We start from the raw sequence: 57671 nt of genomic DNA on the forward strand, positions 1-57671 counted from the left end.
AGCGAACATCACCACCGTGATCACATGGTCCATCTTCCGACGCCGCCACCAAAACGCTGCCAGGACCAGCCACTACGAACGACAAGCCCTCACCGAACCCTGAAACGGATCTCCTGCTGGAGTATTAGGAATGGGGTGTCCGGAGTCCGTCGATCAGGATTGACAACAACCGGGGCCCGCGGGCATCGAGTTCGGCGTCATCCAGGCGCGATAGCCAGCTGATGAGCACGATGACGTCGCGGGCCTCCGCGTCCGGGCGAATGCTGCCGGTCGCGCGGCCCGCAGTCAGCAGCAGGTCGACCGCGTCGCCGATCGGGCCGAGGCTGTGGGCGGCGAGGTCGCGCCAGGTGGCCGCCTCGACGGCCGCGAAAACATCGCGTTTGACCCGGGCGTAAGCAGCCACTCGGTCGAACCAGGCCCCGAGTGCGTCCAGCGGCTGGTGGCACTCCAGCAGCTGCGGGGCGGCGGCGACCAACTCGTCGACTTCCGCGCGGTAGACCTCGACCAGAAGACTCTCGCGCGTTGGGAAATGCCGGTAGAGCGTCCCTTGCCCTATGCCGCACGCCTTGGCGACCGCGTTGAGCTTCAGCGCACCCGGTCCGTTTACCAGCTTGCGCGCCGCTTGCAGGATCCGTTCCCGATTGAGCTGCGCGTCGGACCGTTGTGGTGTGCTGCTCCCGGCGTAAGCGGACACATGTCCGCTATGCTGATCAGGGTATCCGGACATGTGTCCATTCTAGGTGGGAGTCGCCATGACTATCCAGGGCAAGGTCATCGCCATCACCGGCGCCAGCAGTGGCATCGGTGAAGCAACAGCACGCCATCTCGGATCCTGCGGTGCGGTCGTCGTGCTGGGCGCGCGCCGCACCGACCGGTTGGATCGGCTGGTCGGCGAGATCACGGCCGCGGGCGGCACCGCGGCAGCCGTTCACGTCGATGTCGTCAACCCCGACGACCTCCAGTCACTCGTCGACACCGCCGTCAAACGGTTCGGTCGGCTGGACGTCCTGGTCGGCAACGCCGGGATCACCAAGATAGGCCGAATGGACGACCTCGACCTCGCGGGCTGGTCGACCATGGTCGACGTGAACGTCAAAGGCATCCTGCACGGGATCGCCGCAGCGTTGCCGGTGTTCCGCCGTCAGGGCAATGGCCACCTGGTCACCGTGGTATCGACCTCAGGACTGAAAATTGTTCCCACGCAGGCGGTTTACGCCGGAACGAAGAACGCGGTCCGCACCTTCCTGGAGGCTCTGCGACAGGAGAGCACCGACGGCGTCCTGCGCACCACGTCCATCTCCCCGGGCTACGTGCGCACCGAACTCATCGACAACGCCCTCGACGACCCGGCCATGCGTGAGCAGGCCAGGCAGAACATGGCCGACCTCGGCATCGACCCGGCATCGGTAGCCAGGGCGATCGCCTTCGCAATCGATCAACCCGACGACGTCGAGATTGGCGACCTGACCATCCGACCCACCCGCCAGGGCTGAACTCCGCTCAGCAGCCAGATCCGGACGCCGTCGGGCACACCGAACCTCACTCGTGCAGTAGAGGATTTCTGTGTGCTGACGGCCCGCCAGCTCCCTCTGATCCTGCGGATGTCGTCGGCATAGCCACAGGCTCTCCAGGAAGGCGACGATCGTGTCGGTGGGCTGGTAGCGCCCTGGAGCAGTGCCGAGCGGCGTGGTACGGGCCAGCGCGCGTTCGTTGAGTACGAGGTCGGCGTGGACATAGACCTGGGTTGTGGCAACGCTTTCGTGGCCAAGCCACAGGGCAGTCACAGTGGTGTCGACTCCGGCGTTCAACAACCGCGTGGCTGCGGTGTGACGCAGGACATGCGGGGGATCTTCTTCTCGGCGAGGGTCGAGCAGGCCAGTGCGGCTGTCGCGGCGTGCCTGGCTACTCGACGTTCGAGCGGGTCCCGGGTGATGGCGGTGCCTGAGCGGGTGGGAAACAGTGGGTCACTTCAGGAGCTGAGTCCGGCATCACCGGGCGAACAACACGCTCAGCCACACCCTCGAGCAGGTACCAACAGTCCCCGAGCGCTACGCCGACTGAGAATGGCCGTGAAGGCAGAGGGGCGGTGTAGGGTCCAGAGTATTCGAACTCGTCGGGTGACTCGGTCGTTTTGACCTGGACCCCGTTTGGCCTCCGATCCGTGACGGGTGCAACTGACACTCGTCCTCCAGGAGGCCTTCGTGAGTCGTTCATTCCTGTCCTGTTTTCCGCCGTGGCGACCTGACGCGCCGCCGGTGCGCCCCCTACCGGCCCGGCGTTGCTCCGGGTTCGGAAGTCCGCGATGAGTGCCCTGCACGATGACCAAGCTGGACCTGACTCGGTCCAGCGCACCGTCTCGACCCTTCGTGCGCGCGGTGGCACCGGTGCCCTGTGTGCCGGGCTGCAGGCCGTCCTGCCGGCCATCGACGGGGTCGGGCTAACCATGTTTACCCCACACGGTCGAGTGGTCCTCGCTGTCACCGGCAGGCTCATCGACCTGATCGAAGATTTGCAGATCGCCTTGGGCCAAGGCCCGTGCTTCGACGCCTTCTACACCCGGCGACCGGTCCTGGTCTCCGATCTCGACGATGTTCCGGCGATCGCCGACTGGCCCGACTTCGGTGCCCGCGCCGTTGCGGTCGGCATCCGCGCCGTGTTCGCCTTCCCGGTCCTGCTGGACGGTCGGCCGGTAGCCACCCTTGAGATGTGCCGCATCACCGCAGGCGCCTTGAGCGATACCGACGTCGACCATGCCGTCCGCTACGCGGCCGTGGCGGCGGTACTGCTGCAGGACGACGCCGTCGCCGGCAACGGCGCCGGCGCCGTGATCGGCGAGGAGGCCGCTTTCCTGCTACAGGCCACCGGCAGGGTGATGGTCCAGGCCGACGTCGACGCCGATACCGCCCTGCACCGGTTGCGCCGATACGCCGTCGACCACGATCGGCACGTCCGCGACGTCGTCGTCGACGTGCTCGCCCACCGGCTGCGATTCGACCCGAGTAGCGCTTCGTGAGCGCCCCGACGACCCCGGGCCACGGCCCCACCCACGATCAACGCGTCATCGACGCGTTCGTGGTCCTGTCCGACACCCTGGTCGACGACTTCGACCTGACTGAACGCATGCACCAGCTGACCGGCTACTGCCAGGAACTACTGAACGTCGACGGCGCCGGAGTGATGCTCGCCGAGCCCGACGGAAGGATCCGGCTGGTCGCCTCATCGGACGAGACCACCCGGCAGCTGGAACTGTTCGAGATCGACAACGGCAACGGCCCGTGCCTGACGTCCTTCCACAGCGGCGCTGTCACCGAACACCCTGACTTCACCACCCCCGGCAACCAGTGGACCGACTTCTCCGCCCGCGCCCACTCCGACGGCTACCGATCCAGCCACGCCATCCCCATGCGTCTGCGTCAACAGACCGTCGGGGTGCTCAATCTGTTCAGCAACACCCCGGGCCGCTTGGCCCAAGCCGACCGGCAGATCAGCCGAGCCTTCGCCGACCTCACCACCATCGCCCTGCTCCAACACCGCGCGATCACCGCTCATCGCACCCTGGCCGAACAACTCCAGGCCGCGTTCACCACCCGACTGGACATCGAACGCGCTAAGGGAATGCTCGCCGAACGCTTCGGCATCAACACCGAGGACGCCTTCAACCGCATCCGTAACCGCGCCCGCAACACCAACCGAAAGATTGCCGACCTTGCCCGTGAGATCAACACAGGAAAGGCCACCGATCAGTTCTAAGGGTGTATCTAGGGCCGGGTCGTCTTGGCGGCGCAGGCGCGGCATGTCGTGGGGCAGGTACCAGCCTCGCATCGTCTCGGCGGTCACCGGGATGGGCTCGGCGCGCGTCTGGTGGCGGCGGACCGTCTCGTCGAACGGGATGTCGAAGTAGAAGGCCGCGGACGGGCCCTCGTGGCGGGCGATCAGGTCGCGCAGCAGGTCGCCGTGTGCTCCGCTGTCCAGGATGCCCTCGAGGACCACGTGGTAACCGGACTCCAGGGCGGCCCGCGCCGTCCCCACGACGAAACCCGGCGCCACCGCGGCCGGGCCGTTTCCGCGGTGTTCGCGCAGGACGGTTCGGCGCAGGTGGTCCTGCTCGATCTTACCGACCGTCAAGGAATTCATATCGCTCCTGAGCTGGTCAGATACGTCGCGAACATGTCCGTGACGTCAACCGTCTCAGTGGCCGACGTCACGGCAGAACAGTCAGCTGACGCGGTGAGTTCGCGTCCGCTGCAGTGAGATCACATGAATTGACCCATTCTGCCAACCGCGTCCTCAACGCGGCGAACGACGCCAGGCAGCACGTCGGCGGCATGGTTGAGGCCAGCCGCAGCGGCCTCGAGGTCCGTGGGGTTGAGCACCTCTGCGGCGTAAGCGAGACTCGCTGCGGTTGCAGCGTTCACGCCAGTGCCAGTGTCCGACATCAGCGCGATGATCGACTTCAGCTCGGTCACGGTCTCGCTCGTGACGGTGTGCGTCTTCTCGAGCTGCTCGACGATAGCTTCCAGCCGCTTGACGGGCGGTTCGGCGATCTCCGTCAGGAGCTTCATGAGCGCGTCGGTGTCCATCACTCGAAGGCGGTCCAGAACTGCGTTCTCGGCGCCCTCGTGCTGGATCTTCCACTTTCGGAGCAGTTCCGGCGGGTAGCGCTTCTCGCTGTCTTTGCCGTCGACTTCCTCATGGTGTGCCAGGCAGAGCAGGAGGAGGTTCTCGAAGGAGTCCCGCTTCTCGGCAGGCAGGTCGCGCCGGTAGCGGGAGCGCCGGGACGCACGCCGTAAATGGGAGCGACCTGCGCGTTCTTCTTGAACTCTCCCGGTCTGACCTCGAATACCACCGGGTGCGGACACGCTGGGGCGTAACAGCGGCCATTGCTGACCGTCCAGAGGGCGGCCAGCATGGCCGGCGGGAGACTCTTGCGTTCGCCGGCGCCATCAGCCGCGGGCTCCGTGGTCGTAGTCATGTCGTCAGCTTGGCGGCAGGGTCTAACATTCTTTTGCGTGAATATCTATTCATGTGCGCCGGTGGCTCGCTGTAGATCTTCTTATGCACTGGGTGCGGCTCGGATATGCCAACTGCGGCGGAGGGGTCAGCGTAGATCGTCATCCGGGTCGAGACCGAAGGCCTGCCGAGTCTCTGGTCGTCCCGCCCATGGATGGTGAGCGGGTGCTGGGATAGCAGTCATGGGATGAACTGGGATAGTACGACGGTGCCCAACCTGGACTTCTACGCAGCTGACGACGACTGGCCCACCGTCCTTCGCGCCGCCTTTGATTCGAATCTGTTCCGGATCTTCGAGGCGGACTCAGAACCAGATCAGGAATTACGCGAGTTCCAGGCCTGCGAGAAAATTCCGGCGGAGCCTAGCGGGCGACATCTGATGTTGTTCGTCGTCGGCTCCGGGCCGGGTCCGACGGCGAAGCGCATCGACTTCGTCCCCGGTGTATCTGACGCGAAGTTCCGATACTCCTGCGAAGGTTGGGGTCTGATCCAGCTTCACTATGGCGGACCGTTCGGTGACCAAGAGTTGCGGTGGAGTCATACCAACCACAACACCGAGAAGCGCGCCGCAGCGTGGGCGCCGACGCTGCGGCGTTTGGATGATCCCGCCGCGTGGGACTGGAAGGCGGTGACCAGTGCCTCGGGCAAGCTGAATCGAGCGATCCGGAGTTTGGCCGTCGGCAAGATCGGATCGCACCCGGTCCTGCCAGGCGCTGCGGAGTTCATCGCAGCAGCGAATCTTCAGCATGAATACGGAACCGGGATCCACGCGACGCCGTACTTCGGCGGTTGATCTCACCGCCCCGGCCGCCTTGAGATCCCTACCAGCGGTTTGGACACCTGGATGTCAAGGAGTTCGGCTTCAAGGTCAGCGAGCCGCTTGTCGAGAAACGGTTATTCAAGCGGGCGGCCTGCAACTTCTGCTCGAGGACCCGGTTGTCTTCGGTGCAATGCCACTTAGAGCGTCCGGCGATAGGTCCAAGATTCGGACAGGCGGGACCAGCAGGAAGCAAACAGGCACGGGTCCATTGATCATCGGAGTTCTCTACGCTTCGTGACCGATGGAGTCCCGTGCCTGCGCTGCCATCTTCGTTGTTCGAGCCTGTCTGGGTCCAGTTCGCCGCGCTGTGGCCTGAACGACCCGAGTTCGATCCGTCGCATCCGCTGGGCTGCCACCGCCGCCGGATCCCGGACCGGGTGGTGTTCGAGCATGTCATCGCCGCTCTGGTTCACGGCTCCGGCTATGAACGTGTCGCGTCGGCTGCCTGTTCGGATCGGACCGTCCGACGCCGGCTGCAGGCGTGGGCCGCTGCCGGTCTCGGTGAACAGGTCCATGAGCTGGCCCTGGATGCCTATGCCCGGATGACCGGCCTGGATCTGGCCGACGTCAGCGCCGACGGCGCGATCACGAAAGCGCCGTGCGGCGGCGACCGGGCTGGTCGGTCTCCTGTAGACCGTGGCAAGGGCGGCATGAAGCGCTCGACCGGTGTGGACGGCTACGGGATCCCGCTCGGGATCGTCGGCGCCCCGGCGAACCGGCACGACTCGCCGTTGCTTCGTGACACCTTCGAAGCGTGCGGCACCCAGCTCTGTTACTACTGGCCTGAGCAGGTCACTGCTCATCTGGATCGTGGTTGCGACAGCAAACGCAGCCGTGAACTGCTCGACGAGATCGGCTTCGACGCGCAGATCGCCCGCAAGGGCGTGCCCGCCCCGATCCAGTCGGCAAACGCTGGGTGGTCGAGCGGACGAACTCGTGGATGAACGGCTTCGGCAAGATCCGCCGCTGCACCGACCGCGACGCCAAGATCATCGACTTCTACCTGTACCTCGCCGCCGCGATCGTCACGATCCGTCAACTCATCCAACGAGCCCGCACGCTCTACCGCTGGGACACCAGACCCACCACCCGCCGGCTCAGATGAAACCTATTGCCGGTCGCTCTAAGTTGATCTCAGTGGGTGTGAGTGTTGGTCACAGCCGGGTCGGGGCTGTTCTGGTGTGATGGCCGCCGTGTCGGGTGCGGATGTCACGGCGGATCAGGTGTCGGTCGGGGTTGGGCCTCGGCTACGGTGCGTCGGCTTACGTCCGGGGTCTCCTGACCTCTTTCCCGATATCGGAGGCATGATCGGCCAGCCCGACCGAAACTGATCTCATGCCGAGTACCGCCGCGTCCGACAACCCGGCGCCGCCGGTGTTGAACAAAGGGCAGATCAACGCCGTCTTTGTCGCGATCCTGCTGGGAATGCTGCTCGCCGCGCTGGATCAGACGATCGTTTCGACGGCCCTGCCCACAATCGTTGCGGACCTGGGCGGAGCCGGGCACATGGCCTGGGTGGTCACCGCGTACCTGTTAGCCGAGACGATCGCGACCGTGCTGGCCGGCAAGTTCGGTGATCTGTTCGGCCGCAAGCTCGTCTTCCAAGTCAGCGCGATCACCTTCGTGGCCGGTTCGGCACTGTGCGGCGTCGCGCAGGACATGGCCGTACTCATCGTGGCCCGCGTGGTGCAAGGCATCGGCGGAGGCGGTTTGATGGTGACCGCGATGGCACTGATCGCCGACGTCATCCCGCTCAAGGACCGTGGCCGCTACCAAGGGGCGCTAGGTGCCGTTTTCGCCGTGACGACGGTCGTCGGCCCCACCTTGGGCGGGCTGTTCACCGACAATCTGAGCTGGCGTTGGGCGTTCTACATCAACGTGCCGATCGCCGTGGTCGTGATCGGCATGGCGGCCAAGACGATACCGTCGATCACCGCCGCGACCAGGCCGATCATCGACTATGCCGGGATCGGCCTGGTCGCGGCGGGTGCCACGAGCATCATCCTTGGCCTGGAATGGGGCGGCAACGAGTACGCCTGGTCCTCACCGATGATCATCGGCTTGTTTTCCGGAGCGATTCTGCTCTTCGCTGCGTTTGTTGCCGTAGAGCTTCGGGCCGCGGAACCAGTGCTACCGATGCGGCTGTTCCGCAACTCGGTCTTCTCGATCTGCTCGATGCTGAGTTTTATCGTCGGGTTCGCCATGCTCGGCGCGATGACGTTCCTGCCTACGTACCTGCAATACGTGGACGGTGTTTCGGCTACCGGGTCAGGGATCCGGACGCTACCCATGGTCGTCGGACTCATGCTCACCTCGATCATCTCGGGTAACGTCGTCAGCCGCACCGGCCGGTATAAGCTCTTCCCAGTAGTCGGCACCCTGGTGATGGCCAGTGGCCTCTACCTGATGTCGACCATCGGACAGGGGACCAGTGCTTGGCTGATGTCGCTGTACATGTTCGTACTGGGCATGGGGATCGGCCTGTCCATGCAGGTGCTCACCATCGTTGTTCAGAACACTGTGCCGTACACGGATTTGGGGACAGCGACCTCCGGCGTGACGTTCTTTCGTACCCTCGGCAGCTCATTCGGCACGGCGGTCTTCGGCACCCTGTACAGCAACCACCTCGAACCCGAAATGGCCGCCGCGCTCGTCAGCTCCGGAGCATCGGCTGCGGCCGCCGCAGATCCGCAGGCGCTTCACGCGCTGCCTGCCGCGCAGGCGACGCCAATCATCGCGGCGTATGCCGACGCCATCAACTACGTCTTCCAATGGGTCGTCCCAGTCGCCGCAGTCGGCTTCCTCGTCGCGCTGTTCCTCAAGGAACTCCCGCTGCGCGACAGCGCCCGCGCAGCTGCCACCGATGTCGGAGAGGGTTTCTCTCCACCGGCCCCCGACGATCGCGTCGGTCAGCTGGAACGGCAGATCAGCGACACCATGCGGCGGGTGCACGGCGACCGTGCGGTCCTCGATCAGATTCTTGCCGACTCTGGAGCCGCGCTCAACCCGTCCCAGGCGTGGGCCGTGGGCCAGGCGCATCTGTACACCAAGGCCAAGGGGCAAGCCGACCTGCCGACCATCGCCCGTGATCACCGCATTCCACCGGAACTGCTCCAGCCGACGTTCACTGGCCTCACCCAGGCTGGCTTCGCCCGCATCGACGGCGACATTGTCGAGCTGACCGACACTGGCCAAGAGCAGTTCGACCGTGTCCGGCAAGCCTGGCTCGGATGGCTTGACGCCCATCTCGAGGACATCACTATGACCGGCCCGGGTGACCGGGATCTGCTCGACCAAGCGCTCAGCAATATCGCGACCCGTCTGGTGAACGAGCACTCCGGTCGGCAGCCCACCGAGGCCGCCGATACGCACTGATGCCCGCATACGACGATCTGCGCCTTTTCATCCTGAGTAGGCAGGGTGTTCGACATGGTGCAGGACGAGGATGGCCTGGACGATCGGGGTCGCCCGGTGCGGGCTGCAGCGGAGTTTCGTCAGGATCTTCCAGGTTTTGAGGGTGGTGTTGGCGCGTTCGCCGATGGCGCGGATCCGGGCGTGTGCCCGGTTGACATTATCGGCTATGACCTGAACGTTCACGCCGTGTCGGCGGTGTTTTCCGTCAGTCGTAGGGCTTCTGGTCGGCGACCCGGTCGATTCCGATCAGGGTGCCGTCGAGGATCACCTAGTACGGCAGCCGCCGTTCGTGAGGTGACCTCGGATCCCGCGGGAACGAGGACGGCCACCGCATGATCGTCTGTGCGTTGTGGACACAACATCAGACCTTGCGGTGGCCGAGAGCCACGGCGTAGAGCTTGCCCAGTGGCGACGAACCGTCGACCTGGTCATCGACTCGTTCGCCGGCCGGTTCTGCCGGGTCGAGCCTCGCCGGGCGGCGGCTGGGTTCGTCACCGGGCTACTTGCCGAGCTGGAGGTCAAGACCTGCTGGCAGGTCGCTGAGCAGGCCGGACATGCCCGGCCGGATGCGATGCAGAGGCTGCTCTACCGGGCCAAGTGGGACGCCGACGCAGTGCGTGACGACGTACGTAAGGTCGTCGCCGACCGGCTCGGTGACCCTGACGGCGTCCTCGTGGTCGACGAGACCGGCGATCTGAAGAAGGGCGTGCACTCAGTCGGTGTCCAGCGTCAATACACCGGCACCGCTGGACGGATCGAGAACGCCCAGGTCGGCGTGTTCCTGGCCTATGCGGGCAGACACGGTCACACCTTGATCGATCGCAGGATCTACCTGCCGAAGTCCTGGACCGACGACCGTGGCCGGTGCGAGCAGGCCGGCGTCCCGGACACGATCGCGTTCGCCACCCGGTCCGAGCTCGCCGACGACATGATCGACCTGACCGTCAACGAGATCCGCCGCCTGATCAACGTCCTACTGATCCGGCCGACCCACAGCAGCACCTACCGTTTGCGCTGGTCACACTGGCGACGCCGTCACCAGGCACGAGCCAGGCGAGCGCACTACGCCCGCCGCCTCACCCTCGAACTCCAGCCATGATCACGAATGGCGGCTGCCGTACTCGGCGATAGAAAACTCGCACCGAATCTGAGCCGCTACTTCGCCGATCGAGGCATTGCGATGGCCAGCATCGATTACCGGCTCAGCGGCCAAGCGCTCTTCCCGGCGCAATTGCACGACGTGCGTACTGCCGTCCGGTTCCTCAGGGCAAACGGCTCGGCCTACGGCCTTGACGGCAACGCGATCGGCCTGTGGGGATCGTCCGCGGGCGGGCATCTCGCTGCCCTCGGCGCGCTGACTGGCCACGCAGTCGCGCTGCCGGGTGAACCTGACATCGATCTGTATCCGGATACGAGTGTGCAGGCCGTGGCCGTGGGGTACGGCCCGGTCGACCTGGCCCTGTTTTCGATCTGCCATTCCGCCCGCGCCCAGGCGCCCCGATCGACGGGACGGGCCTGGCCGACGGGCGGCGAACTCGCCAGGTACGCCGTCTCGCGGCTGGTCTTGCCCTGGACCGTGCGGGTCCGGGTGATCCGGACGGCCTGTGCGGCCCTGGAGAAGCCGATCCCGCCCGGTGTCGCGACGGCGAGTGCCTTGACCGTGCGGGTTTCTTTGCGGCCGTGACCGGTCTCGCGGGTCTGCGCCCCGACCGGAACCTTTGCCCAGGGCAGGGCCTTGAGCTCGGCGAACAGCTTCGGCTGGTTGGCCTTGGTCGTGACCATCAGATGCGCGCCGTGCTCGGCGGCCAGGTCGGCGTGCCCGATCTGCGCATGCAGGGCGTCCGCGACGTTCAGGATCCCGTCGAGGGAGCCCCGTACGGTCTTGGCCAGGAGCAGCAGCGGCGTGAACGCGGGGATCTCGTTCGGCTTCGCCGTGATCTGGACCTGGGCGAGCACGATGCCGGTGCTGGTGTCCTACGCGCGGAGCAGGTGGACCTGGCGGCCGTCGGCGAGCCGGGCACCGCGGGCGGCCTTGCCGTCGACGGCGATGACCCGGCGCCACCAGTGACCACCGGCAGGGACCGGCGCCGTCCGCGAGCGCAGCCAGCGGGCCAGGACCCACACCGTCGTCGCGGCCGGCACCCGGGCCTCGAGCCGAGTCGGGCCCAGACCGTGCGGTCCTGGAACCGCACCCAATCCGTGACCGCGGCGAACGTGCACGCTCCGGCGATTACCGTGCACACCGCCGCCGTCAGGACGGCAACCAGGGGATACCCGCGGATCCCGCGGATCCCGCGGGTCGTGCACCGCCGCCAACGCGGCGAGCAGACTCCGGTGGTCACCATCGGTGACCAACGTCGGGCACGGCATACCCGGGGCCGCTGCGGCAGCACGATCTCGGTCAGTGATGTCATCAGCGGGTGCGTCCAGGTCTCTATCACGGTTGTCTTCGCAACCACCATGATCACGAACGGGTCGCACCCGTCCTGCATGTACTCGGTTCCACCCATCGAGCAACCTAAAACCCCAGCTCACAGGCCCCTCAACCGACTACGCAACCGCCCTGCGAGCACGGCCCGGTCTCAGCGAAGGTCAGCGTGCCACCGCTGACCTTCGCTGAAATGGATCAAGCCGCGGCCCTGCAGCACCCCGGTGAGCTGGGTTGACCCTCTTGACGCCGGCGAGCACGAGGATACTGGTGGATTGCTCCCGCCGGCATGAGAGGTGAAACCGTCAGCTGACGGCGGCGAGGGCGAGGTCGTTGATGCGTTGCAGGCGTTCGAAGTGGCGTAGTCCTTCGATGAAGCCGGCGGAGAGGTAGATGACGGTGAGGTCGTGTTGTGGGTCGATCATCCAGCCTGTGGAAGCGCCGCCGACAGCGGTGATCGTTTCGGGTGATGCTGTGTATCCCGCGGAGGTGAGGCTGTGGCCGGTGCCGCGGACGTAGCCGCCGAGAAGGGTGAAGTTGGCGATGAGGGGGTCCAGGTTCCGGGCCTGTACCTCGAAGTTGAACGCCTCGTTCGGTAGTTCCCCGGTGTGGTTCTGGCGGGCGTAGTCGAACAAGGCCGGTGACATCAGGCGGTAGCCGTTGGCGGTGCCACGGCTGCGTAGGGCCTCGGTGAAGCGGAACACGTCGTCGATGGTGGAGTAGGCGTTGCCTGAGGGGACCTCGGCGTCCGCGTCGAAGGCTTGGTTGAACATGCCCAGCATCGCCGGGGTGGTGGGACCGGTGTTCTGTTCGGTGAATGAGACGGGGACCCGTCGCGGGTCGTCCAGCGGCAGGCCGAAACTGCTGTCGGTCATGCCGAGCGGGACGAACAGGTCGTCGTGCATGATCTTGCGAAAGTTGCGGCCTTTCGGGTCTGTGTTGACCAGGATGTGGCCGAGTAGGTCGTAGCCCAGCCCTGAGGTGTAGACGCACCGTGCGCCGGGGGCGAAGGCGGCCGGGATGGCCGCGATCGCAGCAGCCTTTCGTGGTAGGTCGCCGATCTGGGCGGGGGTGACTCCCGGCGGCACCATGCCGAAAGGCAGCCCCGCGGTGTGGGTCATCAGGTGCCGGAGCGTGGCGCGGCCTTTACCGGCAGTCCCGAACCCCGGCACTAGATCATCGACGCGGGTGTCAAGCCCGAATCGGCCCTGATCCACTGCACGCAGGATGAGGGCTGCTGTGAAGGATTTGGACATGGACATCAGCAGGTACTTATCGTCGTCGGTCGCCGGCCGGTCCGCAGCGACAGTGCCGAGAGACCGCCGATAGACGATCTGTCCGCCACGTGCGATCAGTATGGAAGCTCCGAGAATGCGGCCAGAGTTGATGTCTCCCTGTGTCGAGGCGCCCACCCGGTCGAGGGCGGCGGAATCCATACCGACTGAGGAGGGCGTGACCGTGGGCGATGTGATGGTCCCCATGACGACCTTTCTCTGATTTGATACGACCATTTCTGGCACCGAGGCAACGAGCCGCCGGGCACGTTTTCTGTTTGGCGACCCAGTCTTGGTGGGGCGGCCGCTGAGTTGACGACACCGTTCACTGGGAACCGCGGCCCGGGGCGTTTTCCTATTTTCCGCAGCCGCTACGTTACGGCGCGGCCGGTAAGCGGGCGGGAATTTGCTCGATCCGGATAGGGAGAAGTGGCTCGTCGGGGTCAACATTCCCTGTTCGGCGATGGCCCGGTTAGCGACCGTGGTAACCGCGCTAATCTTGTCTTCTAAAACTCCAGTCAGGAGAGCCGTTCTATGGCTCTGAGAGGACCTGGCGGGCATAGTGGCTGGTGATCGCTGTGCCTTGATGTCGTCGGCGGAAGAGAGACCAGGGTCGGGTCTGCTGCACCGATAGGTGACAGTTCAAGTCACGCGGCCCGACTGGCCGGCGTGGTCATGGTTGAGGGATCCGCCGATCAGGTGATGCTGGCCGGGATGTCCAACGCGCTGCGCATCCGGCGCCCCGATGTCGCCCGGATGCTGGACCTCAACGAAGTCACGGTCGTGCCAGCCGGCAGCGCTGACAGCGTCCCCTACATCGCCTACCTCGCCCGCGGACGCGACCCGATCAAACCCCCGTGCGTCGCCCTGCACGTCGGCCGCATGGCTGTCGAGAAAACAAGGCGCAGCGAAGCGAACCGCAAGCCCGTCCTGGACGCGAGATTCGTCGTCTCCCTCGACACCTGGGCCACCAAACGCGCCACCCCGGCGCCCGGCGACATCACCGTGGCAGCCTCCACCAAATCCGGTGCCGTCACCGAGATCGAGGACCTCGTCCCCGTACGCATCGCCGTCTACGCCGCCCGCAACTACGCCACCCGACTGCTCGGAATTACCGCGGACGAGGCCGCCGAACATCCACGAGAGTCGACAAGGCGACCTTCTTCGCGACGGACGGTTCAGCTCCGCCGCGAAGAAGGTCGCCGCGGGTTTCAGGATCTGATTCGCCCGGCTCACGGACCTCCCGTTCCAGCGCGGCCAAGCGTTCCGCGTTGCTGCTGGTCGCGCCCGACCGTTCCCTGGCATCGACCTCGGCCTTCTTCGTGCAGGTCCGCGACGGTCACCAGGACTCTCGGCTCGGGAGTGACTCACCTATCCGGCGACCATGCCTTTACCTCGATCTCAGCCGACGTTGTGTTTAGGCCCGCCGAAGTAACCATGACGGTAATGTGTCCACCGCCTGTGGGTCGGATCACCGCGAGCGCGCGCCCGTCGAACGTGCGTCGCTGAGTGGCATCGAAACGCTCGGTGGTGCGCGGCTGAGCGCTGCCTAGGCCCGCCAATGTTCCCGGCCCGTCCACCGCGACAGTGATCTCGCGATCGTCCCCGGTGACCAGGTGTCCCTCGCGGTCCCTGATCTCGATCGAGACGAAGGCGAGGTCGTCGTCGTCGGCGACCAGACGATCTCGGTCGGCGGTCACGCACAGGCGGGGTTCACCGGCGGTGGTCAGAGTGGTGCGGTCCATCTCATGTCCGTCCCGGTACGAGATCGCGACAAGTGTGCCCGGTAGGTAGGCGGTCTCGATCTCCGCTAGGCAACGACGGGTAGTGCCCACGGCGGCGCGGGCGATCTCATTGCCGTCGAGCAACAGGGCGACCTCGTCTGCGTCGGCATATACCTCAACGACAACGCGGCGGTCCTCGAACCCGGGCCATGTCCAGGACGATACCGAGTCGCTCCAGCCCCAGGGGGAACGTGCACTGATTTTTCTGCCGTAGTGGGCGGGCCGTTGAACAGCGATGTAGGGCTCGGTACGTAGTCCGAAGACGATCTCGCGGTAGTAGGAGACCGGGCGGCGGTGTCCGGTGATGTCGATGTCACCCGACCATGCTGTCAGGAACGGGAATTCCCTTTCCAGGGTGGAGGGTTCGTCCTCATAGGCGGTGGCTCCTAGGCCAACTTCGCCGAGGTAGTCCCATCCCGTCCAGGTGAAATCGCCGATCACGTTGGGGCTGGCGACAACCATCGGCCACAGCCGACCGATCTGGGATGGGAAGGTCTCGGAGCCAACGATCACCCGGTTCGGGTGGGCGGTGGCGTCGGGCTCATAGCGGCCCTCGGCATAGTTGAGGCCGAGGACATCCAAAGCGGCGCTGGACTCTTCAATGCGCGCGGATGCGGTAGCGCTGGCACCGACGGCGCTGAACCAGTCGCCGTCAGCCATCGCTTCGTTGAGGCCGCCGATTTCTTCGACGATGCTGGGCATCTCGTCGATGACGGACAGCAGGGCGTTGACGCCGTTAGTGACGGGTCGGGTCGGGTCGAGCGAGCGGACGTGTTCAGCGAGCCGGCGGGCCCAGCGGGCTCCGTGAGGGGTGCCGGTCTCGGCAATCTCGTTGCCGATCGAGTACATGATGACGCTGGGGTGGTTGCGGTCTTTGGCGACCATCGCGGCAAGATCGTCGAGGTGCCACTGGGGGAACTCGGAGGCGTAGTCGTAGGGCGTCTTGAAGCGGGTCCACATGTCGAAGGCCTCGTCCATGACGAGCATGCCGAGACGGTCGCATGCTTGCAGCATCGCCGCGGGCAGCGGGTTGTGAGCGGCGCGCAGGGCGTTGAACCCGGCTGCGCGCAGCAGTTCTATACGACGTTCTTCGGCGCGGCCGATCGATGCGGCGCCCAGTGGCCCATTGTCGCCGTGGATGCAGGCGCCGCGAAGTAGCACCGGTTCGCCGTTGATCCGTAGTCCTTTGCGTGGATCGACGGTGATTGTGCGGATTCCGAAGTCGACGTCGTGGGCGTCGGTTTCGTCGTCCAGGGTGATGTGTGCGCGGTGCAGCGCTGGCCGGTCGACTGACCAGAGGGCTGCGTCAGGCAAGTAGAAGCGCTGACGCACCAGCGCCTCCTCCCCGCCGGACAGTGTTGAGGGGGTGTCGGTGTGGGCGAGAACAGTCCCGTTGGGTCCAAGGATCTGCGTGTGGACGCGGGTAGTACGGGTGTTGATACCGGCGTTGCGAACGGCGGTTCGTACTTCGATGACGGCCTGGTCGTCTTCCAGGCGCACGGTGTCGATGTGAACCCCGTCGGGGGGTACGTGCACCGGCCGGTCAACGTGCAGACGCACGGGCCGGTGCAGACCCGCGCCGGAGTACCAGCGTGAGTCCTGCCCAGAGCGGGTTTCGATCCGAAGCAGGTTCTGTTCGCCGAATTTCAGGTACGGAGTGAGATCGACGAAGAATCGGGCGTAACCGTCGGCACGGTTGCCGGCGAACTCGTCGTTGAGGAAGATCTGGGCCCGGCGGTAGGCACCCTCGATCTCCAGCCGGACGATCCGGCCCTGCCACTCCGCCGGTACCTCGAATGTCTTCGAGTAGGTGTAGGCGCCGGCCGGGTAGTAGGCCTCGGCTCCTTTGGCCGCGGCGTCGGGCGAACGCCGTTCGTCGCGCAGCGCGTCGTGCGGCAGGTGCACGTGTTTTGCCGGTACCGGTTCTCCGGCGGCCGCGAACGGTCCGAGAGGTCGACGGTAAGTCCAGTCGGTGTTGAAGGGGATAACGGGCACGGGGGCTCCTTTCGTCGTGGCCGGGCTTTTAGCGGACCGAGCCGATTCGCAGGACCGCGACGGCCCCGATGACGGCCATGCCGATCGAGACGGGGAAGATCAATCCGTACGAACCGGTCGAGACGGCGACGGCCGAGGTGATGATCGGGCCGATGGTCTGACCGAGAGTGGTGGCCAGGTTCAAAACGCCCAGGTCCTTGCCAGCCTGGTCGGGGTTGGGCAGCACATCGATGTTGATCGCCTGGTCGACGGAGGAGAAGACGCCGTAGCCGAAGCCGGCGATCGCCGCGTAGAGGAACATGCCGGTGGTGGTAGGAGAAATCCATGGCATGGCAACGCCTATGGCGAAAAGGGCGGCAGCGATGGCCGCGGGCGCCTTGCGGCGCCCGATCCGGTCGGACACCGGGCCTGAGCCGAGAGATGCCACGAGACCGACTACGAGGGTGATGAGCGACATCGCCGAGATCGTTGCCGCGGACTCGGTTTTCGACTGCCCGATGTAGTTCTGCACGATGTAGAGCTGGTAGGCGGCGATCATCTGGTAGCTGATGAGCATGAACAACCGGCCGGCGAAGGCCTTGTAGAAGTCCGGGGCGCTGCGGGGCGCTGGCGGCCGGAACGATGTCAGCAGGTCGCGCAGACCGCCGGTTACCGGGGCAGCTTCGCGGGCGGAGCGTTCCCGGGGCCAGATGAACAGCGTCAAGGTGCCGGCCACGGCCATCAAGACGGCTCCCAGGGCGAACCCGGAGACGGTCTTGGTGATGAAGGCCGCGCCGATCACGGCGCCGAGCGGGAAACCGATGGTGGCGCCGCCGCCGAAAAACGCCGACATCGTGCCACGCACGTTCGCGGGTACTCGGTCGGACATCACCGCTACGGCCGGGGCCAGCATCATGTTGAGGCCGATCATGGTGATGCAGTAGGTGACCATGATGGCGGCAGCGTTGTCGAGTAGACCGACCGCGAACAGGGACAGCCCGCCGATGATCCCACCACAGAGGAGCCAGGGGCTGCGGCGTCCGAAGCGCGACCGGCTGCGGTCGCTGAGGCTGCCGAACACCAGATTGGCGAGCAGGGAGACGACGGCGGTCACCGCGTTGATCGTGCCGAGCCAGGCCTCAGGGGAGGAGACACCGATGTCGGTGAGGCGCTGGGGAAGCAGCACGTTGGCGACTATCGCCAGGCCGACGGCCCAGCTGATCCCGAAAACCAGAAAACCGGCGCCGAAACGGATCGTGGTGCTGCGGGAGGGAACGCTCATCGTGTCTGGCGCGAAATTGGCCGGAACTGCGGGGATATCGGGCTTTCCCGGGGAGGCGTCGGGCACGGCGGAGCTGGCACTCATAGCAACCTTCTTGGCTATTGGGCTGAAGCAGCGAAGGGATTCGTCGGGGAGAAGTCAAAGGTCGGAGCCGTGCATGTCGAAGCCGCTGAAGGTGACGGTGCCCTCGGTGGCATACAGTCCGATGACGCGGCCGGTGAACGAGGCGGCGGTCTCGGCGGACAGGTAGCGGCCGTCGATGCGGGCCAGTCGCACCTCTTGCCCACTCGCCTCGGCCCAGAGCGACACGTGGTCGCTGGTCATCATTTCGGTGCTGAATATGGCTGTGGCCGGACGAGCCGCGTCCAAGTGCAGGGTTACCGGGCCGGCCGGGAGTTCGCCCGACCACTGCTGGCATAGACCGGGAACGGAGGCACGGGCGGTCACGAGCGTGCCGCGCCGGGTAGCGCGGGCCTCGATCTCATAGTGGTGGTCCTCGTCGTACCGCACGGCCAGGCCACCGACGCCTCGGGAGATGTCCACCGTCGTACTCGATTGCACCGCGATCGTGAGCTGGCGGCGGCCGATGAAAGCCGGGCTGGGGCCGCTCAGTCCCGAACCGTCGGCGACGATGCGCAGCTCGCTGCGAGAGACGTCCACCGTTGCGACCGATTCGGGGGCACGGCGTACGGCGATCCACCGGTTGTCCAGGGGGCCGTCGAAACGCACGCTGTCGGTGACGGCAGAGCGCACGGCCAGGCTCACTGGTTCGGCGATCGGCCAGTCGTTCACCCACTCGACGCGGGTGACGAACGTTTCGCGGCCCAACGGGGAGAACGCGCGGGTGCCGCCGCCGGGGCGCACGCCCAGTAACACCATGAGGGTCTGGCCGTCAGGCCCTTCTACGAGATCACCGTGCCCGGTGTTCTGGACCGGGCGGGTGGTGCTGCGCGCGCTGAGAATGGGGTTGGACGGGTGTGCTTCGAAGGGGCCTTCTGGGGAGGGGCCTCGCGCGATCGAGACGCCATGGCCGCGTTCGGTGCCGCCTTCGGCGATCATGAGGTACCAATACTCGCCGCGCTGGTACAGATGCGGTGCCTCGGGGAACATCAGGCCGGTCCCCGACCACAGCGGGCGCGGTTCCTCCAGCAGCAGCCCGGACTCCAGGTCTACACGTACCTGCTGGATGCCGAGATGCTTGCCCATGTTCGCGCCGTCGAGCAGCAACCCGGAGTAAGTGACGTAGGCGTTGCCGGCTCCGTCCCAAGCCAGGTCCGGGTCGATTCCGTTGAGCCCGGCGAGCACGGTGCCGTCGCTCCACGGCCCGGCTGGGTCGGTGGCGGTGAAGACGACGCAGCCACGTCCGCGGGGCACCGTCACGATGACGTAAAAGACGCCGTTGCGGTGGCGGATGGTGGGTGCCCAGGCCCCGGCGCCGGTCGGAACCGCGCTCAGGTCCAGTTGTTCGGGGCGGGTACCGACGTTGCCGATCTGCTCCCAGTGGGCAAAGTCGGTGCTGCGGTAGACGGGCAGGCCGGGAAGGTACTCGAAGGTCGAGGTCACTATGTAGTACGTGCCGTCGACGGCGACCACGCTGGGGTCGGGGTTGAAGCCCGCCAGCAGAGGGTTGGGATACGGCTCCATGACGGGCTCCTTCACGAACTCAGCGAAAATGTTTCTTGAATGTTTCGAGAGTGACGTGACTGTAGATCGGCCTTGAGCACCAAACAAGGTACCGCTTGGGAAAACTTTTTAGAGAAACTTTTTCGCTCCTAGTATGCTGAACATCAGCATCGAAAGCAGGGGGCGAGCATGGTGAGCAGGTCCCAGGAGCGGGCGACGCTCGAATCGGTTGCCCAGGCCGTCGGCGTGTCCAAAGCCACGGTGTCTAAGGCGCTAAACGGTCGCTCGGGCGTCTCGGAGGCCACGCGCCGACGAGTGCTCGAGGCCATCCGCGAGCTGGACTACGCGCCGACCACGCGCCCGGCCTCGGGATTCGGCCCCCGTCCTTCGATCGTCGCGCTCTTCGACACGCTGGCCAATCTCTACGCGCTGCGGATGCTGGACGCTCTCATTGCCCGGGCGCAGAGCCAGCATTTCGAGGTCGTCCCTCTGGTGACCTCACCGCTGCACCCGGGCCCTGGGCGTCTCCTGGAACCTGAACGGGTCCGTGACTTGCACCGGCTAGGTCATCTGGGTCTGCTGGCGGTCACCACCCATTTGCCCCAGGACGTACTGCAGGTCTGCGCCGAACTAACCTTTCCGGTGCTCGCCATCGACCCGATCGATGCCCTCGATCCATCAGTCGCCAGCGTCGGATCGAACAACTGGTCGGGTGGTTTCCAAGCCACCGAACACCTGCTGTCGCTAGGGCATCGGCGCATCGGTTTCGTCGGCGGCGAGAGCGGTCACGCAGGGCTGCGGGAGCGCCGAGCCGGCTACCGGGCGGCCCTGGAGGCAGCCAGCATCGGCGACGACCCCAAGCTGGTATCCGAGGACGGCATGGCGGTGGTGGTCGAACCCGTCTTGCGCATGCTGCAGTTGTCCGACCCGCCTACCGCGTTCTTCGCCTCCAGCGACCTTGCCGCGATGTTAGCGATACGCGAATTGGTGCGATTGGGGTGCCGAGTGCCCGAGGACGTCAGTGTCGTGGGTTACGACGATACCTACGCCCCGCTGCCGACTCCCACCCTATTGACCACCGTGCACACGCCGATCATCGAGGTCGGGCGCCTCGCCTTCGATACGCTCGTGCGCATGAGCGAAGGTGTCCCGCCAGTGGCAAACCATGTCCAGCTCTCCACCTCGCTGACCGTCCGCGAGTCCACAGCTCCGCCCACGCCCTGACAGCCGGCTGCTCACAGCGCCCATGGCTGTCCTCCGCCGGCGTGCTCGTCGTATCGAGCGTGATGCCTGTGGCTGTCTCGGAGGATTCTCTGCGGGAGGGCATGGGGTTGGCCTGTCCGGGGCGGTGCGGCCCGGCCTGGACTTTGAGGGCTGTGCCGATCAGGGACGAGCAGCTCCGTAAGAGGCATCGCCGGCAACGGCTCCCGGCGCATCGGGTGTGGACTTATTCGGGCAGACCGTTATTCGGCGCCACCGCATCCAGGCGTCGGCCTGGATGCGGTCCGGCCCTTGTCTATGGCACGAAAATGGTCTTGCCGTGCAGCTTTCCCGTCTCGGCCAGTTCGTGGACCTCGGGCAGCTCCGTCAGCGGCCGCTGATCGCTGATGAACACCTCGAGCTGGCCACCTTCCTCCAGCCGGACCAGGGTGGCCAACTGGGCCGCGTCGCTGCGCGACGCCATGCGGGCTGCCCGTACGCCACGTTGCGCAGCGACCGGCGGGACCGGGGTGGTCGCACTCACCAGCGCCCCGCCGTTCCGGAGGCGCTCGAACAGGGCGAGCATCTCCGCCTCACTGGCCGCCACGACGTTGATGACGACGTCGACCGGCTCGATCATCCCGCTGAGCGCGCTGACCAGGCTGACCGATGTGTAGTCGATGACCCGGGCCGCGCCGAGCCGCCGCACCCTCTCGATCGAGGACAGGCCGGCTGTGGCTGTGAGATGAGCGCCGGCCCATTTGGCCAGTTGCACCACGTATCCACCGACGCTGCCACTGGCGCCGTTGACGAAGACGTGCTGGCCGGAACGCAGGGAGGCGTGGTGGAACAAGGCCTGCCACGGGTGAGCCCGATCTGAGAGGGCATTCGATTTGTACTTGATCTACTAATACGTTCCCCTCCAGGTAGGTGTTGTTTCGTCCGTTATTCGTCGGCTGACGTTGTCGATCATCGCGATGTGGATCATGGCTTCGGAGCTGGCCGGGCGGGTCTCGTAGTCGCGGGCGAGTCTGCGGTGCGGCATCAGCCAGCCCAGGCTCCGCTCTACCACCCAGCGGCGTTTGACGACGTGGAAGCCCCGGGTTTCGGTGTTGCGTGGAACGATTTCGGCGTCGATACCCAGAGTGGCGGCATGTTCGACGAACTGGTTCTTGAAGCCCGCGTCCACCCAGGTTTTGACGACGGTGGGGTAGGTGGCTTTGAGCTGGTCGAGGGCCTGGTTCCCGGCGCGGTTCTCGGTCACCGAGGCGGCCACGACGATGACCACCAGCAGGAGCCCCAGTGTGTCGGTGACTACGCTGCGCTTTCTGCCGACGATCTTCTTCGCGGCGTCGGTTCCTTGCGTCGCGGTCGGCGGGTTGGTGGATGTCTTCACGCTCTGTGTATCGATGACGGCAGCGGTGGGCTGCGGGTCTCGGCCGGCCTTGGCTCTCGCCAGGGCGGTCAGATCGATGTTGAGCTGGTGAAGATCACCTTCGGCAAGAGCGGCGATTCACAGTCAGGCTTACGTCAGACGGAATCCCGGGCGCATATCTTTACAGAACGGGCGGCGGTCAGCCTTCCGTGGCTACGTCAATAGATGACAGGAGCCGCGAAAGGCGCAAATAGGACGCCTCACAATAAAGTCATAACCGGACAGCAAATCATCGAATGCCCTCTGAGAGGGCGGTCCGTGAGGTTACGCCCGTTTCTCGGTGAGTGTGGATAGGCCGGGTTGCGCTTCGGTCAGGATGTGCCGGTTTGCCAGACGTTTCAGGTTGGCGCGGATGCCTTCGGTGTCTTTGGGTTCGGTGCCGATGCCCAGCGCGAGGCAGACGTCTTTCGCGCGTAGGGCGCCGTGGCCGGGGGTGAACACTGCGAGGATCTGCTGGTAGGGCTCGCTGATGACGGCCGGCTCGGCTGCGGTCATCTCGTCTTCGAGGATTTTGGTCAGCGTCTGGCGGGTGGTCGCCAGGTCGGCCAGCTCGGCGGCGAGCTTGGCCTGCTGCTGGAGCAGGTCGTCGCGGGCAGCCGATGCGGCGGCTTTGCGGGCGCGATAAGGTTGAGAACGGTTGTGGTGTTCATGCCGGATCTCGCCAGGACGGCGTGCTGGTGCCGGTCAGCCGGCGCACGAGGTTGGCTGCCGAGGCCCAGCGGGTGCGTGATACCGAGGATTCCGGGCGGCTCTCGTACTCGCGGACCAGGCGGCGGTGCGGCATCAACGTTCCGTTGACCTGCTCGACCACCCACCGCTTCGCGATCGGAACGAACCCCGGTTTCGTGTCGCTGCGCTTGACGACCCCGACGTCAACGCCGAGCACAGCACCGTGGATACCCAGCTCGTGCTTGAAACCGGCGTCCACCCAGGCCAGGGTGACGGTCGGGGTGTGCTCGACGACCTTGTCCAGCAGGCGCACGCCGATCGCGGTGTCGGTGACCGATGCGGCGGTCACCACCACCGCGATGATCAGCCCCAGCGCGTCGACGGCCAGCCCGCGCTTGCGGCCGGGCACCCTTTCCCCGCGTCCTTGCCGGTGGTCGCGGCCGGGACATGGTTGGCGGCCGGAGCGACTGAGTATCCAGCACGACTGCCGACGGATCTTCGCGCCGGCCCACCTTCTCGCGGGCCTGGCAGCGTACGGCCCCTGGCAAACCGTGTACGGGTTGTTCCGTCGCTGGCAGCGCGACGGCACCTGGGGCAGGATGTGGCCCAGCGCGGCTGAGGTCACCACGCGGAAGGGCTTCGCGCCCTGACCACGGAACACGTCTAGGCTCGCCCGGTGATCGAAGACCTTGACGCCGAACGGGCCGAAGCCGAGTTCATGCACGACTATCTGGTCGGCATGCCGGAGCCGGAGCGTACCCGGATGGGCGTGACCGCGGCCCGGATCGGCGGGGGAGTGGCCCTGGCGATGGCCGCCGACCCGACGAACTACTGGAGCAAGGCTCTCGGGTTCGACCCCGGCGCCCTCGACGAGGTGATCTCCTTCTACCGCACGTCGGGGGTACGGCAGGCGGTCATCCAGCTGACCGGGCTCGAGAGCGCACCCCCGGAACTGGAGCGGGGCGGCACCTGGATCAAACTCGGGGCCGACCCGCGCCGGGTCACCGCCGCGCCGACGTCGCTGCGGGTCGGGCCGGTTCCCGACGACGAGGCGGTGGCCTGGGCGAACGTCATCCTCGACACCTTCGGCATGCCCCGCGGCGACCTGACCACCATGCTCGCCTCCACGGTGGGCCGGCCCGGCTGGCAGCCGTTCGCAGCCTGGGACGGCGACCGTATCGTGGCCGGCGCGAACCTGTTCCACCAGGACGGCCGGGCCGCCCTGAACGCCGCGGCGACCCTGCCGGAGTACCGCGGGCGGGGCGCCCAGTCGGCGCTCATCGCGGCCCGCGCGGCGGCCGCCGCCGAAGCCGGCTGCCATCGCGTCTACGCCGAGACCGGGAAACCGGAGCCGGGCGGCCACAACCCGTCGCTGGCGAACATGGTTCGGGCCGGCCTGGAGCCCCTCTACGAGCGGGACAACTGGATCTGGCGTTCGCCGGGGGCCGGGGTTAAACGGTAGCCGGGGCCGGGTACCGGGCGGACGAGACAGTTCACCGTCCCCTCAGGAGGTCGACTCCATGCCCATCGCTGACGCCGGGGCCGTCGAGTGACCGCTTCGAGTACCCGGAACCGGTGGCATCCCGGCCGTCTTCGTTTCGTCCGGTTCCGCGCCGATCCGTCCTTGCCGCGCGAGCAGGCGGCCACCCGGATCTCCGCGTACGTGTACGGCAACATCATCACCTTCGCCACCCTGGTACCACTCACCGGCGACGACCTGACGCACGGGCATGCGGCCCTGCTGGTGCTGGGTGTCGCGGCGTCGACGTATGCGGCGCACGTCTTCGCCGACCGGGTCGGCCACCACGTCCGCGGCCCGGAGCCGGTGCCCGGCGGTCTCGCGCACGGGCTGCGCGACGCGCTGCCGATCCTCTCGTCGGCGATCGTGCCGGCGCTCCTGCTGCTGGCCGGCGGCGCCGGATGGATCACCGCCCGGGCGGCGGTGACGGCGTCGGAGATCTACCTTCTGGTCCGGATGAGCCTGGTGGGCCTGCTCGTCGAGCGGCTGCATCCCACCGAGCGTGCTCCCGGGTGGACGCTCGTCTCCGGGGTGCTGCTCGCGGCGGCCGCCGCGGTCGTCTCGCTCATCAAGGTCGCCTTGGGGCATTGACGTGAGGCTGCCGTCGAGACCGGGACGTTCCCGGTCGACGGTGTCGGGGAGACCCCGTTCGCGCCGGCTCTGGGGGCCGGTCGCCTGCTAACGGGTCTCCTGGTATGCGCGGGGTGAGAGCCCGTGGAAGCGGGAGAAGGCGGCGCTGAACGTCGACAGGTGGGCGTAGCCGACGCGGCGGGCGACGGCGACCGGCTTGGCGCCGCCGGCGAGCAGGTCCCGGGCGATGCGCATCCGGGCGGCGTCGCGCCACCGGGCGTAACTCATGCCGGTCTGGTCGCGGAAGGCCCGCCGGATGTCGGCGGGCACGTCGGGCCCGGTCCCGCCGGACGTGCCGATGCGGCGCAGGCAGTCCAGGGCGACCTCCCGGGCGCGGGGGTCGGCCGGCATCGGCACCGACAGTGCTCGCTGCGCGGCGACGTGCTCGGCGAACAGGTCGAGGATGTGGCCGGGGTCGTAGTCGTCCGGCCGCACCGGGGTACGCGCGCTGATCGAGCAGAACATCAGGTAGTCGTCCCAGGCGGGGGAGAACTGGGCGTGCAGGGGTTCGGTCAGGTGCAGTTGGTCGGTGGTGGCGTTGCCGAGCGGCAGTGAGATCGCGTTCTCGTGGACGCCGGTGGTGTGTTCGCGCCCGGCCGGGATCCAGATCGCGCCGCCCCGGCCCCACTCGTGACGGCGTTCGCCGATGTCCAGATAGCCGCCGCCGCGGTACGCCCAGCAGAGCACATGGGAGTCGTTGGTGTGTGCGGCGGTGCGGGTCGCCGGGAGTGGTCCGGGTGAGGTGCGGCCGTCCCGCACCATCCGGACCAGGTCTTCGGCCTGCCGGGCGAGGTCTCCGACGGCTCGCTGCGCGGCGGGTGTCCGGCTGAACTCGTGGGGGGTCGCCCCGAACCGTTGTCTGAACGCGCGGGCGAATCCGTTGCGGCTGGTGAAGCCGACCCGGGTGGCCGCCTGGTCGACGCTGTGGCCCGCGGCGAGGAGTTCGACGGCGGCGCCGAGCCGGCAGCGCAGCCGCCACTGTTCGAAGGTCAGCCCGGTGCCGGCCAGGAAGTCGCGGCGCAGGGTGCGCGGGCTGGACAGCACCCGGGCGGCCCAGGCGGCGACGGTGAGGTCGAGGGCGGGGTTCCGTAGCAGTTCGGCGGCCACGGTCCGGGCTCCGCCGGCTTTCGGCAGGGCGGGTTCGGGTGTGGGTGGCCGCCGGCCGGAGCCGCGGAGCAGGTCGACGAGCGGGTCTTGGGAGTATCCGTGGCCGGTGAGCGGTGTGACCGTCAGGTTGAAGTGCTGGATCAGCCAGTCCTGCCAGCCGTCGGGGACCGTGAACCGACGTGGTTCCGGTAGCGCCTCGGCCGTGATGCCCGGGTGGGTCAGTAGGGGGAACGCGACCGTTCCCGGCTCGGTGACGACCATCCAGGAGTTGCCGGCGGTCGCCGGGATCCAGACGCCCTCGCCCGCGGTGAGACGGAACTCCGGACTGTCCTCCATGCGGACGCGTGCGGAGCCCGTGCGTACCCAGAACAGGAGGTTCTCGGTCTTGTTCCACCGGCCGCTCGACCGCACCGGGGGAATCGGCGGTGGTCGCCCCATCATGTCCTAACCATATGGCAGTCTGCGCACACTTTTCTATGTAAGGGTTGCCTAACCTATCTTCGCATCCCCTCCGAAAGGTGCCCTCCTCAGCATGCCGAAGACTTCACGCCGGCTCACCGTGCATCCCCTGACCCTGCGCGAGGTGGAGGTCGTCCGGGTGGTGGACCTGACACCGGGGATGCGGCGGATCACCGTGTCCGGTGCGCAACTCCGCGCGTTCACCTCGGCGAACGGCTTCCCCCAGCCGGCGTTCGACTCGACGGGCTTCGACGACGACATCCGCCTGGTGTTCCGCTACCCCGGCCGGGACGAACCGGTGCTGCCGGTGCAGAAGGAGACGGGCATCGACCTGCCGCGAGACCCCCGGCCACTGTCGCGGGTGTACACCGTGCGCCGCTGGGACCCCGCCGCCGGCGAGCTGGACATCGACTTCGTCCGGCACGGCATCGGCGTGGGCACCACCTGGGCGTACCGCGCCCAGGTCGGCGACCGCATCCACTTCGTCGGGCCGAGTACGTCGCGCGCGATGCCCCAGGACGCCGACTGGCTCCTGGTCGCCGGAGACGACACGGCGATCCCCGCGATCGCCCGCCTGCTCGAGGAACTGCCCGAACAGGCGAAGGCGCAGGTGTTCATCGAGATCACCGACGACAGCCACCGCCAGGAACTGCGGGAACGGCCCGGCGTCACGGTGACCTGGCTGCCCCGCGACGGCGCCGAGACGGCCCCACTGGTGGATGCCGTCCGGAACTGCGGCTGGTGGGACGGCCGGCCGTTCGCGTGGCTCGCCGGGGAACACCGCTCGGTGCGCGACCTCCGGCGGCATCTGGTCGAGGACCGGGGAGTCCCCAAGGAGGACATCGAGTTCACCGGGTACTGGCGGCGCGGCGAGGTCGTCGCCCTGGAGACCGACCGGGCGGTGCCCGACCCGGCGCGCACGCGAACACCGATGGAACGGCTCCACGACCTGGCCGAGCTGATCGCACCGGTCGCGATCCGTACCGCCGTCGAGCTGGGCGTCCCCGAGCTGATCTCCCGCGGCGTGACCGGCGTCGAGGAACTGGCCGCCAAGGCGGACGCCGACGAGCGGGCGCTGGGCAAGCTGCTGCGGTACCTGCACGCGCTCGACATCCTGACCGAGGCCGGGCCGGGCCGCTACGCTCTGACGCCGGTGGGGGAGGTCCTGACCCTCGACTTCATGATCGACGCACTGCACCCCGCCGGGGCCGCCGGACGCGAGCTGCTCGGCATCCACGGACTCACCGCATCGGTGCGCACCGGCCGGGCGTCCTATGCCGCGATCACCGGCCGGACCTTCGCCGAGGTGCGGACCGACCAGAACTACGAAGACCTCTATCTGGTACGCCTGGCGAAGTTCCAGGCCGCGCTCGCCGAACCGATCGCCCGGTCCGGCCTGCTCGACGGGGTCCGGCACCTGGTGCTGCACTCCGGTGGCGCCGGCGCCCAGGCCCGCGAGTTCGTCGCCGCCCGTCCCGATCTGCGCGTGACGATCTGCGCCCTGCCCGCCCAGGCCGACTGGCTGCGCCGGGACCTGCCCGACACCATCCCCGACGAGCAGGAGCGGGCCCGGGTGAGCGTGGTCGAGCAGTCCGTGTTCGAGCCCAGCCCGCCCGCGGACGCCGTGTTCGTCATCCGCGCGTTCAAGAACCTGCCCGACGCCGATGCCGCGCACGCCCTGCGCCGGGCCGCCGAGAACCTGCCGCCGGGCGGCCGGCTGCTGCTGATCGAGGACCTGTTCGACACCGACGACCTGGACGAGCACGACGGCGAGGCGGACCTGATCGGCCTCACCGTGCACGGCTCCGGCCTGCGCACCGCCGCCGAACTCGACGCCGTCATCGCGCGGGCCGGTCTCGTCCACGCCGCGCGGCACACCGTCGGCTGGGGCACCACCGTTCACGAACTCCTAAGGGGAAGACCATAACCATGACCACGACACGCCTGCTGACCGCCGCCCTTCTGGGTGCCGCGCTCGTCCTGTCCGCCTGCGGCGGCGACGGTGACGACGCCGGCGAGACCACCGTGGCGACGCGTACCGTCACCGCCGACAACGGCACGGTCGAGGTCCCCGCCGACCCGCAGCGGGTCGTCACGATCGGCAACACGACCCTTCCGCTGATCGACATGGGTGGCGCGCCGGTCGGTGTCACCGACGTCACCGCCTCCGAACTCAGCCTCATCCCGGAACAGCAGAAGGCCACGTTCCAGGCGGCCACCAGCCTCGGCTCCAGCGGCGACCAGGTCGACATGGAGAAACTCGCCGCCCTGAAGCCGGACCTCATCCTGGCCCAGCTCCCGGACAGCGAGTTCGAGCAGATCGCCAAGCAGCTGGACTCGATCGCCCCGACCCTCTTCTGGGGACTCGACGTCGAGTGGAAGACCTTCGCCGGCGCGCTGGCGGAGGCCGGCAACGTGACCGACGGGCTCAGCGGCCAGCAGGCGGCGTTCACCGCGAAGATCGCCACGATCCAGCAGACGTACGCCACGCTCATCAAGGACACCTCGTTCGTCAACGTCGACCGCTGGGCGAGCTCCGACCCCGGCACGTTCTCCATCGCGGACTTCGGATGTGTCGAGATCGCCCAGGGCGACATCGGCATGACGTTCCCCGAGGCGGCCGCCGGCGCGGACCCACTGGGCTGGACGTCCCTGCCGTTCGAGCAGATCGCGGGCCTGTCGAAGTACGACGTGATCACCTACCCGGTCGACGCCGCGGGCCGCCCGACCGAGCCGTTCGCGCCGGTGGTCGCGACCAACACGTGGAAGGCACTGCCCGCGGTCCAGTCCGGTCGCGCGCTCGGCGTCTTCTGCCCCGGCAACAACTCCTACGGGCCGGTCCTGCGATACCTGGACTCGCTCGACGCCGCCCTGGCGACCCTGCCCGCCAAGGAATGACCGCACTCGCCCTGCGCCGCGACGATCCGGGGACCGTGCCGGTTCCCGGATCGCGCCGGCGCTCGATCGGGCTGGCCGTCGCGCTCGGGACCCTGCTGCTCCTGCTGGTGCTGAGCGTGATGGTCGGGTCGACGGCGATCGCGCCGTCGGTGGTGTGGGACGCACTGTTCCACCCGGCCGCCGACATCGACCAGTTCGCGATCCGGGACTACCGGCTGCCGCGTACCGTCGTGGGCCTCGTCGTCGGCGTGGCCCTCGGCGTGGCGGGAGCACTGAACCAGGCGGTGACCCGCAACCCGCTCGCCGACCCGGGCATCCTCGGCGTCCACGCGGGCGCGTCGTTCGCGGTGACCGTCGCCGTGGGGCTGTTCGGCATCCGCGACATCGGCGGCTACCTGTGGTTCGCCTTCGCCGGGGCGCTGATCGTCACCCTCATGGTGCTCGCCCTCGGGTCCACCCGGCAGGGGCAGTCACCGGTGGTCATGGTGCTCGCCGGGGTCTGCGTCGGCGCGGTGCTCCGCGGCGCCGGATCCGCGCTCGAACTGACCAACCCCGCGGCGTTCGACGCCATGCGGTCCTGGAACGCCGGTTCGATCGTGGGCCGGCCCGTCGATCTGCTGTGGCCGGTCCTGCCGTTCTTCGCGGTGGCGCTCGTCCTGGCCGTCGCGGTGTCCGGCCCGCTCGACGCGATGGCCCTGGGCGACGAACTGGCCGCCGCCCAGGGCGTGCGGCCGGCCGTCACCCGCATCCTCGCGATCGTCGCGCTCACCCTGCTCGCCGGCGGAGGGACCGCGATCGCCGGGCCGATCGCCTTCGTCGGGCTGATGGTGCCGCACGTGGCCCGCTGGATCGTCGGCCCGCACCAGCGCTGGATATTCGCCTACAGCCTCCTGCTCGCCCCGATCCTGCTGCTGGCCTCCGACATCCTCGGGCGCGTCGTCATGCACCCGAGCGAGATCCCGGTCGGTGTCGTCACCGCCTTCGTCGGCGCTCCCGTCCTCATCGCCCTGGTCCGCCGGTCGAAGGCGAGCGGACTGTGAGCGGGGCACGGGTGGACTTCGGGCGGCGCGTCCTGGTGCTGCGGCGCCGGCGGATCGCGGTACGCCTCGACCGGCGCTCGGCCGTCGTCTGCGCCCTGCTCACACTGGCAGCCGCGGGCACGGCGGTGCTGGCCCTGACGACCGGCTCGTACCACCTCGGCACCGGGCAGGTACTCGCCGCGCTGACCGGCGGCGAGACCGGGCTCGTCCACGACATCGTGGTCGAGTGGCGGCTGCCCCGGGTCGCGGCGGCCCTGATCTTCGGCGCCGCGCTCGGGGTGTCCGGTGCGGTCTTCCAGTCGATGCTGCGCAACCCGCTCGCCGACCCCGGCATCATCGGGTTCTCCCAGGGCTCGTACACCGGTGCGCTGCTCGTCATCCTGATCATCGACGGCGGCTACTGGCAGCTGGTCGGCGGGGCGCTGGCGGGCGGCATGGCCACCGCCCTCGCGGTGTACGTGCTCGCGTACCGGCGCGGGGTGCAGGGGTTCCGCCTGATCGTGGTCGGCATCGGCGTCTCCGCGGTGCTCGAGTCGCTGAACGTCTGGCTGATCCTGCAGGCCGAGCTGGAACAGGCGATGGCCGCGGCCGCCTGGGGCGCCGGATCACTCAACGGGGTGTCCTGGGATCAGGTGGCCACCGGCGGCGCCTGCATCACCGTGCTCCTGCTGGTGGCCGGCGCGGCGAGCCGGCCGATGCGGCAGCTGGAGCTGGGCGACGACGCCGCCGCGGCCCAGGGCGTGCCGGTCTCGTCCACGCGTCTCGGCCTGATCGTGGTGGGTGTCGCGCTGACCGCGACCGTGACCGCCGCGTCCGGGCCGATCGCCTTCATCTCGCTGCTCGCCCCGCAGATCGCCCGCCGACTGGCCCGCACGGCGGGGATCACCCTCGTGCCGGCCGCCCTCACCGGCGCCCTGCTGTGCCTGGTGGCGGACTACATCGCCCAGCACGTCGCCCCCACCCCGCTGCCGGTCGGGGTCGTCACCGTCATCCTCGGCGGCGGCTACCTGGGCCGGCTGCTGTTCACCGAAGCGAGGCGACGACTGTGAACGCTGGAACACCCCGGCTCCACGTCGACAGCGCATCCCTCGGGTACGACCGGCGGGTCATCGCTGAGAACCTGTCGCTGTCGATCCCGGACCGGTCGTTCACGGTGATCGTGGGCCCGAACGCGTGCGGCAAGTCGACCCTGCTGCGCGGGATGGCCCGGCTGCTCAGGCCGAGCGCCGGTCAGGTGATCCTCGACGGGGCGGACATCCGGTCGTACCCGACGAAGGAGGTGGCCCGCCGGGTCGGGCTGCTGCCGCAGACGGCGATCGCACCCGACGGGATCACGGTCGCCGACCTGGTGGCCCGCGGGCGGTACCCGTACCAGGGGTTCGTCCGGCAGTGGACCGAGGACGACGAGCGGGCCGTGGCGCGGGCGATGGAGCAGACCGCGGTCACCGACCTGTCCGGCCGGCTGGTGGACGAGTTGTCGGGCGGGCAGCGGCAGCGGGTGTGGGTGGCGATGGCGCTCGCCCAGCGCACCGACATCCTGCTGCTCGACGAGCCGACCACGTTCCTCGACATCACCCACCAGATCGAGCTGATGGAGCTGTTCACCGACCTGCACCACGCCGGGCACACCATGGTCGCCGTGCTGCACGACCTGAACCACGCCGCCCGCTGGGGTACGCACGTGATCGCGATGAAGGACGGCCGGGTCGTCGCCGAGGGCCCGCCCGATCAGGTCGTCACGGTCGAGCTGGTGGAGAAGGTGTTCGGCCTGCGGTGCATAGTGGTGCCCGATCCGGTGGCCGGCACCCCGCAGGTGGTGCCGCTGGGACGGGGCCGGTGAGCCGCGACGACCCGCGCGGGCTGGGCCGCGGGCCGCTGACCCGCCGGCTGCCCGTTCTGCTGCACACCCCCGCCGAACCCGGCCGGATCCGGCCGTTCGCGGCCGGGGCCGGGACCACGCCGGGCCGGTTCCTGCTCCGCGTGATCTTCTCGCGGAAACGGGTCACCGTTCCCGCGATGCTGTTCGCGACCGTGTGGCAGGTGGGCGAGGCGGCGGTCCCGGTGGTGATGGGCCTCGCGATCGACCGGGCGCTGGCGACCGGCGACACCGGACAGCTCACGTTGTGGCTCGGTGTGCTGGTCGCCGTGTACGTCGCGTTGACGTCGGCGGCGAAACTCGCGCTGCGGCTGACCGCCTACGCGGTGCAGCTGCTGCAGCACCGGCTCCGCGGCACCCTCTCGGCCGGCGTGCTGCATCCCGTCGACGGGACCGGCCGCACGCCGGACGGCGGTGTCGTGGCGCTGATGACGAGCGACGTCGCCCGCCTGGCGAACGGGGTGATCCTGGTGATCATGCCGGTCGCGCGGATCGTGGCCGTCGGGTTCATCGCGGCGTCGCTGCTGGCGATGGACCGGCTGCTCGGCCTCGTGGTGCTGATCGGCGCGCCCGTCGCGGTCTGGTCGATGGGCGTGCTCAGCGAGCGGTTCTCCCGGGACACCCGCGAATACCAGGGGCTGCTGGCGTCCACAGTCGGGCGGGCCACCGACCTGGTCGCCGGGTACCGGGTCGTCAAGGGGATCGGCGTCGAAGCCGAGGCGGAGGCGACCGGGCGGTACCGGCGGGCCAGTCAGGAGACCCTGGCCGGAGCCGTACGCAACGCGGGCTTTCTGGGCAGGTTCCTCGCGGGCTCGGGCGCGGTCACCGGCGTGTTCGTCGCGACGGTGATGGGACTGGCGGGCTGGTCCGCGGTGGCCGGGCGGCTGAGCGTCGGTGAGCTGATCGCCGCGGTCGGCCTCACCCAGGCCCTCCTGCCGCAGATCGAGTCGATCGCGAACATGTCGATCCCCAACCTCGCCGGGGCCCGCGCCTCGGCCGCGCGCCTGCTGGACGCCGTTCCCGCCCCGCCGGGCCTGCAGGAGACGTCCCGGTTCGAGGTGGCGGCCCTCCCGGTCCTGGAGCTGTCCGTCGCCGGCCTGCGCACGCCGGTCCGGGTCGGGCCGGGCGAGTTCGTCGGTGTCCACACCGACGACCGGACCGCGGCCCGCCTCGCCGCCGCGCTGCTGGACCCGTGGGCCGGCGACGACCCCCAGGTCCGGCTGGACGGGCTCCCGGCACGGGAACTGGCCCCGGCCGCCTACCGATCGCGGGTCACCGTCGCCCCGCACCGGGTGACGCTGTTCAGTGGCACGATCGGCGACAATCTCAGCGGTGACCCGGCCGCGGTCCGTGCGGCCGCCTGCGACGACTTCGCCACCGATCCGGACGCTCCGGTCGGTGAGGGCGGCAACCGTCTCTCCGGTGGGCAGCGGCAGCGGGTCGCGCTCGCGCGTGCTCTGGCGAGTGATGCGCCGGTGCTCGTGCTGCACGACCCGACCACCGCCGTCGACTCGGTGACCGAACACGTGATCACCGGGCGGCTGAACGACATCCGCCGGGGGCGCTCCACGCTGCTCCTCGCCACCGCGCCCGGGTTGCTCGGCGCCTGCGACCGGATCGTCGAGCTGCTCCCGGAGACGACGCCGTGAGCGGGCTGCCGGTCGCGGGTGGCCGGGAGACCGCCCGGGAGATGTGGCGGCTCAGCGGCGGGCACCGGCTCCGGCTCGTCGCGACCGGCGTGCTCGGGATGGTCAGCACCGGCGTCGACCTGATCCCACCGTTGGCGATCGGGTACCTCGTGGACCGGGTGCGGACCGGCACCGCCGGCGCCGGCACCGTCCTGACGGTCACCGCCGTGATGGCCCTCGCCACGGTCCTCGGCGCGACGGGCACCGCGGTGACGGTCGTCCTCGCCACCCGCGTCTACCACACCGTCCTCGCCACACTGCGCGAACAGCTCGTGGGCCGGGCCATGACGCTCCCGCAACACGTGGTCGAGCAGGCCGGGACGGGCGACCTCATCTCCCGGACCAGCGACGACGTCACCGCCGTCGCCGACGCGGCGCCCGCGGTGATCCCGGCGCTCACCGTCACGGCGTTCACGATCGTCGTGTCCGTGGGCGGGCTCGCGGCCCTGGAACCGCCCTACGCAGCCGCCTTCGCCGTCGTGCTGCCGGTCTACGCGCTCGCGATGCGCTGGTATCTGCGCGCCGGGCCGCCGGTGTACCGCGCCGAGCGGACCGCGATGAGCGCCCGCACCCAGCAGATCCTCGAGTCCCAGCGCGGTCACGCCACCGTGCTCGGCTTCGGACTGGCCGAGCAGCGGCACCGCGCCGTGCTGGCCGCGTCCTGGGCCGTGGCGGTGCAGTCGCTGCGCGCCCGGATCGTGCAGAGCATGCTCAGCGCCCGCCTCAACCTCGGTGAATGCCTGAGCCTGGCCGGGGTCCTGGTCGTCGGCTTCGTCCTCGTCGATCACGGCATGTCCACCGTGGGCGGGGCCACCACCGCGATGCTCCTGGTGCTGCGCCTGCTCGGGCCGGTCAACGCGCTGCTGTACGTGATCGACGACCTGCAGTCCGCCCTCGCCTCGCTGAGCCGCATGATCGGAGTCGTCACCATCCCGGAGGTGCCGGACGGGGGCGAACCGGCGACCGCCGGCGTCCTGCTCCGCGGGATCGTCTTCCGGTACGGCGACGGCCCGCCCGCCCTCGACGACGTCACCGTCACCATCGCGCCCGGTGAGCACGTCGCCGTCGTCGGCGTCTCCGGAGCCGGGAAGAGCACCCTCGCCGCGGTGGTCGCCGGCATCCACCGGCCCGAGGCCGGAACCGTGACCCGGCCCGGCCGCACCGCGGTGATCACCCAGGAGGTGCACGTGTTCGCCGGAACCCTCCGCGACAACCTGACCCTCGCCGCCCCTTCGGCCACCGACCGCGACATCCGCACCGCGTTCGAGGCCACCGGCACGACCGGACTCCTCGACCTGCTGCCGGACGGCCTGGACACGGTGGTGGGCGCCGGCGGACATCCGCTCACCGACGCGCAGGCGCAACAGGTCGCCCTGGCCCGGCTGCTGCTCGCCGGCCCGGACCTCGCCGTCCTCGACGAGGCCACCGCCGAGGCCGGATCCACGCAGGCGGGGCCGCTCGACCACGCCGCCGCGGCAGCCCTGGCCGGGCGCACCGGGCTGGTCATCGCCCATCGCCTGTCCCAGGCCGCCGCCTGCGACCGCATCGTCGTCATGGACCGCGGCCGGATCGTGGAGACCGGCACCCACCACGAGCTCGTCGACGCCGGTGGCACCTACGCCGAGCTCTGGGAGGCCTGGCGGGGCTGACCATCCTGCCGGCGCGGCTGGGCCAGCCAGCGGTTCGGGTCGCGGCGGACCGTGTCGATGGCGTCGAGCGCCGCCCCGATCACCGCCGCGTCCGGGCCCAGCGGCGCCGGGCGCACCTGGACCGGCGTCCACCGGGCGCTCAGCACCCGGTCGCGGATCTCCCGTTCGATGCCCTCGACCAGCCAGGACGCCAGCAGCGAATAGCCGCCGCCGAGCAGGACCGTGTCCACCTCGACCAGGTTCAGCAGCCCGGAGATCGCGATGCCGAGGCCGGTGGCCGCCCGGTCGAGGGCCCGAAGGACGGTCGGCGACCCGGCGGAGACCAGGGCGTCGATCGCCACGGCCGGCGCCTCCGCGGGGCCGTCGTGACCGGCCGCGGCGAGGATCTCGCGGAGCCCGGCGTAGCCCTGCAGACAGCCGGACGCGCCGCAGACACACGGCGGCCCGGCGCTGTCGACCAGCACGTGGCCGAGGTGACCGCGGTGACCGCGCAGGGGGCGGCCGTCGAGCACGATGCCGGCACCGATGTCGAACTCGCCGCTGACGCAGACGAAACCGCGCGGTTCGGGTGCTCCGGCGTACAGCTCGCCGAGAGTGGACAGTGCGGCGTCGTTGCCGACCACGACCGGCACCGCAGCCGACCCGATCAGCCGGGTCAGGGCGGCCCCGGCGTCGACGTCGTGCCAGCCCAGGGTCGGCGCCCGGCGTACCACGGAGGTGTTCTCGACGCGGCCCGGCGCTGCGAACGTCGCGCCGACCACGGTGAGGTCGTCGTCGGCCGCGGCCCGGATCGCGGTACGGGCCATCCGGGCCAGGCTGTGCAGGGTCTCCTCGGCCGGCCGGTCCCGGCCGTTGTGCGGGGTGAACTCGAGGTGCCGCACGGTTCCGGTGAGGTCGACGACGCAGGCGGACAGGGCGCCGGCGCGGATGTCCAGGCCCAGCCCGGCCGGCCCGGTGCGGGCCAGGCTCAGGCCGACCCGGGGGCGTCCGCTGGTGCCGGAGCGGGCCGGGCCGGCTTCGACGATCAGGCCGGCGGTGAGCAGTTCGTCGACGATCCGCGAGATGGTCGGCCGGGTCAGGCCGGTGCCGGCGGCGAGTTCGCTGCGCGAGATCGGCGCCTGACGGGCGTCGACGATCTGCTGGAAGGTCAGGACCAGGTTGTGGGCGCGGAGGCTGTCCTGCCGGATCGGGGTGCCGGTGGCGGGCGCGACGCGGTGCACCGAGCGGATCATGAGGCCAGGTCGGCGGCGTACGCGGCGGCCCGGTCCGTCCCGACCGGACCGTCGGCGATCACCGTGACGACGTGCCGGGTCAGTGTCGCGCCGGGGGCGAGCAGCAGCGGCCGGTCCCAGGCGAGCGCGGATCCGACGCCCACGTAGTCGCGGGTGCGGACGAACCAGGGGTCGCGGCGGGTCTCCGGGCTCGCCGCGATGAAGACCAGGGTCCAGCCGTCGCCCTCCACCGCCAGCCAGCCGGTGCACCGGCCGTGGGCCGCCTCGACGCCGGTGCCGTCCGGGGACGTCGTCCGGCACGGCCCGGCCGGGGCGCGCCAGAAGAAGCCGCCGTATCCGGCGCCGGTCCGCCCGTGCGCGGCGGGGCTGCGGATCGGCAGTTCCCCGCCGGTGGCGTTGGTGAGGGCGAACCGGTAGCTCAGCGCCCAGGCGTCCTCCCCGGCGGGCCGGCAGGTCAGGTCGCGGCGTTCGGTGAGCAGCGGACGGCCGTCGATCGTGGTCCATCGCAGGGTGTGGCTGAGCCGGGTGTCGTCGCGTCGCAGCCAGCGGACGTGATGCTGGGTGCCCTGGTTGTCCAGCCACGCCGGGCCGTGTCCGGGCAGGAAGGTGCGGCCGCCCCAGAAGTTCGCGCCGTCGACCTCGGCGATCGCGACGCCGGCGCCGAGGTGGTGCCGGTGCGAGTCCGGCATCAGCTCGGTGACGGCGGCCCCGGCCAGGGTGCGGACCGGGTGCAGGTACGGCCGGGGCGCCAGCGCGACGGGCAGATCGGGACGCCACGCGTACTCGGCGACGACCCGGTCGGCGAGACGCAGGACGGCGGTGGCGTCACCGGTCACGGGGACCTCCGGGCGGGGCGGGTTCTTGCTGAGCAGGATAGTGCGGGACGTGGGGGATCAGGACGGCGGCGATCCGGTGACGTCGAACCGGTCGAAGTCGGCGTGCCCGCCGGGGCCGATGGCGAACAGGCCGAGGGTGGCGCCGATCCAGAGGCCGGGGGTGGCGGTGAACACCGGGAAGGCGTCCCACCGTGCGCCGTCGATCTCCGCGGCGAACCGGACCTGCGCGGTGTCGGTCACGGTCAGGACGAGCCGTACCGCTGCGCCGGCGGGGATCAGGACGGGGTCCGCCGCATCCCGTTCTCCGTGGTCCTCGGCTTCTCCGTGGTGCTCGGTTTCTCCGTGGTCCTCCGCGAATCGGCAGGTCAGATAGGTGCCGTCGGGCCGGTGGGTGAGGCCGATCCAGGCGTAGGTGCGGCCGAGCACGACGAGCCCGGCCCGTGATCCGGGCGGGGCGTCCAGGCGCAGCCCGGTCTCGGCCCGCAGGCGGGGGCCGGGCAGCCGCTGGCCGAGTACGGCCGGCAGACGGCGCAGGTCGTCGCCGGGCCGGCAGGCCAGCCGCAGACCGTTGCCGGAGTGGGCCAGGATCTCGTCGCCGGTGGGGTTGGCCGGCCAGGTCCACTGGGGTCCGGGCCGGCCGCCGTCGAACGTGTCGGAGGTGGCCGGTCCGGTCGCCCGCACACTGCCAGTGCCGGCGACCGGGGTGCCGTGGTCGCCGATCTCCGGCCAGCCGTCGTCGTCCCAGCTCAGCGGTTGCAGGTGGACCACCCGGCCGAACGCGCCGCGATCCTGGAAGTGCAGGAACCAGTCGTCGACCCAGGCGCCCTGGTGCGGGCCGTTGACGTCGGTGTCGCCCCGGGCGAGCACGATCCGGGGTTCGTAGGGGCCGAACACGTGTTGCGACCGCATCGCGTACTGCCAGCCGTCGGTGACGCCACCCCCGGGCGCGAAGATCCAGTACCAGCCGTCGCGCCGATACCACTTCGGCCCTTCCAGGGTTCGGCAGCCGTCGATCGTGTCGCCGTCGACGATCACGGTCCCGTCAGTCAGGGGACGAGCGAGATCCGGGCTCATCGGGTACGCGGTGAGCCGGTTGTTGAATCCGCAGCGGCTGCGCGCCCAGCCGTGCACCAGGTACGCCCGGCCGTCGTCGTCCCACAGCGGGCACGGGTCGATCAGGCCCCGTCCGGGCAGCACGAGCCGCGGCGGGGTCCACGGCCCGGCCGGGTCCCGGGCGGTGGTGACGAAGATGCCGTGGTCCGGGTCGGGGTAGCAGATCCAGAACCGTCCGTCGTGGAACCGCAGGGCGGGCGCCCACACGCCACAGCCGGGCCGGGGCACGCGGTAGTGCTCGCGCGGTGTCAGCCACGGCAGGGCGTGACCGAGGATCCGCCAGTCGACCAGGTCGGGCGAGGCCAGGACCGGCAGGCCGGGAACCCGGTTGAAGCTGCTGGCGGTCAGGTAGTAGGTGTCGCCGACCCGGATCACGTCGGGATCGGACCAGTCGGCGAACAGGACCGGATTGCGGTAGGGGATGTTCACCGCGTACCTCCGGGGAAGGCCGCCGCGGAGCCGTCGGCGACGACCACGGCGATGCGCCGGGTGAAGACCTGGCCGGGCGCGATGACCAGCGGACGGTCCCAGGCGATCGCCGAGCACACCCCGGCGTAGTCGGCCGAGCGCACGAACCACGGGTCGCCGCCGGCCGTGCCGGTGTGGAAGGTCAGCGTCCAGGTGTCGGTGCCGAGGGCGATCCACGGTTCGCGGCTGCCGTGCACGTCGGCGCCGCCGTCCCGGGCGAACGCGCGGATCGTCGCCGGTCCGGCGGGCGCCCGCCAGAAGAAGCCGCCGTACCCCGCGCCGGCCCGGCCCCGCACGGCCGGGCTGCAGAGTGTCAACGTGCGGTCGTCGGCGCTGCTCAGGGCGTACTCGAAACGCAGTGTCCAGGCGGTGTCGGTGAGCGGTGACGTGCTGAGGACGCGCCGTTCCCGGGCGATGACCTGGCCGTCGCGGGCGACCCAGTCCAGTTCCTGCGCGAGGCGGTCGCCGGTGCGGTGCAGCCAGCGGGCGTGGCGCTGCCGTCCGTGGTTGTCGAGGTGGACCGAGCCGCGGTCGCGCAGGTAGGTGCGTCCGCCCCAGAAGTTGGCGTCGTTGACGACCGGCACGGCGACGCTGGCGCCGAGGTGGTGCCGGTGGTCGGTGGGCATGAACCCGGTGACGGTGGCGCCGCCGAGGGTGGTGACCGGGTGCAGGTAGGGCCGGGGCGAGACGGCGGCCGGCAGGTCGGGTTCCCAGACGTAGCGGGCCACCACCCGCCCGGCGCATGTCAGTGCGTGAGCCTGCGGCATGGCGGCAAGTTTTCGGCGCTCAGGCAGTTATGTCAATGACTGAAACAATTCTCGGCGGGAACCTTGACATGGATGCCACTCGATAGATAAAACACTGAAACAAATCCGTAACGATGGCGGAAGGACACCCCCGTGAACCCCGTTGACGAGCCGTCCGGGCTGCGCCGGCGTCACGTGCTCCGACTCGGCGCGCTGGCCGGGGCGGCCGCCGGGCTGTCCGGCTGCGGCCGCGGCTTCGGCGGCAGAAGCGACGACGACGGCCGGACCGCACTGACCATGGCCTGGTGGGGCGACGCGCAACGCGCCGGGTTCACCCAGCAGGCGCTCGACGCGTTCCAGGCCGCCAACCCCGGCCTGCGGGTCCGCACCGAATACCAGGACAGCAGCCCGTACAAGGACAAACTCGCCGCCCGCGTCGCCGCCGGTGACGCACCCGACCTGATGGCCATGCGCTTCGACAGCCTGCGTGAGTACGCCGACCGCGGCACCCTGCTCGACCTCGCCCCGCACACCGCCGACCTCGACCTGTCCGGGCTCACCCCGCAGGCGACGGCGCTCGGGCAGGCCGGCGACAAGATCTTCGGCATCCCGTCGGGCCTCAACACCATCGGCTTCGTCGTCGACAAGACCCTCACCGACGAGTACGGCGTGCCGGTCCCCGACGGCGACACCTGGAGCTGGGAGCAGTTCGGCACGTTCGCGGCCGCCGTCACCAAGGCCAGCGGCGGCAAGGTCTACGGCGCCAACTTCGAGCTCTGGACCACCGCGAACCTGCTCGTCTTCGCCCGCCAGCACGGCGACGACTTCTTCAGCCCGCAGGGCGACCTGGACGTCCGCGCGGCCACCGTGGTCGCCTGGTTCCAGCTCGCCGAGGACCTGCGCGCCCGCGGCGCCATCCCGCCCGCCGGTTTCATCGACCAGAACAACGGCGCCTCGCCCGCGCAGTCGTACCTGGCGAAGAAGTCCATCGCCTCGCAGATCATCCCGACGAACAACCTGCTCGGCTACAACCAGGCCTGCGGCGGGAACCTGCAACTGCTGCGCATCCCGGGGGAGACCCACGGTGCCCGGCGTGGACAGTCGATCGACACTCCGGCCCTGTGGTCGATCGCGGCCGGCTCCCGGCATCCGCAGGAGACGCTCAAGCTGCTGAACTTCCTGACCAACCAGGCGGAGCCGGCCAAACTGTGCGCCGCGACGCGAGGTGTCCCGCCGAACCGGGTGATCGCCGCGCAGATCGCGCCGACCCTGGAGGCGGACAACAGACGCTCCAGCGACTTCCTGGCGAAGCTGCAGGACGAGACGCTGCCGCCGTCCTACCCGTACCCGGTCGGCGCGAGCAAACTGACCAACATCCTCAAGAGCATCAGTACGGAGGTGGAGTTCACGCGGACCACCCCGGCCGAGGCCGGACAGCAGTTCCTCGCCCAGGCGCGGAAGGCGCTGACCACATGACCGCGCTTCGGGCGCGCCGCCAGGACAACGCCGGATACCTGTTCCTGCTGCCCTGGTTCGGCGGCATCCTGTTCACCGTCGGCCCGTTCCTCGCCTCGCTCTACCTCGCCTTCACCGACTACGACCTGCTCACCCCACCGCGGTGGGCCGGTCTGGCGAACTTCCGGGCCATGCTCGACGACGGCAGGCTGCACCAGTCGCTGCAGGTCACGTTCACGTACACGCTGGTGTCGGTGCCGCTCTCGCTGGCTGTCGCCCTCGGCGTGGCCATGCTGCTGGACCGCGGGGTCCGCGGCCTGGCGATCTACCGCAGCATCTACTACCTGCCGTCCCTGCTCGGCGGCAGTGTCGCGATCGTCATGCTCTGGCGCTACATCTTCGGCTATCAGGGCATCGTCAACGACTTCCTGGCCTGGTTCGGCATCCAGGGCCCCGGCTGGAACTCCGACCCGCGCTTCGCGCTGAGCACGCTCATCCTGCTGCACGTCTGGACGTTCGGCGCACCGATGGTGATCTTCCTGGCCGGGCTGCGGCAGATCCCGGCGATGTACTACGAGGCGGCGGCGATGGACGGCGCCTCACCGTGGCGGCAGTTCCGGTCGATCACCCTGCCACTGCTGAGCCCGATCATCTTCTTCAACCTGGTCCAGTCGCTGATCGCGTCCTTCCAGACCTTCACCCAGGGGTACGTGATCAGCAACGGTACCGGCGGTCCCGCGGAGTCGACGCTGTTCTACAACCTGTACCTGTACCAGAAGGGATTCGCCGAGTTCGACATGGGCTACGCGTCCTCGATGGCCTGGCTCCTGCTGATCATCATCGCCGGGTTCACGGCGATCAACTTCCTGGCCGCCCGGTACTGGGTGTTCTATGACAACTGACCCGGCCGGTCCCCGCCGGTTCCTGCGCCACGTGCTGCTCTGCGGTGCCGGCGTCGTCATGATGTACCCGCTGCTGTGGATGATCTCCAGCTCGGTCAAGCCCAGCGCCCGGGTCTTCACCGACGAGTCGCTCTGGCCCGCCACCTGGGACCTCGGCAACTACGCCCGCGGCTGGAGTTCCCTGGCCGAACCGTTCTCGCTCTACCTGGTGAACTCGGCCGTCATCGTCACGCTGAGCATCGCCGGGAACCTGCTGTCCTGCTCACTGGCCGCGTACGCGTTCGCCCGCCTGCGCTTCCGCGGCCGCCAGGTGTTCTTCGCGCTGATGCTCGGCACGATGATGCTGCCCGGACACGTCCTGGTCGTCCCGCAGTACGTGCTGTTCGACCGGCTCGGCTGGCTCAACACGTACTATCCGCTGCTGGTCCCGCACTTCCTGGCCACCAACGGCTTCTACATCTTCCTGATGGTCCAGTTCATGCGGTCCCTGCCGGACGAACTCGACGACGCCGCCCGGCTCGACGGCTGCGGACCGTTCCGTACCTTCTGGAAGATCATCATGCCGCTCTGCCTGCCGGCCTTCGCCACCACCGCGATCTTCACGTTCATCGCGGTGTGGAACGAGTTCTTCGCACCCCTGCTGTACCTCACCGATCCCCAGCTCTACACGGTCCCGCTCGCCCTGCGGCAGTTCATGGACTCCGAGGGGCAGAGCCAGTGGGGCGAGATGTTCGCGATGTCGTTCGTCTCCCTCGCCCCGGTCATCGGTTTCTTCATCGCCGGCCAGAAATACCTGGTCAAAGGAATCGCCACCACCGGACTCCGGTGACCGCCGCCGGTATCCCCGTCCCGCACGTCGTACGTACCAGAAAGGACCCTCGTGTCCAGAATCCGGAAAGGAACGAAGCGCCTCCTGCTGGCGGCGCTGACACTCGTCGTCCCGCTCGCGGCCGTCGGCCTGACGACGACATCCGCACAGGCGGCGTTGCCCGCCGCGGGTGCCGATTATCAGTTGGTGGTGACGAAGAGCGGCATGTGTGTCGACGTGCCGAGTGCGTCGACGGCGAACGGTGCCCTGTTGCAGCAGTGGGGCTGCACGGCTGGTGCGAAGTGGCAGCAGTTCACCCTGAAGGCCGTCGGTTCCAGTTACCAGCTGGTCAACGTCAACAGCGGTAAGTGCATCGACGTGCCCGATTGGTCGACGACCTCCGGCGTGCAGTTGCAGCAGTACGGCTGCGTCGCCAGTCAGAACAATCAGTTGTGGAACCTGGTCGCAAGCGGCACGAACACGTTCCAGATCGTGAACGTCAACAGCGGTCTGTGCATGAGCGACAAGGACGCGTCCACCGCGTCCGGCGGCGCGATCATCCAGGAGACCTGCACCGCCAACACCAACAAACAGTGGGCGTTCAATCCCGCATCCGGCACCGGCGGGGGCGCCACCTGCCCGTGCACGGTCGCCGCGGACGGCACCGGCACCTACCGGACCATTCAGGCGGCCGTCGACGCGGTACCGGCGAACAACACCACCCGGCAGGTCATCACGATCAAAGCCGGCACGTACCGCGAGATCGTCACGATCCCGACGACCAAGCCGTACGTGACGCTGCAGGGCGCCGGATCCACCGCCGGCGGCGTCGTGATCGTGAACAACCACAGCTCAGCCGGCGGGTACGGCACCTCCGGCAGCGCCACGGTCTTCGTCAACGGCCACGACTTCGCCGCGGCGAACCTGACCATGTCGAACGACTACGGCGAGGGCAGCCAGGCGGTCGCCGCGAACCTCAACGCCGACCGGTCGGTGTTCACCAACGTCCGGTTCCTCGGCAACCAGGACACCCTGCTGGTCAACAACTACCGGGCGTACATCACCAACTCGTACGTCGAGGGCACCGTCGACTTCATCTTCGGCGGCGCGACGGTGGTGTTCAACGCCAGCTCGATCTACGAGAAACGCAGCACCGGCGGCCCGATCACCGCGGCGAACACCGATGCCGCGAAGACGTACGGAATCCTGTTCTACAAATGCACCATCACCGGCGCGGCGAACAACGTGACCGGACTCGGCCGCCCGTGGGGTGCCGCCGCGCAGGTCCTCTATCGCGAGTCGAGCCTGAGCGCCACGATCGCGACCGCCCAGCCGTGGACCGACATGTCCAGCAACTCGTGGAAGAACGCCCGGTTCTTCGAATACAAGAACACCGGTTCGGGCGCGACCACCAACAGCAACCGGCCGCAGATGAGCGATGCCACGGCCGCGAACTACACCCCGCAGAAATACCTCGCCGGCACCGATGGGTGGAACCCGCTGTGAAAATCAAGACCTCTTGGTGGTACGCGCTGAGCACACTGATCGTGGCCACCCCGGTGGCGGTGGTCGGGCTCACCGCCCTTCCCGCGCAGGCGGCGTTGCCCGCCGCGGGCGCCGACTATCAGTTGGTGGTGACGAAGAGCGGCATGTGTGTCGACGTGCCGAGCGCGTCGACGGCGAACGGTGCCCTGTTGCAGCAGTGGGGCTGCACGGCGGGCGCGAAGTGGCAGCAGTTCACCCTGAAAGCCGTCGGTTCCAGTTATCAGCTGGTGAATCTCAACAGCGGTAAGTGCATCGACGTGCCCGACTGGTCGACGACCTCCGGCGTGCAGTTGCAGCAGTACGGCTGCGTCGCCAGTCAGAACAACCAGTTGTGGACGCTGGTCGCGAGTGGCACGAACACGTTCCAGGTGGTGAACGTCAACAGCGGTCTGTGCATGAGCGACAAGGATGCGTCCACCGCGTCCGGCGGCGCGATCATCCAGGAGACCTGCACCGCCAACACCAACAAACAGTGGGCGTTCACCCCGGTCAGCGGCGGCCGCACCTGGTCGAACACGGCGGACGGGTTCGCCGGCACCGGAGGCGCGACCACCGGCGGCACGGGCGGCACCACGGTGACCGTCACCACGTACGCCGACCTGCTCAAATACGCCACCGCCAGCGCCGCGTACATCATCAAGGTGAGCGGCACCATCACGGTGCCGACCTACGGCTACGAGATCCCGGTCGCGTCGAACAAGACGATCGTCGGCCTGGGCACCACCGGCCGGATCAAAGCCGGCGGCTTCTTCCTCGGCACCGGCGTCCGCAACGTGATCATCCGGAACCTGACCATCGGCGACACCGCCGTGGCCTCCGACGACCCGGACGACAAGGACTTCGACTACGACGGCATCCAGATGGACACCGCCGACCACGTGTGGATCGACCACAACACGTTCACGAACATCAACGACGGCTACATCGACTCGCGCAAGGACACCTCGTACGTGACCGTGTCCTGGAACGTGATGGGCAACCACAACAAGACGTTCGGCATCGGCTGGACCGACAACGTGACCGCACGGATGACCATCCACCACAACTGGATCCACAACAGCAACCAGCGCAACCCGAGCGCCGACAACCTGCTCTACGCCCACCTCTACAACAACTACCTGCAGAACATCACGTCGTACGGGAATCTGTCGCGAGGCGGCACCAAGATGGTCCTCGAGAACAGCTACTTCGACACGGTCAACAACCCGTGGAACATCGACGACACCACGATCGGCCAGCTCAAGCAGAGCGGCAGCATCGCCGTGAACTGCACCGGTAAACAGGTCACCGGCGGTGCGGCCTTCACACCGAGCAGCTTCTACGCGTACACCCTCGACCCGGCCGCCGACGTGCCCGCCGTGGTCAAGGCCAACGCCGGCCCGCAGGTCACCATCACCATGTGACACTGGCACCGATTCGGCCGGCCACCCGAACTTCCGGGCGGCCGGCCGGCAGGTCCATGACAATCGGAACGGCCCGCCCTTGTCACGCACCATGAGTCGATAGGTTCCGAGACGTCGCCGGAAACTCGTGTCCCGCGGTCTCCCGGGTCTGTTCACGGCGAATCCAGCGAGCGCTGGAACGTTCGGGCAGGCCGCCCGTCGCCCCACCGAATCCCTGATGGCTACGTCAATTCCTCAAGGGGTTCTCGCCGGGGGCGGGCAGGTGGCAGGGGCTGCCCAGGGAGACGGCGAGATATTGCCGGTCCACCGTGGTGGTGACGACCGTGGTGTGGCTGGTCGACGGGTGGATGGCGCTGAGTTTGCCGCGGGTGCCGTCGGCGAAGGTGCTGTCGTCGGTGATCTCCCAGCCCCGCTGTTGCAGGACTGTCCTGATGCGTCCGAGGGTGGCGAGCTGGCCGGCGGGGTCGACCTTCAGGTCGCCGACGGCGCCGAGGCTCCAGCGGTCGTCGTCGGCGAATTCGCCGTTGCGGCCGGTGCAGGGGGCGGGATTGGTCTTCCAGTTGATCAGTTCGGTGCCGGCCGCGTCGGCCATGGCGTTCGCGTCGGTGGTGACCTGCTGGGTGACGTCCGCGAGGAGGGCGGTGGTCGGCGGTTCGTCCCCGTCGTCGGGGGAGCAGCCGGTGGCCAGGGCCAGTGCCGCGGTCAGGCCGACCATCAGGTGTGCTGCCCGTCGGCGGTTCACTGCTCGGCGCCTTTCTGACGTCGTATGCGGTCAATTCCGCGCGGCGGACCAGGTGGGTCCTGCGCCTACTGCCACGAAGAGTTCGAAGGGGAGCTCGGGGTCGGCCTGGATCACGGCCAGCGCCACCCAGCGGCTGTAGGTGGGGCAGCTCCATACCAGCATGTCCCGTGTCTGGCTGCGGAAGAAGTCGGCTGCCTCGCCGAGTTCGCGGTCTGTCTCCCCGAGGTCGACCTCTTCGGCCGGGCCCCACCTTGCGGTCAGCGCCGCGGCGAGCCGGTCGTGATCGTGGTCGATGGCGTCCCGGGCCGGGCCGACCACCTCTTCGCTGCGGTCCTCCCAGAAGTCCTGGGTCACGGCGAGGCGGGCGACGTGGTGGTCCATGTCGCCGAACGCGTCCCGGCGTCCATATGCGGTGTCTGGAAACGGCTGGCGTAGCAGCGCTTCGACGGCCGTTTCGTGCGCCGAACTTATCGAGGCGGCGGGGTTTTCGACGCGTACCCGGGGAAGAATGGGTTTCAGGAAGCCTGGCGCATGGGCATGCCGGCCAGCCACACCTCGGCCAGGTCGGAGAGGGGGACGCCGAGGACCTCGCCCAGGCAGACGACGGTGCCGAACGCGGGGGCCGGGAGGCGGCCGGCCTCGATCTTGCGCAGGGTCTCGGGGGAGATGCCGGCTGCCAGGGCCACCTCGCCGAGGCTGCGGGTGCCTCGTGCTTCCCGGAGTGCGGCGCCGAGGCGCTGGCCCGCGGCGATCTGTTCGGGGGTGAGCGGTGGGCGAACCATGGGAGCAGGATAGCCTGACCGGACTGGTGGTATAAATATACCGCACGGCGGTGGTATAACTATACCGCGCAAGAGTGGAAGGAACGTCATGATCGAGCTGAAGTCCCCGGAGGAGATCGGGCGGATGGCCGTGACCGGCCGGTTCGTCGGTGAGCTGCTGGCCGAGCTGAAGGGGATCGCCGACGTGGGCGTCAACCTGATGGACCTGGAGCAGCACGCACGGGGCCGGATCAAGGAGCGCGGCGCCGAGTCGTGCTACTGGGACTACGCGCCGTCGTTCGGCCGGGGACCGTTCCGCAACGTGCTGTGCCTGTCGGTCAACGACGCGGTGCTGCACGGTCTGCCGCGTGACTACGTGCTGCGGGACGGTGACCTGCTCAGCGTGGACATGGCGGTCGGCATCGACGGCTGGGTCGCGGACGCCGCGGTGTCGACGGTCGTCGGCACGCCGAGTGCGGACGACCTGAAACTGATCGAGGCGACCGAGGTGGCGCTGGAGGCCGGCATCGCGGCGGCCCGGCCGGGCGGCAAGATCGGTGACATCTCCGCGGCGATCGGCGGGGTCGCGCACCGGTACGGGTACACCGTGAACCTCGAGTTCGGCGGGCACGGCCTGGGCCGCACCATGCACGAGTCGCCGCACATCGCCAACAACGGGCGGGCCGGGCGCGGCATGAAGCTCGAACCGGGTCTGACGGTGGCGATCGAGCCGTGGTTCTGCGCCGCCACCGACAAGATCAAGTTTGACGCGGACGGCTGGACGATCCGGTCGGCGGACGGTTCCCGGACCGCGCACTCCGAGCACACCATCGCGATCACCCCGGACGGGCCGCAGGTTCTCACCGCGGTCTCCTGACGAGAGCGGGGGACGGCAGGCGACTCGCCTGCCGTCCCCCGCTGTTTTTCAGCGCTGGTGGCGGGCGTACTTGGCGCGGAACTTCTCCACCCGCCCCGCGGTGTCGAGCAGCCGTTGCCGGCCGGTCCAGAACGGGTGGCTGGCGGCCGAGATCTCGACGTCGATCACCGGGTAGGTGTTGCCGTCCTCCCACTCGATCGTCTTCTCGCTGGTGGCGGTGGACCGGGTCAGGAAGGCGAAGTCGGCGCTGCGGTCGCGGTACACGACCGGGCGGTACTCGGGGTGGATGCCGGCTCTCATGATTCTCCTCGGTGATGGTCGTGCGGCAACTCGTCGAGCTGCCACTGGGGGAACGGGTCGGGGAAGGTGTGCCAGAGGAAACCCTTCGACCGCAGGACGCCGTCATCTCGACCAGGCGTTCCTCGGTCCGCGACAGCCCGCAGCCGTCGCGGACCGGCGCGGCGTCGATGTTTGATCTCGCTCATGTCGTTGAGGATCACCGCGACGCGCAGGCCGTCGCGGTTGGCGAGCAGGTGGTCGAGCAGGGTGGTCTTGCCGGCCCCGAGGAATCCGGACAGGACGGTGACCGGCAGCTTCGGCACACGCCCTCCCCGGCTTGTTGGAAACGATTTTCATTGTACGTTAGCTGCCCTGTCAAGAGAGCCGGCGGCGGGGCCGGGGTGCCGGGCGGTGTTACAGGCCGCTCGAGGAGGCGGGCCAGGTGCGCGCGCTGCTGGACGCCGTCGCCGCCGGTGGTGGTCCCTCCCGGCGAAGCTCCGCGTAGAGCTCCTCGCCGAGGTAGGTGCGCAACCCGGCGTACCGGAACCGGTACGTGTCGCCGTCGCGGATGATCAGCAGAGAGTCCTGCAGCTCGGCGGCGAAGACCAGCAGCCGCCACGGCAGGTCCCGGTGCGCCACCCGCCACAGGTGAGCGACCAGGAAGACCGGCCAGACGGTGTACGCGCACGCGACGATCACCCCGAGCGTCGACGTCACGAGCAGCGCGTCCTCCGGCCCGATCGCGTAGCTCCGCGCGTGCTCCCGGATCACCGCCAGATGCCCGGGCGCCACGTGACCGAGCATCGTGATGAAGACGGCGGCCAGCACCGTGACACCGGCGAGGATCGCGATGGCGAGCCGACGGTCGTCGCGCATCGTCACCGGCGACTCGGGCCGGCCGAACGCCTCGTCCTGCTCCACCGGCCCGGAGGGAACGGTACTGCCGGAGACATCCGCGGGAGCCCGCGACGACGGCGAGCACAGCCACTTGACCGTGCCGCCGACCAGCCCGACCGGGAATCCGGCGACGAACAGGAACACCACACCGACGGCGTACGCGTAGTCGAGGCCGTACCGGATCCCGCCGCCGATCGCGCCCCCGGCACCGATGGCGGTGGCGAACAGCACCCCGACCAGGACCGCGCTGTGCCACGGCTCGGTCCGCGCCCCGCCCCGGATCCGGATCTCGCTCGGTACGGTCTCCTCCCGGGTGAGATACGTGCGGGCGGCGACGGTGGCGAGCCCGATGCCGAACGTCACCGCGATGTACACGGTGGCGGGTGTCCGCTCCGGGTCGACGAAACCGGTCAGCCGGGCGAACAGCACCGGCGGCAGCGTCCCGGCGACCCCCAGGGCCAGGCTGGCCAGGACCGGCGGACCGAACCGCCGGGACCGGTGGCCCCAGCCGCGAACCCGCCGCAGGACCGGCTCCCGGACCCTGGCCGGGAGCCGTCGCGGCCACCGGGAGCGCAGCAGCGTGTCGAGGCACAGGTAGGCGGCCGTGACGCTCGACGCGATCTCGAGCGCGTCGGCGGTCGCCTGCCGCCACCCGCACAGCATCGTTCCGACGGCGAACACCCCACCGGCGACGGTGGCGAACACGGCCGGGGCGGTCCGCCACGTCATCGGCCGGGCCCGGAGGAAGGCCGCGCCGACCCCCACTCCGCACCCGATCGCCAGGCCCCGGGTCAACCCGACCGGCATCTGCAGGGCCAGCCGGTACGCGGGGAGGACCGACAGCGCGGACGCGACGGCCAGTGCCTGCCGGGGCGGCTCGCCGACGGCCCGCCACCAGGACAGCCGGTGCGTCTTCCCGGCGACCATCACGTGCGCCAGGTAGGTCAGCCACCAGGTGCTGCGATCCCGGCTGAGCAGTTTCGACGGCAGCCGCCGGCCGGTGCCGGTGGCCCAGTCCACGTGCAACCGCAGCAGACGGCTGCGGGTGGCGTGCCGCGGCCCGTCCGAGGCCAGCGTGGTCAACGCGTCGACGGTGATGTCGCCGCGCCCGGCGGCCCGCGACGCCAGTTCGAGCATCATCGGTGTCGACAGGACCGAGAGGAGCGCGGGCCGGTGGGGCAGGACCCGGGCGAGTTCCTCGACGCCGCGCGGGTCCCAGCGGGACCCGTACCCGATCGCCGCGCGCTGCCGCAGGTAGGCCACCCGCTGCCGCACCGTCGGCGGCTGGACCGCGACGATCTCCACTTCGCCGGCGAGCGCGCCGAGGCGTTCCCGCACCCGATCGGAGGTCGCCGCCCGGGACAGGATCACGACCGACCAGTCGCCGCCGAGGGACTGCCACAGCTGCCGGGCCGCCCCGGCCCGGGCGGTGGAGGGCATCTCGTCCCAGCCGTCCAGGATCAGCACCGCCCGGCCGGACCGCAGCAGCCGGCCGACCGGTCCGGTGTCGTCGTGGGCCTGGATCCGGCGCAGCGACGGGTAGAGCCGGCACGCCCGGCGGTTGAGCCAGCCGACGAACGGCGTCCGGCCGGTGTAGCCGGACAGCGAGATCAACAGCGGCACCGGTGTGAGGTCGTCCTGGCCGGAGGAAGCGCCGGAAGAGGTGCCGGAGGCGGTTCCGGGGTCGGTACGCCGGCCGGCCAGACCCAGCGTGAGCAGCAACGCGAGGGTGGTCTTGCCGGCGCCGCCGACGCCGTGGATCGCCAGCCGGATCGGTCCGGGCGTGTGCCGGTCCAGTACGAACCGCGTCCAGGCCAGCGAGAACTCCTGATGGGTCCAGAGCCGGTCCGGGGCCTCGTCCACGGTGTGCTCGAGGCCCGCCACGGTCACCGGGAGGAGCTCGCCGCGGGGCTGGCGGAGTCCCCGGTCGTCGGCCTCCCGGCCACGCCGGCTGAGGATCTCCTCGCGGATCGCCGCCAGATCCCCGGCGGTCACCGGGGTGCGTCCGGGTGCCGGGGCGAACTGGCGGTCGGCGACGGTGAACAGCAGGGCCACGGCGGCCAGCAGCGCACCGACGGCGCTGCCCCACGGGTCGGCCTTGTCGATGCCCTGTACCAGGAGGACCACCATGACGATGATCGCGGCGCCGGCGGACAGTGCGGCGCCCGCCGACAGGAGGCTGCGCCACGACACGCGACGGGAATCATTCCGATAGCCGGACATCATTGCCCTTTCTGCGAGGAAGGGCGCTACACATCCAAAGCTATGAGATCTCCGGCGAGGCGGACAGGAGGGGAAACCCTCACGGCCGCTGGGCGTCCAGCCATTGCAGAATCGCGAGGACCCGCCGGTTGTGGCCCGGGTCGGACGGCAGGCCGAGTTTGCGGAAGATGCTTGTCAGGTGCCGTTCCACGGCGGCGTCGCTGCTGAACATCACCGTCGCCACGGCGTGGTTGCTGAGCCCGGACGCGACGTGGCGCAGCACCTCCCGTTCGGTGGGGGAGAGCTCGCCGGGCGCGGCCGCGGAGATGCGCTGGGCGATGACGTCGTCCAGCACGACGTCGCCGGCCGCCACCCGGACGATCGCGTCCTTGAGTACCTCGTCGTCGCGAACACGGTCCTTGATCAGGTAGCCGACTCCGCGGGGGATCCGTTCGACGAGGCGGCGCGCGTACGCGAAGAACTGGTAGTCGGAGAAGAGCAGGATGCCCACCCGCTCGTGCACCCGGTGCACCCGCTCGGCTACCCGGAAGCCCTCCTCGTCGCCGGACGGTGGCATGCGCGCGTCGAGGATCACCACGTCGGGCGGGTCGGCGGCGATGCCGGTCAGCAGCGACGGGCCGTCACCCACGGCGAGCACCACGTCGATGTCCAGGGTGCCCAGCAGCAGGGCCAGGCTGCTGCGGAAGATGGGGTTGTCCTCGGCGAGGGCTACGCGCACGGGATCACGCCCTCGACGACGGTGCCGCCGCCGGGACCGCCGCGGACGGTCAGTTCGCCGCGCAGGGACCGGACCCGTTCGCTGAGGGCGGCCAGCCCGGATCCCGGGGTGGCGTGGGCGCCGCCGCGACCGTCGTCGCCGACCCGGGCGACGGCGTGACCGTCCACGATCCGGGTGGACACCGTGATCCGGCTCGCGTGCGCGTGTTTCAGGGCGTTGGTCACCGCCTCGCTGAGCAGCAGGTACATGATGAGTTCCACCTCCGGCGGGGTGCGCCGCTCGTCGATGTCCAGGGTGATCGGGGTGGCGACGCCGTCGAACTTGAGCTGCAGGGCGGGGCCGAGACCTTCGGCGAGCACCTCGGGGTGGATGCCGCGGGCCAGGTCCCGTAGTTCCTTGACCGCGACCTGGACGGCGGCCTGCGCGTCGTCCAGTGCGTCGCCGAGTTCCGTGGTCCGGTCCTGCCCCGCCCGGTGCCGTCGCAGGTGGATCCGGATCCGGCTGAGGTGTGCCTGTACGGCCTGCAGCGTCGAGTTGACGCCGTCGTGCAGTTCGTGGCCGATGCGCTGCAACTCGTTGAGCGAGTCCCGGGTCAGCCGGGACCGGGAACGTTGCGACTGGGACAGTTTCTCGGTCAGGTCGTCTTGCAGCATGCCGTCGGTGAGGACGATGCCGCAGGCCGCGGCGGCGGCGCGGACGGTGTTCTCGCGCCGGTGCAGCGTCGGGTCGACGAGCAGGGCGGCGATCGGGCGGCCGTTGCGGTCCGGCACCTCCACCAGCCAGCGGGTGTCCTCGTCGACGGCGATCGGGTACCCGTTCGGCGCGAGGAAGCTCGTCGGTGATCCGGATCGGACAGCCAGCACGAGGGTGTCGTCGTCGAGGACCCGGCGCAGGGCGGCCTGCATCTCCTCGACGGTGTCGCTGCGTGACAGCAGGCGCAGGTCGGACTCGCCGAGTCCGCTCTTGAGCCGGCGCTGGATCAGGCTGACGATGAAGGCGACCGGCGCCACCAGGGCGGCGAACGCCGACAGCGCCCGCAGCGCGTCGGTCAGCGGCCCGGTCACGTGCAGGTTCACCGCGATCAGGTAGAGGCCGCCGACCACGCCGATCGAGACGGCCGCCGCCGTCGCCGGGATCATGTCCGAGCGTTCCAGGCCCTGCGAATGCCGGACCCGGTAGAGCAGCAGCACCGGCAGCAGCAGCGCCAGCCCGGTCACCCCGATGCCCACCGCGCCGCTGACCAGCCGGTAGAGGCTCTCGTCCGCGACGACGGTGGGCCACCAGGCGTCCGGGTTCCAGCGGATCCATTCCGGACGGGACACGGTGGCGACCACGATCTTGCCGCCGAAGACCCAGATGGCCAGGGTCGCGAAGTAGAACCTCTCGTGGCGGTGCCCGAGAGCCGGTTCGGGGTAGCGGACCAGGGCCAGGCCACCGACGACGAACCAGCCGTACCCCAGGACGAAGGAGATCAGCGGCACCGGTCCCCACTGCCAGGCCGGTGGCCAGATCCACCACCACGACACCGCGTAGCAGAACGACGCGCCGATCATGCCCCAGCCCAGTCGGCCGGTGCGCCCGTCGGTCAGCAGGAACGTCCCGGTCATGGCGAACGAGGCCACGTCGAGCACGTAGAGGACGCCCAGCAGGAAGTCGCTGTCCCAGCGCGGGAGCCAGAACACCACGGCGAGGAGCCCGGCGACGACGGCGACGAGGATCGGCCGCCAGCCGACGACCGGATCGTTCGCCGGTGGGGCGGGTGAACGGGCCATGGCGTCGATGTTTGTCGACGTGTGGTGGCCGGGGCAACGGCGGTCGCCCGCATTCCGGAAGTTGAGGGCAAACCCTCGCGGTTCACAGTCGACGGTCCGGCGTGCTAGGTTCCCGAACCGGAAATGAAAACGAGTTTCACTAGCGATAAGAAAGAGGGGTGTGATGAGAGCCTTACGGGGAGCGGTGATGGCGGCCGTGCTGGTCGGCGCCGCTCTGGTGGGTACGCCGGCGCGGGCCGCCGAGGCCGTGGTGCTGTCCCAGGGGCACACCGACGCCGTCGACGTGCACTACGCGAACGGCAGGCTGGCGCTGAAGATCAAGGACGACACGGTCAGCCCGGCCGTCGAGCGGGACCCCGCGGACGTCACGTTCCAGGTGCTGCCGGCCGCCAGGACCGAGGTGCCCGACCTCGACGCCTTCAGGTTCCTGGGCGCCGTGGGTACGCCGATCTGGATGCTCCCGCAGGTCCAGGACCCGGCACTGCTCTGGCCCGGCTGGAACACCACCACGCTCGACTCCGGCGTCTTCAAGAACGACAAGGTCACCATCAGCCTGGTCGGCGTCGACGGCCCGGGTGCGGTGACGCTCTTCGACACCAGTTCGCTCGGTGTCCCGGCGGTCCGGTTCGCCAGCGCCGACGGGCTGCCGGACTCCCTCGACGTGGCCGTGCACACCCACGCGCACGCCAGCTGGGTGTTCGGCGCGACCGGCCGCTACACGCTGAAGTTCCAGGCCGACGCGGTCCTCGCCAACGGGACGGTGCTGTCGACCGGCCCGGTGAACTACCGATTCCTGGTCGGGGATGACGACGGCAGCGGCGACGGCAACGGCGACGGCGATGGCGGCGACGGCGACGGCGACGGCGACGACGGCAGCGGGGGCGGCGACGGGGGACAAGAGCCCAACGGCGTCTCCAAGAGCATCACCGCGGAGATCGACGCCGGTGCGGGCGCGCTCGTGCTCAGCGTCGACCCCGAGGACCGGGAGGCCACCCTCCCGGCCGCGACCCTCAACACCACCGGTGACCGATGGGAGAGCAACGGCGCTCTCCGGCCGGTATCGGTCACCGACACCAGGGCGGCGCAGCCCGGGTGGAGCGTGTCCGGCCGGATCGACGGCGGTTTCACCGGCCCGGACGGTGCCACGTTCGGCGGCGACCACCTCGGCTGGACTCCGCAGGTCACCACCCAGGCCGCCGGCCAGGGTGTGGTGGCCGGCCCGGCGGCGACCGGACTCGGCGCCGGCGGCGTCCTCGGTTCGGCTCCGGCCGGCAAGGGACGCGGCACCGCCGAACTCGACGCCGGACTCCGGCTCAGCGTCCCCACGGACACGGCGCCCGGCACCTACCGGGCGACGCTGACCCTCACGGCCATCTGAGTGCGTGGCGGGGGTTCGCCTCCGCCACGCTCCTCCCGATCGAAGAGACCTCTTGTGCGTACGCTCGCGCTGCTGCTCGCCGCCACCCTGACCGTTCCGGCAGCTCCCGTGAATCCCACTCTCACCTGGTCCGTGGCGCCGTCGGGCGCACAGGGCCCGGACGGCCGGACGGCCCTGGAGTACACCGTCGACCCGGGCACCCACCTGACCGACCACGTCACCGTGACCAACCATTCCGAGAAGCCCTTGACGGTACGGCTGTACGCCAGTGACGCCTACACCACGGCCGGCGGTGGTTACGACCTGCTGCCGGCCGGCAGCGCACCGGTCGACGCCGGATCCTGGGTGACGCCCGCCCGGGACGCGATCACCCTGAAGGCCGGGTCCCGGACGGTCGTCCCGATCGCCATCGTCGTCCCGTCGAACGCCACACCCGGCGACCATTCCGGCGGTGTGGTCGCCTCGCTGGTCACCACCGCCACCGCGGACGGGGTGGCCGTCGACCACCGGGTCGGCACCCGGGTCCATTTTCGCGTGACCGGCGACCTGCGCCCCGAGCTGACCGTCCGCGACCTACGGGTGCGCGCGGACGTCCCGTGGAACCCGTTGCGCCTGCCGACGGTGACCGCCGCGTTCACCGTCGCCAACACCGGCAACCAGCGCCTGACCTCACAGCCGACCCTGACCGTCGGCGGCGGACGGTCCACGGGCGAGGCGCTGCCGGAGTTACTGCCCGGCAGCGGACTGCGCGCCTCGGTGACCGCCCACCACGTGCTGCCCCTGATGCGCGTCGCCGTCACGGCCGGCGTCGAGCCGCACGGCGTCGAGCAGGTGACCGCGATCTGGCTGGTCCCGTGGCCGCAACTGGTCCTGGCCGGCCTGCTCGTGCTGCTGGTCGTCGTGGTGGTCCGGCGTCGCCGCCGTAACCGTCGCCGCTATGCCGCAGCCATCGCCGCGGCCGAGAAACGTGGCCGGGAGTCGTCCGTCGGCGGTGCTGCCGGGGAGGAGCGCGGCGGTGAGCCGTCCGCCGATGTCAGTGAGGCCGCCGATGTCAGTAGAGAGGGAGACCGATGAGACGTTCCGCGTTCGCCGCGGCGATCGCCGTCACCGCGACGGTTGCGATGCCCGATGTCGCGTTCGCCGCCCCGAACAGGCCGGACCGGCCCAGTGCCGAGGGCGCCGACCTGATCGTCGTCACGAAGAAGGGCGACGATCTGTCCCTGCGGTTCCGGGAGGATCGCGCAGCCGGTGGAGGTGAGGATCGCGCGGCCGGTGCGGGCGTCGATCCCGGCGGCATCGTGCTCGGCCCCGAGGGCGGGCTGTCGGCGGCACTGCCCGACGACCCGGCGTTCGCCTTCCTCGGCGAGCCCGGAAGACCGGTGTGGTCGCTGGCGGCCGGTGGGCCACGGTTCCCGGCCATCGACACCACCGGCGTCAGCGGGGGTGACGTCACGCTGCGGCTGGTGAAGGCCGACGGCCCGGGGAAGGTCGCGATCTACACGCTGTCGGAGTGGGGCCGTCCCACGGTTCTGCTCGACAGCGACGGCCGGACGAGCGTCACGATTCCGGCCGGGCGACGGCTCGGGGGAGTGGCCTGGACGTTCGACACCGCCGGAACCCACGAGCTGACCTTCGCGGCCGCCGCGGGCAGGGAGCAGGTCACGCAGACGTACACCGTGGAGGTCCCGCCCCTGGTGGTGGCCCCCGCATCGGCCGGGACCGCGGTGGGCCGGGCCC

The 57671-nt window shown here is 69.3% G+C and carries 48 protein-coding genes and 9 pseudogenes (1 of these 57 running past the window's edge); 28 read left to right on the forward strand and 29 right to left on the reverse strand.

All coding sequences use genetic code 11. The features are described from left to right. Positions 1 to 124: 124 nt before the first annotated feature. Positions 125 to 727, reverse strand: coding sequence for a TetR/AcrR family transcriptional regulator (locus QSK32_RS40190; protein WP_083449644.1), 603 nt, complete (start codon positions 725 to 727; stop codon positions 125 to 127). Positions 728 to 752: 25 nt separating this feature from the next. Here QSK32_RS40190 and QSK32_RS40195 point away from each other — a divergent pair, with 25 nt between their 5' ends. Then, entirely contained in the window at positions 753 to 1493 is a 741-nt protein-coding gene (locus QSK32_RS40195) for an SDR family oxidoreductase (RefSeq protein WP_045747526.1), read from the forward strand. Between the two features lie 240 nt (positions 1494 to 1733). On the opposite strand, the pseudogene QSK32_RS45610 reads toward QSK32_RS40195, so the two are convergent. After that, positions 1734 to 1874: pseudogene (locus tag QSK32_RS45610) on the reverse strand (tyrosine-type recombinase/integrase); the annotation flags it as partial. A gap of 428 nt (positions 1875 to 2302) precedes the next feature. Between QSK32_RS45610 and QSK32_RS40200 the strand changes: the two are divergent. The 3 genes from QSK32_RS40200 to QSK32_RS40210 are packed head-to-tail and all read left to right on the forward strand — an operon-like array spanning position 2303 to position 4251. Beyond that, positions 2303 to 3013: a GAF domain-containing protein gene (locus tag QSK32_RS40200; protein WP_285474885.1), complete on the forward strand. Its 711-nt coding sequence runs from the start codon at positions 2303 to 2305 to the stop codon at positions 3011 to 3013. Then, the gene (locus QSK32_RS40205) at positions 3010 to 3750 is read left to right on the forward strand and encodes a GAF and ANTAR domain-containing protein (RefSeq protein ID WP_285474886.1); all 741 of its coding nucleotides are present in this window, start codon (positions 3010 to 3012) and stop codon (positions 3748 to 3750) included. Before QSK32_RS40200 ends, QSK32_RS40205 begins: the two co-directional genes overlap by 4 nt. A gap of 24 nt (positions 3751 to 3774) precedes the next feature. Then, positions 3775 to 4251 carry a hypothetical protein gene (locus QSK32_RS40210; RefSeq protein WP_285474887.1) on the forward strand — a complete coding sequence of 159 codons (477 nt, stop codon included), beginning with the start codon at positions 3775 to 3777 and terminating at the stop codon, positions 4249 to 4251. A gap of 2 nt (positions 4252 to 4253) precedes the next feature. Here the strand turns inward: QSK32_RS40210 and QSK32_RS40215 are convergent, their stop codons facing one another. Then, complete coding sequence (locus QSK32_RS40215; RefSeq protein ID WP_285474888.1) at positions 4254 to 4859, reverse strand: hypothetical protein; 606 nt, start codon at positions 4857 to 4859, stop codon at positions 4254 to 4256. A gap of 359 nt (positions 4860 to 5218) precedes the next feature. Between QSK32_RS40215 and QSK32_RS40220 the strand changes: the two genes are divergently transcribed. The 3 genes and pseudogenes from QSK32_RS40220 (at position 5219) to QSK32_RS40230 (ending at position 9205) form a co-directional block, all read left to right on the forward strand. Next, positions 5219 to 5803, forward strand: coding sequence for a hypothetical protein (locus tag QSK32_RS40220; protein WP_285474889.1), 585 nt, complete (start codon positions 5219 to 5221; stop codon positions 5801 to 5803). Positions 5804 to 6081: 278 nt separating this feature from the next. Next, positions 6082 to 6935, forward strand: a pseudogene (locus QSK32_RS40225) (IS5 family transposase). Between the two features lie 230 nt (positions 6936 to 7165). Continuing rightward, positions 7166 to 9205, forward strand: a complete 2040-nt coding sequence (locus QSK32_RS40230) for an MDR family MFS transporter (protein WP_285474890.1) — start codon at positions 7166 to 7168, stop codon at positions 9203 to 9205. Positions 9206 to 9232: 27 nt separating this feature from the next. Here the strand turns inward: QSK32_RS40230 and QSK32_RS40235 are convergent. Further along, positions 9233 to 9509 (reverse strand): annotated as a pseudogene (locus QSK32_RS40235) (transposase family protein); the annotation flags it as partial. Positions 9510 to 9674: 165 nt separating this feature from the next. On the opposite strand from QSK32_RS40235, the gene QSK32_RS40240 reads away from it, so the two are divergent. Both QSK32_RS40240 and QSK32_RS45615 read left to right on the forward strand, forming a co-directional pair. Then, entirely contained in the window at positions 9675 to 10343 is a 669-nt protein-coding gene (locus tag QSK32_RS40240; protein ID WP_285474974.1) for an IS701 family transposase, read from the forward strand. A gap of 81 nt (positions 10344 to 10424) precedes the next feature. After that, positions 10425 to 10685: pseudogene (locus QSK32_RS45615) on the forward strand (alpha/beta hydrolase fold domain-containing protein); the annotation flags it as partial. A gap of 77 nt (positions 10686 to 10762) precedes the next feature. Here QSK32_RS45615 and QSK32_RS45620 read toward each other — a convergent pair. The 8 genes and pseudogenes from QSK32_RS45620 to QSK32_RS40280 form a co-directional block, all read right to left on the reverse strand. Next, positions 10763 to 11200: pseudogene (locus QSK32_RS45620) on the reverse strand (ISAs1 family transposase); the annotation flags it as partial. 18 nt (positions 11201 to 11218) lie between these two features. Continuing rightward, a complete protein-coding gene (locus QSK32_RS40250) occupies positions 11219 to 11440 on the reverse strand; it encodes a hypothetical protein (protein WP_285474892.1) in 222 nt (73 codons plus the stop codon). A gap of 537 nt (positions 11441 to 11977) precedes the next feature. Continuing rightward, positions 11978 to 13108, reverse strand: a complete 1131-nt coding sequence (locus QSK32_RS40255) for a serine hydrolase domain-containing protein (RefSeq protein WP_285474893.1) — start codon at positions 13106 to 13108, stop codon at positions 11978 to 11980. Between the two features lie 480 nt (positions 13109 to 13588). Further along, complete coding sequence (locus QSK32_RS40260; protein ID WP_285474979.1) at positions 13589 to 14083, reverse strand: hypothetical protein; 495 nt, start codon at positions 14081 to 14083, stop codon at positions 13589 to 13591. A 15-nt stretch (positions 14084 to 14098) separates the two neighbouring features. Beyond that, positions 14099 to 14267, reverse strand: a pseudogene (locus QSK32_RS40265) (IS3 family transposase); the annotation flags it as partial. A gap of 46 nt (positions 14268 to 14313) precedes the next feature. Then, positions 14314 to 16725: a glycoside hydrolase family 2 TIM barrel-domain containing protein gene (locus QSK32_RS40270; protein ID WP_285474894.1), complete on the reverse strand. Its 2412-nt coding sequence runs from the start codon at positions 16723 to 16725 to the stop codon at positions 14314 to 14316. 28 nt (positions 16726 to 16753) lie between these two features. Further along, positions 16754 to 18052, reverse strand: a complete 1299-nt coding sequence (locus QSK32_RS40275; RefSeq protein WP_285474895.1) for an MFS transporter — start codon at positions 18050 to 18052, stop codon at positions 16754 to 16756. Positions 18053 to 18124: 72 nt separating this feature from the next. After that, entirely contained in the window at positions 18125 to 19630 is a 1506-nt protein-coding gene (locus QSK32_RS40280) for a glycoside hydrolase family 43 protein (RefSeq protein WP_285474896.1), read from the reverse strand. A gap of 168 nt (positions 19631 to 19798) precedes the next feature. On the opposite strand from QSK32_RS40280, the gene QSK32_RS40285 reads away from it, so the two are divergent. Beyond that, positions 19799 to 20833: a LacI family DNA-binding transcriptional regulator gene (locus tag QSK32_RS40285; RefSeq protein WP_285474897.1), complete on the forward strand. Its 1035-nt coding sequence runs from the start codon at positions 19799 to 19801 to the stop codon at positions 20831 to 20833. Positions 20834 to 21125: 292 nt separating this feature from the next. Here QSK32_RS40285 and QSK32_RS40290 read toward each other — a convergent pair whose 3' ends face one another. From QSK32_RS40290 to QSK32_RS40305, 4 genes and pseudogenes are all read right to left on the reverse strand, one after another. Next, positions 21126 to 21587, reverse strand: a complete 462-nt coding sequence (locus QSK32_RS40290) for a zinc-binding dehydrogenase (protein WP_285474898.1) — start codon at positions 21585 to 21587, stop codon at positions 21126 to 21128. 129 nt (positions 21588 to 21716) lie between these two features. After that, positions 21717 to 22307 (reverse strand): annotated as a pseudogene (locus QSK32_RS40295) (transposase); the annotation flags it as partial. Positions 22308 to 22508: 201 nt separating this feature from the next. Beyond that, positions 22509 to 22739, reverse strand: a complete 231-nt coding sequence (locus QSK32_RS40300; protein ID WP_285474899.1) for a hypothetical protein — start codon at positions 22737 to 22739, stop codon at positions 22509 to 22511. A gap of 151 nt (positions 22740 to 22890) precedes the next feature. Beyond that, positions 22891 to 23449 (reverse strand): annotated as a pseudogene (locus tag QSK32_RS40305) (transposase); the annotation flags it as partial. 140 nt (positions 23450 to 23589) lie between these two features. On the opposite strand from QSK32_RS40305, the gene QSK32_RS40310 reads away from it, so the two are divergent. Both QSK32_RS40310 and QSK32_RS40315 read left to right on the forward strand, forming a co-directional pair. Beyond that, entirely contained in the window at positions 23590 to 24375 is a 786-nt protein-coding gene (locus tag QSK32_RS40310) for a GNAT family N-acetyltransferase (RefSeq protein ID WP_285474901.1), read from the forward strand. Between the two features lie 162 nt (positions 24376 to 24537). Further along, entirely contained in the window at positions 24538 to 25023 is a 486-nt protein-coding gene (locus QSK32_RS40315) for a hypothetical protein (protein ID WP_285474902.1), read from the forward strand. 87 nt (positions 25024 to 25110) lie between these two features. Here the strand turns inward: QSK32_RS40315 and QSK32_RS40320 are convergent, their stop codons facing one another. After that, a complete protein-coding gene (locus QSK32_RS40320) occupies positions 25111 to 26610 on the reverse strand; it encodes a helix-turn-helix transcriptional regulator (RefSeq protein WP_285474903.1) in 1500 nt (499 codons plus the stop codon). A gap of 91 nt (positions 26611 to 26701) precedes the next feature. Here QSK32_RS40320 and QSK32_RS40325 point away from each other — a divergent pair, with 91 nt between their 5' ends. Genes QSK32_RS40325 through QSK32_RS40355 form a run of 7 tightly spaced genes read left to right on the forward strand, consistent with a single transcriptional unit; the run spans position 26702 to position 35779 of the window. Beyond that, on the forward strand, positions 26702 to 28555 hold the full coding sequence (locus QSK32_RS40325; RefSeq protein WP_285474904.1) for a siderophore-interacting protein: 1854 nt from the start codon (positions 26702 to 26704) through the stop codon (positions 28553 to 28555). A 2-nt stretch (positions 28556 to 28557) separates the two neighbouring features. Further along, entirely contained in the window at positions 28558 to 29526 is a 969-nt protein-coding gene (locus QSK32_RS40330) for an ABC transporter substrate-binding protein (protein WP_045747508.1), read from the forward strand. Continuing rightward, entirely contained in the window at positions 29523 to 30566 is a 1044-nt protein-coding gene (locus QSK32_RS40335) for a FecCD family ABC transporter permease (RefSeq protein WP_083449642.1), read from the forward strand. The genes QSK32_RS40330 and QSK32_RS40335 overlap by 4 nt, the downstream gene beginning before the upstream one ends. Then, positions 30563 to 31615: a FecCD family ABC transporter permease gene (locus tag QSK32_RS40340; RefSeq protein WP_285474905.1), complete on the forward strand. Its 1053-nt coding sequence runs from the start codon at positions 30563 to 30565 to the stop codon at positions 31613 to 31615. Before QSK32_RS40335 ends, QSK32_RS40340 begins: the two co-directional genes overlap by 4 nt. Continuing rightward, positions 31612 to 32406: an ABC transporter ATP-binding protein gene (locus QSK32_RS40345; protein WP_285474906.1), complete on the forward strand. Its 795-nt coding sequence runs from the start codon at positions 31612 to 31614 to the stop codon at positions 32404 to 32406. The genes QSK32_RS40340 and QSK32_RS40345 overlap by 4 nt, the downstream gene beginning before the upstream one ends. Further along, the gene (locus QSK32_RS40350; RefSeq protein WP_285474907.1) at positions 32403 to 34091 is read left to right on the forward strand and encodes an ABC transporter transmembrane domain-containing protein; all 1689 of its coding nucleotides are present in this window, start codon (positions 32403 to 32405) and stop codon (positions 34089 to 34091) included. The genes QSK32_RS40345 and QSK32_RS40350 overlap by 4 nt, the downstream gene beginning before the upstream one ends. Continuing rightward, positions 34088 to 35779, forward strand: coding sequence for an ABC transporter ATP-binding protein (locus tag QSK32_RS40355; protein ID WP_285474908.1), 1692 nt, complete (start codon positions 34088 to 34090; stop codon positions 35777 to 35779). Before QSK32_RS40350 ends, QSK32_RS40355 begins: the two co-directional genes overlap by 4 nt. Here the strand turns inward: QSK32_RS40355 and QSK32_RS40360 are convergent. Genes QSK32_RS40360 through QSK32_RS40375 form a run of 4 tightly spaced genes read right to left on the reverse strand, consistent with a single transcriptional unit; the run spans position 35746 to position 40195 of the window. Continuing rightward, entirely contained in the window at positions 35746 to 36999 is a 1254-nt protein-coding gene (locus QSK32_RS40360; RefSeq protein WP_285474909.1) for an ROK family transcriptional regulator, read from the reverse strand. The two genes, QSK32_RS40355 and QSK32_RS40360, sit on opposite strands and share 34 nt — an antisense overlap. A gap of 8 nt (positions 37000 to 37007) precedes the next feature. Beyond that, positions 37008 to 37847, reverse strand: coding sequence for a DUF6807 domain-containing protein (locus tag QSK32_RS40365; RefSeq protein ID WP_285474910.1), 840 nt, complete (start codon positions 37845 to 37847; stop codon positions 37008 to 37010). Positions 37848 to 37904: 57 nt separating this feature from the next. After that, positions 37905 to 39389 (reverse strand): glycoside hydrolase family 43 protein, encoded by a 1485-nt coding sequence (locus tag QSK32_RS40370; RefSeq protein WP_285474911.1) that lies wholly within the window; start codon positions 39387 to 39389, stop codon positions 37905 to 37907. Next, positions 39386 to 40195 carry a DUF6807 domain-containing protein gene (locus tag QSK32_RS40375; protein ID WP_285474912.1) on the reverse strand — a complete coding sequence of 270 codons (810 nt, stop codon included), beginning with the start codon at positions 40193 to 40195 and terminating at the stop codon, positions 39386 to 39388. Before QSK32_RS40375 ends, QSK32_RS40370 begins: the two co-directional genes overlap by 4 nt. A 132-nt stretch (positions 40196 to 40327) precedes the next feature. On the opposite strand from QSK32_RS40375, the gene QSK32_RS40380 reads away from it, so the two are divergent. The 5 genes from QSK32_RS40380 to QSK32_RS40400 are packed head-to-tail and all read left to right on the forward strand — an operon-like array spanning position 40328 to position 46287. After that, the gene (locus QSK32_RS40380) at positions 40328 to 41650 is read left to right on the forward strand and encodes an ABC transporter substrate-binding protein (protein ID WP_052721160.1); all 1323 of its coding nucleotides are present in this window, start codon (positions 40328 to 40330) and stop codon (positions 41648 to 41650) included. Continuing rightward, complete coding sequence (locus tag QSK32_RS40385; RefSeq protein ID WP_045747501.1) at positions 41647 to 42531, forward strand: carbohydrate ABC transporter permease; 885 nt, start codon at positions 41647 to 41649, stop codon at positions 42529 to 42531. The genes QSK32_RS40380 and QSK32_RS40385 overlap by 4 nt, the downstream gene beginning before the upstream one ends. Continuing rightward, complete coding sequence (locus QSK32_RS40390; RefSeq protein ID WP_285474913.1) at positions 42521 to 43360, forward strand: carbohydrate ABC transporter permease; 840 nt, start codon at positions 42521 to 42523, stop codon at positions 43358 to 43360. Before QSK32_RS40385 ends, QSK32_RS40390 begins: the two co-directional genes overlap by 11 nt. 51 nt (positions 43361 to 43411) lie before the next feature. After that, a complete protein-coding gene (locus tag QSK32_RS40395; protein WP_285474914.1) occupies positions 43412 to 44845 on the forward strand; it encodes a pectinesterase family protein in 1434 nt (477 codons plus the stop codon). Further along, complete coding sequence (locus QSK32_RS40400; RefSeq protein WP_285474915.1) at positions 44842 to 46287, forward strand: RICIN domain-containing protein; 1446 nt, start codon at positions 44842 to 44844, stop codon at positions 46285 to 46287. Before QSK32_RS40395 ends, QSK32_RS40400 begins: the two co-directional genes overlap by 4 nt. A gap of 226 nt (positions 46288 to 46513) precedes the next feature. Here QSK32_RS40400 and QSK32_RS40405 read toward each other — a convergent pair whose 3' ends face one another. From QSK32_RS40405 to QSK32_RS40415, 3 genes are all read right to left on the reverse strand, one after another. Then, a complete protein-coding gene (locus tag QSK32_RS40405) occupies positions 46514 to 47029 on the reverse strand; it encodes a hypothetical protein (RefSeq protein WP_285474916.1) in 516 nt (171 codons plus the stop codon). A 30-nt stretch (positions 47030 to 47059) separates the two neighbouring features. After that, entirely contained in the window at positions 47060 to 47410 is a 351-nt protein-coding gene (locus QSK32_RS40410) for a hypothetical protein (RefSeq protein WP_285474917.1), read from the reverse strand. A 134-nt stretch (positions 47411 to 47544) separates the two neighbouring features. Then, a complete protein-coding gene (locus tag QSK32_RS40415; protein WP_045744908.1) occupies positions 47545 to 47811 on the reverse strand; it encodes a helix-turn-helix domain-containing protein in 267 nt (88 codons plus the stop codon). Positions 47812 to 47899: 88 nt separating this feature from the next. Here QSK32_RS40415 and map point away from each other — a divergent pair, with 88 nt between their 5' ends. Then, on the forward strand, positions 47900 to 48667 hold the full coding sequence (gene map, locus QSK32_RS40420) for a type I methionyl aminopeptidase (protein WP_045744907.1): 768 nt from the start codon (positions 47900 to 47902) through the stop codon (positions 48665 to 48667). Positions 48668 to 48715: 48 nt separating this feature from the next. Here map and QSK32_RS40425 read toward each other — a convergent pair whose 3' ends face one another. The 5 genes and pseudogenes from QSK32_RS40425 to QSK32_RS40445 form a co-directional block, all read right to left on the reverse strand. Then, a complete protein-coding gene (locus QSK32_RS40425; protein WP_045744923.1) occupies positions 48716 to 48967 on the reverse strand; it encodes a type B 50S ribosomal protein L31 in 252 nt (83 codons plus the stop codon). Between the two features lie 91 nt (positions 48968 to 49058). Continuing rightward, a pseudogene (locus QSK32_RS40430) lies at positions 49059 to 49269 on the reverse strand (GTP-binding protein); the annotation flags it as partial. Between the two features lie 91 nt (positions 49270 to 49360). Continuing rightward, entirely contained in the window at positions 49361 to 52036 is a 2676-nt protein-coding gene (locus tag QSK32_RS40435) for an NACHT domain-containing protein (RefSeq protein ID WP_285474918.1), read from the reverse strand. 109 nt (positions 52037 to 52145) lie between these two features. Further along, complete coding sequence (locus QSK32_RS40440) at positions 52146 to 52784, reverse strand: response regulator transcription factor (protein WP_045744905.1); 639 nt, start codon at positions 52782 to 52784, stop codon at positions 52146 to 52148. Beyond that, positions 52775 to 54556 carry a sensor histidine kinase gene (locus QSK32_RS40445; RefSeq protein ID WP_285474919.1) on the reverse strand — a complete coding sequence of 594 codons (1782 nt, stop codon included), beginning with the start codon at positions 54554 to 54556 and terminating at the stop codon, positions 52775 to 52777. Before QSK32_RS40445 ends, QSK32_RS40440 begins: the two co-directional genes overlap by 10 nt. 145 nt (positions 54557 to 54701) lie before the next feature. Here QSK32_RS40445 and QSK32_RS40450 point away from each other — a divergent pair, with 145 nt between their 5' ends. The 3 genes in view from QSK32_RS40450 to QSK32_RS40460 are tightly spaced (at most 54 nt apart) and all read left to right on the forward strand, a layout consistent with a single transcriptional unit that may run on beyond the window. Beyond that, complete coding sequence (locus QSK32_RS40450) at positions 54702 to 55934, forward strand: choice-of-anchor M domain-containing protein (RefSeq protein ID WP_502872595.1); 1233 nt, start codon at positions 54702 to 54704, stop codon at positions 55932 to 55934. A 54-nt stretch (positions 55935 to 55988) separates the two neighbouring features. Continuing rightward, positions 55989 to 57008, forward strand: coding sequence for a WxL protein peptidoglycan domain-containing protein (locus QSK32_RS40455; RefSeq protein WP_285474920.1), 1020 nt, complete (start codon positions 55989 to 55991; stop codon positions 57006 to 57008). Then, positions 57005 to 57671 carry the 5' portion of a TIGR03773 family transporter-associated surface protein gene (locus tag QSK32_RS40460; protein WP_285474921.1) on the forward strand. It continues 869 nt past the right edge of the window, so the window shows 667 of its 1536 coding nt (coding positions 1-667); it begins with the start codon at positions 57005 to 57007; its stop codon lies beyond the right edge, outside the window. The genes QSK32_RS40455 and QSK32_RS40460 overlap by 4 nt, the downstream gene beginning before the upstream one ends.

It is taken from the genome of Actinoplanes sp. NBRC 101535 (assembly GCF_030269225.1).
Classification (GTDB): domain Bacteria; phylum Actinomycetota; class Actinomycetes; order Mycobacteriales; family Micromonosporaceae; genus Actinoplanes; species Actinoplanes rectilineatus.

Bases quoted from the DNA above. Each gene is read 5' to 3' on its own strand.
- QSK32_RS40200 (WP_285474885.1), top strand. From the start codon at position 2,303: ATGAGTGCCCTGCACGATGACCAAGCTGGACCTGACTCGGTCCAGCGC.
- QSK32_RS40330 (WP_045747508.1), top strand. From the start codon at position 28,558: ATGACCACGACACGCCTGCTGACCGCCGCCCTTCTGGGTGCCGCGCTC.
- QSK32_RS40285 (WP_285474897.1), top strand. From the start codon at position 19,799: ATGGTGAGCAGGTCCCAGGAGCGGGCGACGCTCGAATCGGTTGCCCAG.
- QSK32_RS40325 (WP_285474904.1), top strand. From the start codon at position 26,702: ATGCCGAAGACTTCACGCCGGCTCACCGTGCATCCCCTGACCCTGCGC.
- map (WP_045744907.1), top strand. From the start codon at position 47,900: ATGATCGAGCTGAAGTCCCCGGAGGAGATCGGGCGGATGGCCGTGACC.
- QSK32_RS40255 (WP_285474893.1), bottom strand. From the start codon at position 13,108: ATGGATTCCGCCGCCCTCGACCGGGTGGGCGCCTCGACACAGGGAGAC.
- QSK32_RS40385 (WP_045747501.1), top strand. From the start codon at position 41,647: ATGACCGCGCTTCGGGCGCGCCGCCAGGACAACGCCGGATACCTGTTC.
- QSK32_RS40320 (WP_285474903.1), bottom strand. From the start codon at position 26,610: ATGATGGGGCGACCACCGCCGATTCCCCCGGTGCGGTCGAGCGGCCGG.
- QSK32_RS40260 (WP_285474979.1), bottom strand. From the start codon at position 14,083: ATGTTCGGCGGCCTCGTCCGCGGTAATTCCGAGCAGTCGGGTGGCGTA.
- QSK32_RS40335 (WP_083449642.1), top strand. From the start codon at position 29,523: ATGACCGCACTCGCCCTGCGCCGCGACGATCCGGGGACCGTGCCGGTT.
- QSK32_RS40390 (WP_285474913.1), top strand. From the start codon at position 42,521: ATGACAACTGACCCGGCCGGTCCCCGCCGGTTCCTGCGCCACGTGCTG.
- QSK32_RS40195 (WP_045747526.1), top strand. From the start codon at position 753: ATGACTATCCAGGGCAAGGTCATCGCCATCACCGGCGCCAGCAGTGGC.
- QSK32_RS40190 (WP_083449644.1), bottom strand. From the start codon at position 727: ATGTCCGGATACCCTGATCAGCATAGCGGACATGTGTCCGCTTACGCC.
- QSK32_RS40415 (WP_045744908.1), bottom strand. From the start codon at position 47,811: ATGGTTCGCCCACCGCTCACCCCCGAACAGATCGCCGCGGGCCAGCGC.
- QSK32_RS40445 (WP_285474919.1), bottom strand. From the start codon at position 54,556: ATGGCCCGTTCACCCGCCCCACCGGCGAACGATCCGGTCGTCGGCTGG.
- QSK32_RS40425 (WP_045744923.1), bottom strand. From the start codon at position 48,967: ATGAGAGCCGGCATCCACCCCGAGTACCGCCCGGTCGTGTACCGCGAC.
- QSK32_RS40230 (WP_285474890.1), top strand. From the start codon at position 7,166: ATGCCGAGTACCGCCGCGTCCGACAACCCGGCGCCGCCGGTGTTGAAC.
- QSK32_RS40280 (WP_285474896.1), bottom strand. From the start codon at position 19,630: ATGGAGCCGTATCCCAACCCTCTGCTGGCGGGCTTCAACCCCGACCCC.
- QSK32_RS40410 (WP_285474917.1), bottom strand. From the start codon at position 47,410: ATGGACCACCACGTCGCCCGCCTCGCCGTGACCCAGGACTTCTGGGAG.
- QSK32_RS40300 (WP_285474899.1), bottom strand. From the start codon at position 22,739: ATGACCGCAGCCGAGCCGGCCGTCATCAGCGAGCCCTACCAGCAGATC.
- QSK32_RS40375 (WP_285474912.1), bottom strand. From the start codon at position 40,195: ATGCCGCAGGCTCACGCACTGACATGCGCCGGGCGGGTGGTGGCCCGC.